Raw genomic sequence first — 56,515 nt, 5'->3', positions numbered from 1 at the left:
AGGCGCCGCATCATGGGGCAGCCCTCCGTTTCCCGGTGACAGCAGCTGAGAGAGGCCGACGAGTTCCAACCCCTTCCGCCGCAGCCCCGAGATCAGCCGGGGAAGGACCCGGGCGACGATGGCGGGGGCGTCGCGGCGTGAGCCGGGACCGGCGCAGTCGTGCAGCAGCAGCACGGTGCCCGGCTGGGCGTGGCGCATGGCATCCGCGTAGATCGACTGGGCCGTGGTCCTGCGGGACCACTCGGAGACGTAGAGCGACCAGACGACGGGGATGAGGTTGTGGCGCCGGGCGGCGATGCCCGTCCAGAGGTTGAAGATCCCCCAGGGCGGGCGGTAGTAGCGGGGCCGGTGCCCCAGGATCGAGGTGAGCACCTGTACCGTCGCCCCGACGTCCTGCAGCGTGGCCCTGAGCCCCAGCAGCGCCGGCATCTGGTGGCGGTAGCCGTGCACGCCCACCTCATGGCCTGCGGCGGCCACCTGCCGGACGATCTCCGGGTGCGCCTCCGCCTGGCTGCCCAGCATGAAGAAGGTGGCCGTCACCCCGTGGCGGTCCAGGATCTCCAGGATGCGCGGGGTCCAGACGGGGTCGGGCCCGTCGTCGAAGGTCAGGGCCACCTGCGGCAGGGCCGCCGGGGCCCCCTTCAGCGCGCGGGAGAAGCCCGTCCGCGCCAGCAGCGTGGGCAGGCCGACGTAGCCGAAGAGGGTCATGAGCAGGAGCGTCAGCGGATCGGGCACAGGTCTTCCCCCTTATCCGCGTCCGCCCTGTCCCGGGGGGCGACAGGAGCGGGGCCGGACGATGGCGAAAACGGTGTGCGAAGGGAGGGGTGGCGCATGCGTGGGGGTGCGCTTGGCTTTTTGATCACGCTGGGGCTCTGGGTTCTGCTGCTCCTGGCCTACATGGGCATCGAGGCGGTCCGGGGTCACGATCCGTTCGCCTGGTTCGCCTGGGTCCCGGGAGGGCGGTACGTCACCATCACGGTGGCGGTGGTCCTCGCGCTGGGCACGGGCATCGGCATCGCCTCCGACCGGCTTCGCTCGCGCACCGGGCGCTGAGCCGCCCCGGTGAAAGGAGGGGGGATGGCATGTCCCGTGTGATTCTGGTCTACAACGAGGCCGCTGCCAGTACCTATGCGGACCAGCTTGCCCGCTTACTACCTTCTTCGGCGGGCTACCGGATCTTTCCTTGCACGTCCCGGGAGGAGGCGGCCCGCGCCGTAGGCGAGGCCGAGATCATCTTCTGCTGGCGGTTCCCCACAGACCTCTTCCGGGAGGCCCGGCGGCTGCGCTGGGTGCAGGCGATGGGCGCGGGGGTGGAGGACCTGGTGATCGCCCCGCTGCCGGATACCGTGCTCGTCACCCGGGTGGTGGGGCTCTTCGGCGTTCCGATGAGCGAGTACGTGTTCGCCCACATGCTGGCCCACGCCCAGCGCCTGCAGCGGCAGTACGCCCAGCAGGCGGACCGGCTCTGGAAGCCGTTCATGGCCGGGCGGCTGGCCGGCGCACGGCTGGGCATCGCCGGGGTGGGCTCCATCGGCCTGGCCATGGCGGCCCGGGGGAAGGCATTCGGCATGGAGGTCTGGGGCCTGGCCCGCACCCCGGGGGACCGGCCCCACGTGGACCGGCTGTTCACGCCGGACCAGGTGCGCGCGTTCACGGCTGGCGTCGACTACCTGGTGAGCACCTTGCCCGACACGCCCGAGTGCCGCGGGCTCATCGACCCCGAGGCGATGAAGGAGGGGGCGGTGCTGATCAACGTGGGGCGCGGCGCGACGATCGACGAGGACGCCATCCTGCGGGCGGTGCGCAGCGGGCGCATCCACGCCGTCCTCGACGTCTTCAGGCAGGAGCCGCTGCCCCCGGACCACCCGTTCTGGACGGAGCCCAACATCACGGTGACGCCGCACCTGAGCGGCCTCACCCGCCCCGCGGAGGCGGTGGAGTACTTCGTCGCCAACCTCGGGCGGTTCGAGCGGGGCGAGCCCCTGGTTGGCGTGGTGGACCGCGACCGGGGCTACTAGCCACCTCAACAGTAAGAGGGCGACCGCACGTGCCGAGGTTCGGCACATGCGGTCGCCGTTTCTGTCTACCGGCTGTCGGCGTGGTCCGGTTCGCTGGTCTTCTCCCACACGGTGGGCTTCCCCGTGGAGGGGCATTCCCGGAACTCGTCGCCGACGTTGTAGGTCCACCGGGAGTTGTCCTCGCACTTGTAGGTGCCCGGATCCTCGACCTTCTGGCCTGTCCGGCCCCGGGGCGGCTGGCCCTGGCTCACGCAGATCACCTCCCGGAGGTAGTCTGCGCGAGATCGGTCTAGTCCGCGGCGACCTGCTCGGGCCGCGCGGCGGAGAGCTGGCGGGCGACCATGGCGGCCAGGTCGACCACCCGGCACGAGTAGCCCCACTCGTTGTCGTACCAGGCGACCACCTTGGCGACGTTGTCGGGGCCGACCATGGTCAGGGAGCCGTCCACGATGGCGGAGTGGTCATTGCCGACGAAGTCGACCGAGACCAGCTCCTCCTCGGTGTACGCCAGGATCCCCCGGAGCGGGCCCTCGGAGGCCTCCCGCAGCGCCTGGTTGATCTCCTCCCGCGCCGCCGGGCGGGCGAGGCGGGCGACCAGGTCGACGACCGAGACGTCCGGCGTGGGTACGCGCAGCGCAAAGCCGTTCAGGCGGCCCTTGAGCTCGGGCAGCACCTGCGCCACCGCGCGGGCCGCGCCGGTGGTGGTGGGGATGATCGAGGCGGTCGCCGACCGCGCCCGGCGCAGGTCGCGGTGCGGGTTATCCAGCATGTTCTGGTCGTTGGTGTAGGCGTGCACCGTGGTCATCAGCCCGCTCTCGATGCCGAAGGCCTCGTGCAGGACCTTGGCCACCGGGGCGAGGCAGTTGGTGGTACAGGAGGCCGCCGCGATCACGTGGTGGCGGTCGGTGCAGTAGGCGTCTGCGTTGACGCCCATCACGATGGTGACGTCTGGATCCTTGGTGGCCGTGGTGATGATGACCTTCCGGGCGCCGGCCTGCAGGTGCAGCGCGGCCCGTTCCCGCTCCTTGTACTTGCCCGTCGCCTCGATCACGATGTCGATGCCGAGCTCCTCCCAGGGGAGCAGGGCCGCATCCCGCTGGGCGACCAGCCTGATGGGGCGCCCGTCGACCAGGATCTCGCCGTCGCCCGCGGTTACCTGGGCGTCCAGCCGGCCGTGGACCGTGTCGTACTTCAGCAGGTGGGCCAGGGTACGGGCGTCATACGATGCGTTAATGGCTGCCACGTCGAGATCAGGGTGGGTTAGCAGCCTCCGGCAGACCATGCGGCCGATGCGCCCAAAGCCGTTGATCGCCACCTTGGCCTTCACGGCTTCCTCAGTCCTCCCGCCACGGGGCCTTGCCGCCCCGGTAGTCAATAAGTGCTACAGTCTCACCATAGCATGGGCCGTGAGATCGTGCTAATCGATCATGCCGATTCGTTACATTAAGCAATTCTATCTACTGACGGGCATTTTTCGGGGTCCGGCGACCCGGGACCGACCGCGTTGCAGCAGGATGCCTGCATTCTATTGCAGGCTAGTGCAATATCATGCAGATGCCGTAAAGCGGCGCCTCGTTCTTTCGTCCTACGGTATATGGCACGAAAGTTGCATAGAGAGTGTAGTACAAATGGCTCATATGTCCGGCGGCCGGGTGATGTCCGGGGAAGGGAGGCGGCACCAGCCATGTCTCATACCTACGATGTCGTGGTGCTCGGGGGCGGTACCGGCGGGTACGTCGCGGCGATCCGCGGGGCGCAGCTGGGCCTGAAGGTCGCCCTGGTGGAGCGCGACAAGGTGGGCGGCACCTGCCTGCACCGGGGGTGCATTCCCACCAAGGCCTACCTGAAGAGCGCGGAGATGCTGCACGCCGTGCGGCAGTCCGGGGAGTTCGGGATCACGGCCGAGGGCGTGGCCCTGAACTTCGACGGGGTGCGCGCGCGCAAGGAGAAGATCGTCAGCAACCTGCACAGGGGCGTACAGGGGCTGCTCAAGAAGAACGGCGTGACGGTGTTCCAGGGCACGGGAGCCCTGGTCCCGCCCTCGATCTTCTCGCCCAACGGCCTCGTGTCGGTGATGGTGGGCGACCAGCAGGAGCTCCTGGAATACGGCAAGGTCGTCATTGCCACCGGGTCGCGGCCCAAGACGATGGGAATCCCCGTCGACGGCGCCCACGTGATGACCTCCGACGAGGCCCTGGTCCGGCCGACCCTGCCCGAGTCGGTGATCATCATCGGCGCCGGCGTGATCGGCATGGAGTGGGCCAGCCTCTACCACGACTTCGGCGTGAAGGTGACGGTGCTGGAGTTCCTGGACCGCATCCTGCCCACCGAGGATGACGAGGTGGCCGCCGAGCTGCATAAGCTGATGGGCCGCCGCAAGGTCGAGATCGTCACGGGGGCGGCCGTGCTGCCCGAGTCGGTGCAGGTGCGGGACGGCCGGGTGACGCTGCAGGCCCGGGTCGGGGACGAGGTCCGGGAGTACGCGGCGGAGGCCCTGCTGATCGCCGTCGGGCGGGAGCCGGTGACCTCAGGGTTCGGGCTGGAGAACCGGGAGAAGGTTACGTACACGAAGGGCGGCTTCATCGAGGTGGACGGCTTCTGCCGCACCGGTGACCCGGCGCTCTACGCGATCGGCGACGTGGCCGGCGGGGGACTGGCCCACGTGGCCTCGCACCAGGGGATCATCGCCATGGAGCACATCGCCGGGCACTCGCCCGAGCCCTTCGACCCGCGCCGGGTGCCGCGCTGCGTCTACACCCGGCCTGAGGTGGCGGCCGTCGGCCTCACCGAGGCGCAGGCCCGGGAGGCGGGCTACGAGGTGCGGGTCGGCAAGTTCCCCTGGCGGGGCATCGGAAAGGCGCTGGTGGAGGGCTCGCTGGACGGCTTCGCCAAGGTCGTGGCCGACGCCCGGACAGGCGACGTCCTCGGGGTGCACCTGATCGGCCCCGACGCCACGAACCTGATCTCCGAGGCGGGGCTCGCCCTGGTGCTGAACGCCTCCGCCTGGGAGGTCGGCCAGGTGATCCACCCCCACCCGACGCTCTCCGAGATCTTCGGCGAGGCGGCGCTGGCGGTGGAGGGCAGAGCGATCCACATGTAGATGACCTTGACACGAAGGGGGAGGGGGAGAGCGATGATGGAGGCGACCACGGCCCGGCACGAGGCGCTGGGCCTGACGCGGGACCAGATGGTGGAGATGTACTACTACATGCTGCTGACCCGCCGGCTGGATGAGCGGCTCTGGCTCTTGCAGCGGGGGGGCAGAATCCCGTTCGTGATTTCGCCGCAGGGTCAGGAGGCGGCCCAGGTGGGGGCGGCCTTCGCCTTCCGCAAGCGGCAGGACTGGTTCGCACCGTACTACCGCGACCTGGGCATCAACCTGGTGGCGGGGGTCACGCCCCGGGAGGTGATGCTGAGCGCCTTCGCCCGGGGGGCCGACCCCGCGTCCGGCGGCAAGCAGATGCCCTCGCACTGGGGGCACCGGGCGCTCAACATCGTGTCCGGCTCGAGCCCTGTTACGACCCAGATGCTCCACGCGGTGGGCATCGCCCAGGCGGCCCGGATGCGCGGGGACGACGTGGTGGTCTACACCGCCTGCGGCGAGGGCTCGTCCAACCAGGGCGACTTCCACGAGGCGCTGAACTGGGCCGGGGTGCACAAGCTGCCCGTGATCTTCATGGTCCAGAACAACGAGTACGCCATCTCGGTGCCGCTCACCCGGCAGGTGGCCGGCGGCTCGGTGGCCGCCCGCGGCCAGGGCTACGGCATGCCGGGCATCGAGGTGGACGGCACCGACGTGCTGGCGGTCTACGAGGTGGTCAAGGCCGCGCACGAGCGGGCCCGCCGGGGGGAGGGGCCCACGCTCATCGAGGCCCGCTGCATCCGCATCACGTCCCACTCATCCGACGACGATCAGCGGCGCTACCGCGACCCCGAGGAGATCGCGGCCGTGCAGGCGCGCGACCCCATCGTGAAGGCGCGCCACTACCTGCGGGAGCACGGGCTGCTGGACGAGGCCGGCGAGCAGGAGCTGGAGCGCAGGGTGATGGCGGCGGTCGACGACGCCACCGACTGGGCCGAGGCGCAGCCGTACGCGGAGCCCGAAGAGGCCCTGCGCCACGTGTACAAGGAGGGGTGAGCCGATGGCGGTGATGAACCTGGTCGAGGCGGTGCGGGAGACGCTGCGGGCCGAGATGCGGCGCGACCCCGACGTGTGGATCGTCGGTGAGGACGTGGGCCGGAAGGGCGGTGTCTTCGGCGCCACCCTGGGGCTCTACGACGAGTTCGGCCCCGAGCGGGTGCAGGACTCGCCGCTCACCGAGTCCGCCATCGTGGGCGTGGGCATCGGCGCGGCGCTCTACGGCACCAAGCCGGTCTGCGAGATCCAGTTCGCGGACTTCATCTTCCCGGCGATGAACCAGATCGTCTCCGAGGCGGCGAAGATGCGCTACCGCTCCAACGGCGCCTGGTCGGTGCCGATGGTGATCCGGGCGCCCTTCGGCGGCGGCGTCCACGGCGGGCTCTACCACTCGCAGTCGGTGGAGCAGTACTTCACCAACACCGCGGGCCTGAAGGTCGTGGTGCCGTCCACCCCGTACGACGCCAAGGGCCTGCTGGCGGCGGCGATCCGCGACCCCGACCCGGTGCTCTTCTTCGAGCACAAGGGGCTCTACCGGGCCATCAAGGGCGAGGTGCCCGAGGAGGACTACGTGATCCCCATCGGCAAGGCCGACGTGAAGCGGGATGGGACCGACATCACGGTGATCACATACGGTAAGGTCGTCCACTTCTGCCTGGAAGCGGCGGAGCAGCTGGAGAAGGAGGGCTACTCGGCGCTGGTGCTCGACCTGCGCACGCTGCTGCCGCTGGACCGGGAGGCGATCGTGGCGGCCGCCCGCAAGACGGGCAAGGTGCTGATCGCCCACGAGGCCTCCAAGACCCACGGCGTGGGCGCCGAGGTGGCCGCGCTCATCGCCGAGGAGTGCCTGTTCGACCTGGACGCCCCGATCCAGCGGCTCTGCGGGCCCGACGTGCCCGCGATGCCGTATGCCGGGCCCATGGAGAAGTTCTACATGCTGTCGCCGGAGAAGTGCCTGGCCGCCATGCGGCAGCTGGCGCAGTTCTAGGGGGAGGGGGGAACGGCGTTGGAGATCAGGATGCCCCAGCTCGGCGAGTCGGTTACGGAAGGGACGATCAACCGGTGGCTCGTGGCCCCGGGGCACGAGGTGAAGAAGTACCAGCCCATCGCCGAGGTGATCACCGACAAGGTGAACGCCGAGATCCCGGCCCCCGCCGACGGCCGGATCCTGACGCTGGACGTGCCCGAGGGGACCACAGTCCAGGTGGGCGTGCGCATCGCGACGATGCAGGCCGCGGGTGAGGAGCCTGTCGCGGTGGCTGCTGCGGCGTCCGCCGGTGCGGCGGCCTCCGGGGCCGGAGCTGCCGCAGGTGCCGCCGCGTCGGGGGCGCGTGCGGGCGTGGTGGGCGGCGCCCCGGCGGTTGCGACTGGTGGTCAGCCGGGCGGTGCCCCCGCAGGTGCGGCGCCCGCTGCCCGCGGCCGGTACAGCCCGGCGGTGATGCGGCTGGCCCAGGAGCACGGCATCGACCTGAGCCTGGTGAAGGGCACGGGCCTGGGCGGGCGCATCACCCGCAAGGACGTGGAGGCGTTCATCGCCGCCGGGGGCGCGGCTGCCGCGGCGCCGGCCGCACCCGCCGCCGCCCCGGTTCCTGCCCCTGCGCAGGCCTCCGGTACGGCCCCCGCCCCGGCTCAGCCCGGACCGGTCTCGACCGGCGCCCCGGTGCACGCCGGGCCGGTTGTGGCCGCATCTCCGGTGCAGGCGGGGCCCGGCGACCGGCGGATCCCCGTCGACCCGGTGCGCCGGCGCATCGCCGGCCGCATGGTCCAGTCGAAGCACGAGGCGCCGCATGCCTGGACGATGATGCAGGTGGACGTCACCAACCTGGTGCGGCTGCGGGAGCAGGTGGGGCCGCAGTTCAAGCGGGAGCAGGGGATCAGCCTCTCCTACGTGCCGTTCTTCATCAAGGCGGTCGTGGAGTCGCTCAAGGAGTACCCCATCCTCAACTCGCAGTGGGCCGGCGACGAGATCGTGATCAAGCAGGAGATCAACATCTCCATCGCCGTGGCCACCGAGGACGCGCTCGCGGTGCCGGTGATCAAGAACGCCGACCGGCTCTCCATCGCCGGCCTGAACCACGCCGTCGCCGACCTGGCGGCCAGGGCCCGGGCCGGGAAGCTGACGCTCGACGACGTGACCGGCGGCACGTTCACGGTGAACAACACCGGCGCCTTCGGCTCATTCATGTCGGCGCCGATCATCAACTACCCGCAGGCAGCGATCCTCTCCTTCGAGGCGATCACCAAGATTCCGGTGGTGCTGGAGAACGACGCCATCGCCATCCGGTCGATGATGAACATCTGCCTGTCGCTGGACCACCGCATCCTGGACGGCCTGGTCTGCGGCCGGTTCCTCCAGGCGGTGAAGCGGCGGCTGGAGTCTTACGGTCCCGGCACCATCAACCTGTACTAGCGCAAGCAGTGGACCCGGGCCGGTGCCCGGGTCCGTACGCACATGGTCACAGGTGCGCCCTTCGCGGCGTCAGCGGGCCGGACTGCGCATCGGGTGGTCAGCAGCGGCCCCGTACCGCTTTTCGCTTCCCCAGGTAGAGGAGGGGTAAAGATGCACGCGCTCGTCGTCGGTGGAACGGGCATGCTCCGGGAGGCCACTCTGGCGCTGGCCCGCTCGTTCACGACCGTAAGCGTAGTGGCCCGGAGCGCGGAGAGGCTGGCGGGAATCAACCCGCTGTCGGTGGACTATCGGGACTCGGCAGCGCTCGCGGCGGCCCTGAGGCGGGCGGTCGAGCAGCACGGGGCCATTCAGCTGGCTATCTGCTGGATTCACAGTACGGCCCCGGCGGCGCTGCCGACGGTGGCTGCGGAACTCGGCCGCAGCGGAGAACCCTGCAGGCTGTTCCATGTGCGGGGGAGCGCTGCAGCAGACCCCACCCGCCTGCCGCGGCCCGCCCTGGAGGAGATCCCGCCAAACGTGTCCTACCGGCAGGTGATCCTCGGCTTTCAGATCGAGGGGGACCGCTCCCGCTGGCTCACCCACGCAGAGATCAGCCAGGGCGTGCTCAAGGCGGTTCAGGAGGACGCCGAGTACCACGTGGTGGGCGTCGTGCGTCCCTGGGACCGGCGGCCGTGACATGCGGTGACCCAGTGGCGCAGTCGAAGTGGCGGCCGGTCACACCGTTACTGAGGGCGTGGACGTCACACAGAGACGACCACGCCCTCTGAGCTTACGAATACCTGATAGCACGAGGCGCAATGGCAGGCGTGTTCGGTAGGGGGGCGACAACGGAACTCGACTCTGTTCTGCGACCTACAGTGTCTCCCCACTTGCCTTCGCCCGTATCCGCGCCACGAAGTCCTCCACGGTGAGCGGCGGACGGGCGAGGCCCAGCTCCCGTCCCAGCACCGTGACCGGCGGCGGCTCCAGGCCGGCCTGCCGCAGCAGGTCGGGCCGGGCGAAGATCTCCTCAGCGGTGCCGTCGGCCAGCACCTGCCCGCCCTGGAAGACCAGGACCCGCTGGAAATAGCGGGCGACGAAGTCCATGTCGTGGGTGATGGTGATCACTGTGCGCCCCTGCTCCCGGAGCCACGTGACGATCTCACCGATCTGCCGCACGCCCGTGGCGTCCTGGGCGATGGTCGGCTCGTCGAGGATCACCACGGGCGTCTCCATCGCCAGCACGCTGGCGATGGTCACCAGCTTGCGCTCCGCCAGCCCCAGGTCGTACGGGTTGTGCCCCTCGACCCCGGTCAGCCCCACCCTGGCCAGGGCGGCCCCGGCCCGCCGGCGCGCCTCGTCCGGGCTGAGGCCCAGGTTGAGGGGGCCGAACATCACCTCGTCCAGCACCCGGCTCTTGAACAGCTGATCCGTGGGATTCTGGAAGACCAGCCCCACCTTGCGGGCCATGCCGGCCACGGTGGTGGAACTCGTGGTGACCCCGTCCACCCAGACCTCGCCCCGGGTCGGCCTGAGGAGACCGTTGAGCAGCCGGACGAACGTGGACTTGCCCGCGCCGTTCTGCCCGATGATGGCCACCGCCCCGGGCTCGAGCGCGAGCGTGATCCCCCGCAGCACCTCCACGCCCGGGGTGTAGTGGAAGTGCAGGTCCTTAACCCTGATCTCGGCCAAGCGCCGCACCCCCAATCCTGACGGCCGCCTCGACGGTGACCGGATAGCTGCCGTCCTGCTCCCGCCAGCCCAGTTCCCGGGCGGCCGCGGTGACGGCGGGGACCGCGACCCCGCGCGCCTCGAGGCCGTCCAGGCTGAAGACCTCGCCCGGCGGGCCCCAGGCCAGCACCTTTCCCCGGTCCAGCACCAGCACCTTGTCGGCCCGGGCGGCGATGCGGTCCACCTTGTGCTCGGCCATCACCACCGCCATGCCCCGCCGGCAGAGGTCGCCCACCGCGGCGAAGACCTCGCTGGTGCCCGCCGGGTCCAGCTGCGACGTGGGCTCGTCCAGGATCAGGACCTCCGGCTCCATCACCAGCACCGAGGCGATGGCCAGCCGCTGCATCTGCCCGCCGGAGAGGGCGAAGGGGCTGCGGTCGCGCAGCTCCCAGAGCCCGAGTAACCGCAGGGCCCACTCGATGCGCCGGATCATCTCCTCCCGGGGAACCCCGGCGCGCTCCAGGCCAAAGGCGACCTCCTCGTACACGCTGAACTTGGCGCCCGACATCTGGGTGAACGGGCTCTGGAAGACGAGCCCCGCCCTGCGGCTCACCTCGGCCACCGGCGCGGCGTGTACGTCCAGCCCCGCCACCTCGACCCGGCCGCCGATGGCGCCCTTGTAGAAGTGGGGCACCAGGCCCACCAGCGCCTGGCAGAGGGTGGACTTGCCCGCCTTGTTGGGGCCCACGATGCCCACGAACTCGCCGGGCTCCACCGTGAAGCTGATGCCGTCCAGGGCCAGCTCCGTCTGCCGGGGATAGCGGTAGCGCAGGTTCTCCACCCGGATCACGCTCATGACAGCACCACCCGCCCCGCGATGCCGAGCAGGAGCACGGCCAGGGCGGCGATCCGCACCGGCCAGGCGTAGCCCGGGATCGACTCTTCGTTCAGGAACGTGGGCCTCCGGTTGGAGGCGAAGCCCCGCACCTCCAGCGCCAGGGCGCGCTCCTCGGTGGCGATGAGGGAGGAGGTGACCAGCGGGCCCATGAGGGGGATGAAGGCGCGCAGGCGGACCCAGAGGCTCCCCTCGGTCTCCATGCCCCGGGAGCGCTGGGCGTCGGTAATCCGGTTAGAGGCCTCCACCATGGTGGGGATGATCTGCAGCACCGCGATGATCACGTAGCCGAACCGGGCGGGCAGCCCCCGGCGCATCAGGGACTCCACCAGGTCGGAGGGCCGGGTCGTCAGGATGAGGATGAGGCTGGAGGCGAGGATGTTGTAGAGCCGCAGGGTGAGCCGGAGGCCCAGGAGCAGGCCCTCCCGGTAGAAGGTGAGCGGGCCCAGGGCCAGCGCCGGGGTCTCGTTGCCGGCGTAGACCAGCCCCTGGACGACGAAGAAGGTGACGGCGATCAGGGCTACCCCCGCGAAGACGGCGGCCGTACGGCGCAGCACGCCGGCCGTCGCCAGCAGGGCGAGCGAGGCCGCAAGCAGGAGCGCCGGGGCCAGGTGGCCGGGCAGCAGGAAGGTGCAGGCCAGGCCGACGACGGTGATGAGCATCTTGGAGACCGGGTCCAGCCGGTGCACCCACGAATCGCCGGGTACGTAGAGGGTGAACTGCAATGCGGTCACCTGCCTGTCACTCAGGCGCCGGGGCTGCCAGAGAGACAGCCCCGGCGCCGTTCTGCGATGCGAAAGCCGGTCCGGTCTATGGCCGCTACAGCTTCTCCACCTGGTCCTGGCCGGCGAAGAGGCCGGTGAGGCGCTGCGGCAGCGCCTTGAAGATCAGGAAGGAGACGATGACCGTAGCCACCTTGTCCAGGAGGTCGACGACCAGCTCGTCGATGAAGGAGGCGATCCAGACCGGCGTCCCCTGATCGCGCAGGATCGTGTAGAGGGCGTCACCCCAGACGTTGCTGGTGGTGCCCTCCCAGAGGATGACGTTGATCGGGGTGGAGACCACCGCAGCGGCCAGGGCCACGATCAGGCCGAGCAGGACGGCCCGGCCGAAGTCGCGGATCCAGCCGGTCATGGCCAGGTAGCCGACCACAAGGCCGATGACGATGGAGGTGATCAGGTACCAGAATGAGACCGGGTCGGCCGTGATGCCGAAGATGATGTTGTTCACGGCTCCGGAGATGGCGCCGATCCATGGCCCGGCCAGCATGCCGGCGAGGACCGTGCCGATGGAGTCGAGCCACAGGGGGAGCTTCAGCGCAGCGGCGAAGAGCTTGCCGACGTAGTTGATGCCCACGGCAACCGGAATCAGCACCAGGGAGAGGGTCGTGAACCGGAACGCCCATACGTTCTTCTGCTGTGCAGCCATGCGAGCACCTCCTAGCAAGTTTCCTCCGCCCACAGGGCATGGAGCGCGTGCAGTGCAACCCTGATCTCGGCAGTTTCGCCTCGCCGTGCCGCCTCCTTTCCCGCCACCAGGTCGTTGATCCCCGCCTCGAGCCCGCCGTCTGCGGGCACCACCACGTTGAGCACGCTCCCGGCCCTGGCGCCGCGCAGGCGGGCTACGGTGAGGAGCGTGGCGGTCTCCATGTCGGACCCGAGGACGCCCTTCCCCGCCCAGAAGCGGGTCAGCTCGTCCTCCCGGTCGGTGTAGAAGCTGTCGTGGCTGCGCACGATGCCGGCGTGGGCGGTTGCGCCCAGCCCCTTCGCCGCCTGCAGGAGCGCGGTGAGCACCGCAGGGTCGCTGACCGCCGGGTAGGCGGCGGGGACGTACATGGCGCTGGCCCCCTCCTCCCGCACGGCCCCCACGGCGACCAGCAGGTCGCCCACCCGGATGTGGGGCTGCAGGGCGCCGGCGCTGCCGATGCGCACCAGGACCCGCGCCCCCGTGCGGATCAGCTCCTCCACGGCGATGGCGGCGGAGGGGCCGCCGATGCCGGTGGAGGTGGCAGTGACGGGCATGCCCTGATAGGTACCGGTGATGGTACGGTACTCCCGGTTGCAGGCGACGGGTTCCCAACGGTCCAGTTGGGCGGCGATCGCGTCGATCCGCCCCGGGTCGCCGGGCAGCAGGACGTAGGGTGCAATATCGCCTGTGCGGCACTGGATGTGCGGCTGGCGCTCCTCCACGGCGATTCCCCCTGACGCGGCAGTTTGGCACTCACATGACAATTTTACCACAGTCTACAACTGGGGTACCATGATTTCCCGTGCCCGAGGAGGGGGCCACGTTGCGCGGCAGGGAAAAAGCGGGTAGACTTTGGTCTAATGAGGTGAGACCATGGCAGAGTTCAGGATCGACCCCGACCTGGAGCTTCCGATCCTGCCCAGCCGCGCCAGGCCGGACGTCAGCCGGAAGCCCGAGTGGCTGAAGATCAACCTGCACACCGACCCGGAGTTCGTCGAACTGAAGCGGCTGATGCGCGGGCGCGGGCTGCACACCGTCTGCGAGGAGGCCCGCTGCCCCAACATCTTCGAGTGCTGGAACCGGCGCACGGCGACGTTCATGATCCTGGGCGACGTCTGCACCCGCAACTGCGGCTTCTGCGCCGTCACCTCCGGCGCCCCGGCGGGGCTCGACCTGGATGAGCCCGAGCGGGTGGCCGACGCCTGCGTGCAGATGAACCTGCGCCACGTGGTCGTCACCTCGGTGGCGCGCGACGACCTGCCGGACGGCGGCGCCCGGATCTTCGCCGAGACCATCCGGGCCATCCGGCGCAAGAACCCCTCCACCGGCGTCGAGGTGCTGATCCCCGACTTCATGGGCAACTGGGACGCGCTGGCCGAGGTGATGGAGGCCGAGCCCGACGTTCTCAACCACAACATCGAGACCGTGCGGCGCCTCTCCGACCGGGTGCGGTCGCGGGCCAAGTACGACCGCTCGCTGGAGGTGCTCCGGCGGGCCAAGGAGATGAAGCCGCACATCAGCACCAAGTCCTCCATCATGGTGGGCCTGGGCGAGACCATGGCCGAGCTGTACGAGGCGATGGACGACCTGCGGGCGGTCGGGGTCGACATCGTCACCTTCGGCCAGTACCTGCGGCCGACATCCCGCCACCTGGCGGTGGCGAAGTTCTACACGCCGGCCGAGTTCGCCCACCTGCGGGAGGAGGCGCTCAGGAGGGGCTTCGCCCACTGCGAGTCGGGCCCCCTGGTGCGCTCCTCCTACCACGCGGACGAGCAGTCCGCACAGGCGGTGGCCCGCCGCACGGGCAAATGACAGGGAGCCGGCCCTCACCGCCGGGCCGGCTCCCTGCCCACCAAGAATGGGCGTAGCAGAGGCGCCAAATATGAGCTGCCTCTGCCTGCTATTCTGGCCGAAGGATGGACGACCTATTCACCGCCGCCCAGGGATTCCAGGGCGGCTTTCAACTCGATGAGAACCGGCGCGGCGGCCTCACGCGCCGCTCGCTCTTCCAGGGCCTGCCGTGCCGCAGGGGCCGCTTCCGGGACCAGCCGGGCGAGGCGGCCCAGCGCCCAGGCCGCGTGCGCCCGGATCACCTCGCTCTCGCTCCCCAGGGCCGCCACCAGCGCCGGCAGGGCCGCGGGGTCGCCGCTGTTGCCCAGGGCGATCACCGCGTTGCGCTGGATGGTCGTCTTGCCCCGCCAGCCGGCCGCCGTCGGCTCGAACAGGCGGCGGAACTCGCTGCCGGTCATCGCCATGATCTGCAGGAGGTCCGGCTGGCCCCCGCCCAGCTCAGCCGCCGGCGCGAACTCGGGGTGGGGGGAGGGGCGGGCCCGCCGGTTGTAGGGGCAGACGTCCTGGCAGTCGTCGCAGCCGAAGAGCCGGTTGCCCATCGCCTCGCGGTACTCCGGGGGGATGATCCCCTTCATCTGCGTGATGTAGGAGAGGCAGCGGTTGGCGTCCAGCCGCCACTCGGTGAGCGCCCCCGTCGGGCAGGCGTCGATGCAGAGGGTGCAGTCGCCGCAGGCCGGCGGTACCGGCTCGTCGGGCGGCAGCGGCAGCGTGGTCAGCAGTTCGCCCAGGAAGACCCAGGTGCCGTACTCCCGTGTGATCAGGTTGGTGTGCTTGCCGAACTTGCCGATGCCGGCCCGCTCGGCGACGGCCCGGTCCAGTGGCGGGCCGGTGTCCACGTAGGCCAGGTGCCGGTGGCCCGGCGCCCGCTCCTCCAGCCACCCCGCGAGACGGAGGATCCGCTCCTTCAGGATGTGGTGGTAGTCGCGCCCCCGGCAATAGCGGGAGAGCCAGCCCCTGAGCGCCGGGCCGCCGCCGGGCGGCGGCGGGGCGTCGGGGTGGTAGTAGGAGATGCCGCAGGCGACGATGGACCGGACCCCTGGCAGCCACTGCTCGGGGTAGACCCGTTCGGCGATCACCTGGTGCTCGTAGGGGTTGGGCCCGTGGCCCCGCTCCCTCCGCTCCTCCAGGAGCTGCTGCTCCCGCAGGAAGGGGTCGGCCGGGGCCACGCCCACCAGGTCGAGGCCGACCTGCGCGGCGTAGGCCTTCATCTCCTGCTTCAGGCGGTCCAGGTCCAGACGGATCCCCTCCTCTCCAGTGGGTTGCCGCAGCGGGGCGGAAATGGTATTTCAAAAGTTGCTCGCAACCGGACTGGCTGCCGCTGCACTGCGCACGGCCGGAGCGCTGGCCTGGCCGGTCCGGCGGCGGGCGGCGGCCGGAAAGGGCGCTTCTGGATCAGATGAACTTGACGACAGGGAGTGAAGTGCGATGGGCGTGCATCTGAAGGAGCGCCGTGTCGTGGCCCGGGTGATCGTGACCAACCGGGCTGGGGAGCTGCTGCTCTGCCACAGCCGGACCGGCAGGGCGTGGGTGCTTCCCGGGGGCACGCTGGAACCCGGCGAGGACCTGTACGCCGCCGCGGTCCGGGAGGCGCTGGAAGAGGCGGGCGTCGCGGTGAAGGTGGGCGCGCTCGCCTACGTGCAGGAGTTCCGGTCGGCCCGCCGCTCGGAGCACGTGGTCGAGGTGGTGTTCCGGGCCGAGGCCACCGTCGACCGCCCGGTCGACGGCGCGGCCGGAGAGGCGGTGGAGCCGCTGGGGCCGCACGGGCGGCCGTGGCAGGCGTGGCGCATCCGGGACGTGGACGGCCCGGTGCGGGTGTGCCGCTGGTTCTCCCGGGAAGAGGTGGCCGCCCTGCCCGATCCGGTCTACCCCGAGGAGCTCAGGGGGCCGCTGTGGGAAGGAGGCGGGGCCGTCCACCTGGGCGTGGTCGACCTGGAGTAACCTTACCGGCCGGCCCGGACTCCCGCCTCCGCCTGCAGCCGTGCGACGGTGGGCAGGTCGGCCGGCGCCCACGAAAGCCGGCCGAGGTCGGCCACGGGCAGCCAGCGCAGCTCGGCGTGCTCCCGGGGCGTGGGCTGGCCCCGGACGAGGCGGGCGCGGAAGGTGACGAGCCGGACGACCGCGTGGGGATACCGGTACGTCGTCTCGGCCACCCGCTCGCCCACCGCGATCTCGCAGCCCAGTTCCTCGCAAATCTCCCGGCGCAGCGACTCCGCAGGTTGCTCGCCGGGTTCAATCTTTCCGCCGGGGAACTCCCACAGCCCGCCCTGGGCCTTGTCCGACGCCCGGCGGGCGCAGAGCACCTCGCCGGCCTCGTTCTGGATTACGGCGCCGACCACGTCCACCTGCCGCATCCGCTGCCTCACCTGCCTGCTGGTTGCTGACCACGGGCCTCAGTCGTCGAGGAGGTCGAGGATGGCGAAGTCGAAGATCTCCTCGAGGAAGTGCTTCCGCTTCTTCTTCCGGCGATAGGAATCCTCGTCGTCGTACCGGTCGCCATACGCCGGCCGGGGGTGGTACCGGTACTCGTCCTCCCAGGCCTGGCCGGCGGCCAGCAACTTGTCCAACTCGCCGCCGTCCAGCCAGACGCCGTGGCACTCGGTGCACACGTCGAGGCGGACGCCGCGGCGCTCCACCTCCCGCATCGGAACATTACACAGCGGGCAGCGCATGGCACACCTCCTCGGTTCGAGTCACCCTTAGTTAGGACTCCGTGTATGCGAATATGGTTTTCAGTGGGTGAGGTCACGATATTGCTCGCCTGCCGCCGCCCCGGCGGCCGGGCGATTGCCCGGGTCCATCCCACCGAGGCAACCGGGCCCACCCCGGCCCCCCGTAGCAGGGTGCAGCCGGTCGAGTGCACTGTCGCACATGACAGGAGGCAAATGGAAGCAAAGGTGATTCGTAAACTTTCGGAGAAGGATTGACACCCTATTATGCATAACTCATACATATACGTCTTACATTGACCTACATGTACGTATTGCATTCACCGGGCTCGCAAAAGGGGAGGATGACCGTGCATCACCGCTGATGCGGGGCCCATCTATCCCTCCACACGGGGGTGTGCGATTTTGTACCGGGTCCCGACAACGGACATCCGTGCTGGCATGCGCCTAGGGAAAACCGTGTTCTCACCGAACGGCCAGGTGTTGCTGCAAGCGGGAACCGTTCTGCGCGAATCCTTTATCGGGCCCCTGCTCGGTTATGGGATTACCTCAGTATACATCGTCAATGAACTGGCGCCGGACGTCGAGCCGATGGACGTGGTCTCCGAGGAGACGCGCTACCAGCTCGAGGACGCCATGTCCCGGACGGTGGAGGACATCCGGGCCGCCATGAACGAGGCCACCCGGTCCGGCATGCGCCACTTCTCGCCTACCATCCGCGTCGAGGGACTGCGGCAGACCATCGACCAGATCATCACCGAGCTGCTCGCAAACCCGCGGGTGGCCGTCAACCTGCAGGACATACGGTCTGCAGACCAGTATACCCTGAGCCACTCCGTCAACGTCTGCATCCTCTCCACGCTCCTGGGGGCGGAGCTCGGCTATCCCCTCTCCGACCTGCGCACCCTCGCCCTGGGCACCCTGCTGCACGACATCGGCAAGATTGCCATCCCGCCGGAAATCCTCAACAAGCCCGGCCGCCTCACCCTTGAGGAGGCCGAGGCGATGAAGCAGCACACGATCCTGGGCTGGGAACTGCTCAAGAACCAGCCCGAGATCCCGCCGACCGCGGCGGTGGTGGCGCTGCAGCACCACGAGCGCTGGGCGGGCGGCGGCTATCCCCACGGCCTCTCGGGCAACCAGATCTACCGGTTCGCCCGGGTGTGCGCCATCTGCGACTGCTACGACGCCATGACGTCGGACCGCATCTACCGCAAGGGGTTGAGCCCCGCCATGGCGCTGGAATCGCTCTCAGGGCCCATGCACGGCTTCTTCGATCCTCAGATGCTCCTGGCTTTCCTCAACTGCATCGCCCCGTGGCCGGTGGGCTCGATGGTGGAGCTGACCGGCGGGCGGAAGGCCGTCGTCGTCGCGGCCGAGCGGGGCAGGGCCGACCGGCCCCGGGTACGGGTGCTGCTGGAGGCCGACGGGACACGTATCGCCACGCCGTATGAGATCGACCTCTTCCGCGAGCGGCACGTCGAGGTGGTCCGGGAGCTTCACGAGAGCGCAGAGCAGTACATGAGCGAACTGGCCGGGTAGATTCTGCTCCCGGGAGGCGATTGCTGTTGCCCAGAGTACGACGGGTTCCGCTCTCCGCCGTGCGGCCAGGCGACTGCCTGGCCAGGGACGTGCTGAGCGAGGACGGCAGGGTCCTCCTCTCCAGAGGCGTGCGGATCACCGACGCCTACCTTCGCCTTCTCCAGACGCACGGAGTCGACGCGGTCTACCTCCCTTCCGGCCCGGCTTCCGGGCGGTCGCATCCCGAGATCTCGCAGCGGGTGCGCACCGAGCTGACGGCCGAGCTGCGGAAGGTGACCGACTACATCCGGCACACCGTCCCGCAGGGCGCAACCGGTTTGCAGCTGCCCCGGCTGGAGCTGCAGGTGAAGGGGCTGCGGAACGCGGTGGTGCAGGCGGTGAACGAGGTCGCCGCCCACCCCGGCCTCGCCGTTCCGCTCGCGGAACTCCGCCAGGCCGATGAGTACACGTTGCAGCACTCCGTCGAGGTCTGCGTGCTCGCAACGATGCTGGGCAACGCGATGGGCCTGCGCGGGAACGAACTGGTCAACCTGGCCATGAGCTCGCTGCTGCACGACGTCGGCAAGGCGGGTATCCCGCTGGCGATCCTCAACAAGCCCGGGCAGCTGACCCCCGAGGAGACCGACGTGATGCACCGGCACACCACCCTCGGGTGGGTGATGCTGCGGAACCAGCCCGAGCTGCCCGAGGAGGCCGCCATCGTGGCGCTGCAGCACCACGAAAGGTGGACCGGCGGCGGATACCCGCTTGGGCTACAGGGCGGGCAGATCCACCTGTACGCCCGCATCTGCGCCGTGGTCGATGTGTACGACGCGCTCACCGCAGACCGGGTCTACCGCGACGGGATCGACCCGGGCGAAGCCCTGAACATGATGACGGGGCCGCTGCGGGACACGTTCGACCCCGAGGTCCTCGAGACGTTCATGCGCGCCATGGGCCGGGCGCTGGAGGGCGCCGAGATCGCCTAGCCGGGCCGGATCCGGTGCAGACAGAAGACGGTGGGCCGCCATCCTGAGGGATGGCGGCCCTGCTGCTCAGCAGGCAGTTGTCGAGCGCTCGGCGGGCGCCGTCGACCCCGTACAGTTCTCCCGGTTCGGGCAGTCTGCGCAGTTCTGCAGCGACGTACAGATGGCGCTCCAGGAGCGGCGGGCGAATATGATGGGCAACTGCCGGGCCTTGGCCTGCTCCTTCACCCAGCGGGCCAGATTGTGGTTCACGTAATCGATGAGGACGATCACGAGCTCCGTGCCGGCCGGAATCTCGACCCGGCGCTCCGTGCGCCCGGTGACGTGCTTCACGTCAGTGAAGCCGATGTTGCGCAGATTCTGGCCAATCGAGCCCAGATGGTCGCCGCCGATGACGAGTACCACGGCCGACACCTCCTTATCGTTGAGACGTTTGCATATTGGATCCAGGTGCGGCCCAGGGTTGTGTCTGCTCCGCAGGCTGGTGTAAGATAGGATGGTCATGGGTCTTGGTCACTGCGTGTGCACGCGCGGCCGGGGGGCGCCTGCGCCCCTCCCGACGGTGCGGGACCTGTGGGGAAAGGGGGAGTTCCGGTGGACGTTTGGTCGATCTTGGAGCATGGAGGCGGCAAGACGCTTGCCATTAGCCGTGAGGATGTGGTGAGCAAGCTGGAGGCCCTGGTGGAGAGCCGGGGGTCCTGGTATATCGAGCGGCTCCAGGTCAGCGATTCCGACGGAAACCGTTACACACCCGAGGTGGGCGAGAACGGAAGTGTGGAGCTGGTCCTGCGCTCGGGTCCCTCCCGCCGCCGGCGGTAAGGGCCTCAAATAGGAGGGGGCTGTCTCAGGTCATCCGCGATGACCGGGAGACAGCCCCCTTTTTTTGCGCTTCTGGCACCGGCCGGCGGCACCTCTCAGCCCTTCCTGCGGGTTGCCAGCCGGTAGAGGAGGAAGGCGGCCACGGCCAGCAGCGCCGCTGCGATGACCGCGTCCTGGTAGATGGACACCCACCGGGAGACGGTCGGCCAGGCAGCGCCCAGCGCCGCTCCGACGCCCACCAGGAGGAGGTTCCAGATCGCCGAGCCGATCGCCGTGTAGAGGATGAACACGCCGAGGTTCATGCGCACGAGGCCCGCGGGGATGGAGATCAGGCTGCGCATCACGGGCACCATGCGGCAGAAGAACACCGTCCAGGTGCCGTAGCGCTCAAACCAGTCCTCGGTGCGCTGCACGTCCTGCTCGCTGATGGTCAGCCACCGGCCGAAGCGGCGCACGATCCAGTAAATGCGCTCCCGGCCGAACCAGAGGCCGACGCCGTAGAGGGCGATGGCCCCGAGCACCGAGCCGAGGGTGGCGGCGATCAGGACGCCGAACAGCGTCAGGCTGCCCTGCGTCGTCATGAAGCCGGCGAAGGGCAGCACGATCTCCGACGGGATAGGGGGAAACAGGTTCTCGATCAGGATGATCAGCACGATACCCGGATAGCCGAAGGTCTCCATGATCCCGGTGGTCCAGTGCATGAGCAACCCCTGACTGTTCGAGCCGATTTCCCCCTGATTCTACGGGCTCGCCGCCGCCCAAGTCAACCGTTTACCGCCCGGCCTAGGGCTCCACCAGCCCCTGCCGGATGGCGTAGCGCACCAGCTCGGTGCGGTCGTGGATCCCCAGCTTGTCGAGCATGTTGGACCGGTGCGTCTGCACGGTCTTCTCGCTGATGAACAGCCTGCGGGCGATCTCGGCGTTGGTGAGCCCCTCGGCCACCAGGATGAGGATCTCCCGCTCGCGCGGGGTCAGCGGGCAGGGTTCGGCGGACTGGCCCGCGGCGGGAACGGGCCGCGAGACGTAGCCGGAGACCACGGCGCGGGTCACGGCGGGGTCGAGTACCGCCTGTCCCTCCATCACGGCGCGGATGGCCCCGACCAGGTCGGCGGCAGCCGACCGCTTTACGATATACGCATCGGCCCCGGCCCGGAAGAACTCCAGCACGAACGGCTCCTCCTCGTGCATGGTCAGGCCGATGACGCGCGTCTCCGGAACCGCCTGCTTGATCAGCCGGGTCGCCTCGATGCCGCTCATGTCGGGCAGGGAGATGTCCATGATCACCACGTCGGGCCGGAGCTGCTTGGTCAGCTCGACCACCTCGTCGCCGCGGCCGGCCTCGCCCACCAGTTCCAGGTCGGGCTCAGACTGCAGCACCATGCGTACGCCCTGACGCACCATCATGTGGTCGTCGCAGATCAGCACCCGTATCGCCACTCTGCATCGCTCCTTCCACGGGCAGCTCTGCGTACACCCGGGTCCCGGTCTGGGGACCCGATTCGATCCTCAGCTCGCCGCCGGCCAGCGTCACCCGCTCGCGGATGCCCGCCAGGCCGACGCCTTCCCCCCGCCGGAGCGGGTCGAACCCCATGCCGTCGTCGGTCACCTCCACCGTGAGCCAGCCGCCCTTCTGCCGGAGGCGGATGCTGACGTTGCGGGCCCCGGCGTGCTTCACCGTGTTGGTGCAGGCCTCCTGGATCAGCCGGAAGACGGTGATCTCGATGTGATCGGGCAGCCGGCCGTTCAGGCCGTCGATCTCGATGCCGATCTTCAGCCCTGCGTGCTCGTAGCGCCGCACGAGCCAGCGGATCGCGGCCTCCAGGCCGAGGTCGTCCAGCGCCGTGGGCCGCATCTCGTGGATCACCCGGCGAACCTCGGCCAGGCTGGCCTCGGCCATTTCCTTGACGTTGCTCAGCCGCTTGCGCAGCGCCTCCGCGTCCATCGGGTGGCGCGCCAGGAAGTCGAGGGTGACCACCAGGGCGGTGAGCGCCTGCCCGGTCTCGTCATGCAGCTCGCGGGCGATGCGCCGCCGCTCGTCCTCCTGCGCGGTGATGAGCCTCGCCAGCAGGCGGCTGCGCATCCGCTCCTTCTCCGCCAGCTGGTCGTACAGCCGCGCCCGGTCGATGGCGAGGCCGATCTGCTCGCCCAGGGCGGTGAGGAGCTCCCGGTCGGCGGCGCTCAGGTAGCGGGAGGGGTGGACCATCAGCACCATGATGCCGGCCACCCGGCCGTCCTGGCCCAGCGGGATCGTGATGTGCCGGCCGCTGGGGTGGCCCACCTCGGCGGTGGCCCGCACGCAGGCCAGGTCCCGCACCTGGGTCACCAGCGCCGAGCCGCTCAGGTGACGCAGGCAGAGGCAGCGGTCGATGGGGAAGTGCTGGGCGTGCACGCCGACCCGCGCCCACTCAGGGAAGCCGTAGGCCGCCCCGATGGTCCACTCGCCCTCGGCGCCGCCCCGCCCCTCGGTGCGGAGCAGGATCCAGCCCTCCTTGACCTTCAGCGTCTCGGCCACCAGCCGGAGCGACTCGTCGAGGGCCTCCTGCAGGTTGAGCGGGCGGTTGAGCCGTTCCAGGGTGCGCGAGAAGAGGCGGACGGCGCGCTCGTGCTCCCACGACTGCCACGTGACGGCGGCGGAGAAGAACAGGGAGAAGAGCGCCTGGCCGGCGACGTCCGGGGCGAGGGCCCGGCCGGGCCAGGCGGTGCCCAGCGCCCGCAGCGCGCCGAAGCAGAAGCCCGTGAACAGCAGCCACTGGGACAGGCTGCGGCGGTCCTCGGCCTGGGCGGGGAAGGCGAGCCACGCCGCGCCGCCCAGCGCGATGGCCACCACGCCCGCTGCGGTGACGCCGACCGGGTCGCCCGCGGCGACGCCGAGCACGAAGGCGGCGCCCAGGAGCAGGATGCCGCCGAGCACCAGCGGTCGCATGGCGGCGGGGCTCTGCCCGGACCGCTCCACCTGCCCGCCCAGGAAGCCCAGCGCCGCGGCCGCCAGGGCGATGTCCCGCAGCAGCGAGGCGCCCTGCACGCCGACCTCGGTCAGGAACATGCCCAGGACGTGCAGGGTCAGGACGAGCCAGCCCACGCCCCAGGTGAGCAGCGAGCGCTCCCGGGTCTGGTAGTACCGCCAGAGCAGCGCCCAGCTGACCGCCAGGTGGAAGCCGACGCCGATCGCAATCAGGGGCAGCACCAGCGCTTCCACAACAGGCACAAGCCTCACCCCTGGTATCGGACTTTTCTTTAGCATTGTAGTTGATTGGATGAAAAGGGAGGGAGGCACCAAAGTACTATCCCGTGCCGGGCAGGTGCTCCAGTGGGCGCCCTCGGGCGCGCCTCCGGGAGGCGCGCGCTGCGCCCGGTGGTCGGGTTCGCGGCGCGCGGGGGCTGTTTCGGATGGGCAGTAGACATTTGTAGGGTCAACACTCTACTAGTTTATCCTAAAATGCGCCTCTTCGGCTCTTGAACAGCCAAGCCCAGGGCTGATTAAATAGGGATGAACGATAACGATTCTCACTACCGAAGGATGTGGCACGCATGACGCTCGACCAGACCAGGCCAGGCCAGGTATTCGTCATCCGCACGATCGATGACCCCCAAGCCCGACTGGCGGCCATCCGGTTCGGCATCGCCGAGGGGGCGCGCGCCGCCTGCCAGACCGTGCTGCCCGGGGGCCCCGTCGTGGTGCGCAAGGGCAAGCAGGAGATGGCCCTGGGGCGGAACCTGGCGCACCGCATCACAGTCGAGCTGGTGGAGGGATAGCAGATGACCCAGCCGCACTGCCACGGCTCCTCCGCCACGGCTGCGATCCCCACCCAGGCGAAGCGGGTGGTGCTGGTCGGCAACCCCAACGTGGGGAAGTCCGCGGTCTTTCACGGCCTGACGGGCGTCTACGTGGAGGTCTCAAACTACCCCGGAACCACTGTCGACATCGCATCCGGACGGATGGGCGATGTCGGCATTTTCGACACCCCCGGCGTCTATGGCGTCTCCGCCTTCAACGAGGAGGAGCGGGTAGCCCGGGACATGATCCTGCAGGCTGATGCGATTATCAACGTGGTGGACGCGGCGCACCTGGACCGGGACCTGTTCCTGACGCTGCAGATCATCGACATGGGCTTCCCCGTGGTCGTCGCCTTGAACCTGATGGACGAGGCCAGGGCCAACGGCATGGAGATCGACGTGACCCGCCTCTCGGCCGAACTGGGGGTCGAGGTCATCCCCACCGTCGCCGTCCGCGGCGAGGGGATCGCCGAGCTCAAGGCCGCCGTCGCCCGGGTTCGGCGGGGCATTCCGACCCCCGAGGTGGCGGAGCGGATGCCCGGGGACCTGCCGCCCGCCGATGCCGTGATGTGGCTGGAGGACGACCCGGCGATCTGTGAGCGGCTGGGGCGGCCGGGGCCCGGGCTGCGGGAGGAGATGTACCGGGCCCGGCGCAGGCGGGCCGACGAGATCGCCGAGCGCGTGGTCCGGGAGACCAGCTCGGGAGCCAGCCTCTCCACCCGCCTCGGCCGCCTCACGCTCCACCCGCTGGGGGGCCTCCTGGTGCTCGCCGGCTTCCTGTACCTGATGTACCAGGTGCTCGGCGTCTGGGTGGCCCAGGACGTGGTCGGCATCACCGAAGAGGTCTGGATGGGCGAGTACTACGTGCCCTGGATCACCGCACTGGTCGGACGCTTCGTGCAGCCGGAGTCGTTCCTCGGCGAGATCCTGATCGGGGAGTTCGGCCTGCTGACCATGACGGTCTCCTACCTGCTGGGCCTGCTCCTGCCGCTGGTGCTGGGCTTCTACCTGTTCCTCTCCGTCGCGGAGGATTCGGGCTACCTGCCCCGGATCGCCGTGCTGGTCGACCGGCTGATGACGAAGGTCGGCCTGAACGGGCGGGCGATCATCCCGACCATCCTCGGCTTCGGCTGCGTGACCATGGCCACCGTCACCACCCGGCTGATGGGGACGCAGCGCGAGCGGACGATCGCCACCTTCCTGCTCTCCCTGGCGATCCCCTGCTCTGCGCAGCTGGCCGTGATCACCGTGATGCTCGCCCCGCTGGGGCCGGTCTACATCGCCACCTTCATCGTGCTGCTCCTGCTGGTCTACGGCGTGACCGGAATGCTGCTCAACCGGGTGCTGCCCGGCAGCTCGTCCGACCTGCTCATCGACCTGCCGCCGCTCCGGCTGCCGCGCATCAAGAACGTGCTGCAGAAGACCTACCTGAAGACGAAGGGCTTCATCTCCGAGGCCTGGATGTTCTTCGCGGGCGGCGCCCTCCTGATCTCGATCCTCCAGCAGACCGGCGCGCTGGCGGCCATGGAGGGCTTCCTGGCGCCGATCACCGAGGGGTGGCTCGGCCTGCCCCGGGCCGCCGCACAGGCGTTCATCATGGGCTTCGTGCGCCGGGACTTCGGCGCCGCCGGTCTCTACGACATGGCGCTGACCCCGCACCAGACGATGGTCGCCGTCGTGACCATCACGCTCTTCACCCCGTGCATCGCCTCGATCTTGATCATGTTCAAGGAGCGGGGCCGGCGGCAGGGCGCCGCGATGTGGCTGGGCGACGTGGCGCTGGCGATACTGCTGGGCGGCATCTTCCACCGGGTCCTCATCTGGTAGCGGAGGGAGGCCTGACCCATGGCCGGCGCATGCGATCCGAACGGACTCTGCCCCCGGTGCGGGTACCAGAACGGCCCCGGCGCCTCCCGCTGCCTGCGCTGCCGCGCGGCGCTGGCGGTGCCGAAAGGCTGCTCCGGCGAGTGCACCCGGTGCCTGATCAGCTCGCTGGCGGGTCAGGCCGCCATTGGAAGGCGTTCGCCCGAACGGAAGTCGCCCGTGGAACGTCAATAGTGTAAGCGACTCGCACGGGGAGGCGTTCGGCATGGAGACACTGCAGGTCCTCGTCCTGCTCCAACTGGCAGCGGTGCTCTACCTGATCTACCGCGTGCACCGCCTGGAGCAGTCCCTGGGCGGGCGCGCCCGGGGCTCCCGCAGGAGCGACCCGGGGAGCGGCTCCGGCAAGGTGGTGCCGCTGCTGAAGGACAACATCCCGCCCGGGCCGTTCCGTCCTGACTGAGCCGAGCCGGCCAGCCGAACGGCTGGCCGGTTTAAATTGTGCGTCGCATCGCGGGCGGTGTGAAGGAATAGGGCGGGGCGAACGAGAAACATCTATGAGCCGCGTTGCGCGTCGGGTTTGCCCCAGGGGGGTGGCAGCGTGACTCGAACACAACCGAACGAGCGGGAGGAGATGACCGGTCTGCGGTCGGGCGGGCGGGTCCTTTTTTCCGTTCTCGCGGTGGTGACCGTGGAGGTGCTCTTCCTGTCGGGTCTGCTGCTCTACCGCCACCAGCCGTGGAGCGCCGCCTGGTGGGCGTGCATGATCGGTTCCCTGACGGGCTTTGCCGCCGTGTTCGACACGGTCTGGCGCCCGGAGGGGCCGACGGCGCCCTGGGCCGTGGTTCTGCTGAGCGTCCCGGCCGTGATGCTCTACTGGGCTGATCCGGGGGCCCCGGCGGGTCCGGCGCTGATGGTGCTGCTCTCCGCGGTGATCGCCGGCTACTGTCGCAAGAAGTACCTGTGGACGCACGTCTCGATCCTGCTCGTCGGCGTCGCGGGTGCGCACATCGGCGGCGCCCGCCCGCTGTTCCAGCTGATGCTGGTCGCCGTGCTGGCCGGCGTGATCGCGGTCGTGCGGTGGCTTTATCTCCGCCACCGGGAGCAGCTCGTCCAGAACGACCACCTGCGCCGCCTGATGGAGCTGCTTCCCGTGCTCAAGGCCCGCGGGGTCCAGGACGTGGTGCAGGCGGCGGTCCGGCACATCGTGCGGGCCACCGGCAGCCGCACCGGCATCGTCCTGCTGCTGGACGAGCAGGCGCAGGTGCTGCGGCCCCACTACCTGCACAGCGAGGCCCCGCTCTCCCCTGAGGAGCGGGAGGCCATCATGACCACTACGATCCGGGTCGGCGTGGGCCTGTCCGGCTGGGTGGCCAAGCACGGCCAGTCGATCTTCACCAACGACGCGGTGGACGATCCCCGCTCGGTCCAGGTGCCCGGCACGCCGCGGGAGGACGAGTCGATCCTCGTCGTGCCGCTCATGACCAACGGCCGGCTCTACGGCGTGCTGCGGGTGGACCGGCAGGGGAAGAACCAGTACCAGCTGAGCGACCTGCACCTGCTGGAGCTGATGGCGGCCCACGTCTCCGACGCCATCTCCCGGGCGGAACTGGAGGAGCGGCTGGCCAGGCGGGACGCGCTGACGGGCGTCTACAACCGGCACTACCTCAACGAGTGGTCGCAGCGCGTGAAGAGCGAGTCGCGCGAGGTGTCGGTGCTGCTGATCGACTGCCGGAAGTTCAAGCAGATCAACGACCGCTGGGGCCACCTCACCGGCGACTGGGTCCTGCAGCAGTGCGCGCAGATCATCTCCAACAGCGTCCGGTCGCGCGACCTGGTCGTGCGGTACGGCGGCGACGAGTTCCTGGTGGTGCTGGCCGACACCGGCCGGCAGGAGGCCCAGGCCATCGCCGAGCGCGTGCTGCAGCGGGTGGAGGAGTGGAACCGGGAGCGGTCCGAGGACGAGCCGAGGCTCTACCTGGACATCGGCGTCGAGACGGCCCAGCAGTCCGAGTGGCAGAAGCTGCTGGACCGGGCCGACGAGCGCATGTACGCCTGCAAACACGCCTGAGCCGTGACCGCCCCCGCGGTCACGGCTCCTGCGCGCCGATCTCCAGCGCCGCGCGCACCTGCTCCCGGTGCTCGGGGCGCAGTCCTTCCGCCACGATCTGCCCGATGGCCTCCGCCAGCGGCGCCACGGCCTCCGCGTCGCCCTCGTTCACCGCCCGGGCGATCGCCAGGTGGGCGAGCGCCAGGATGTACCCGGACTCGGCGTCGAACGCCGGGTTCACCGCTACGCCCGTCGGGACCATCTCCCCGTCGGGGTCCCGCTCGAACCGGGGCCACAGCAGCCCCTCGGCGTCCAGCGCCGCCAGCTCCACCAGGAAGCGCTCGAACCAGTCGCCCTCGACGCCTGTGCGGCCCAGCCGGTCCATCAGCTGCTGGATGCGCCGCAGGGCGTATTCCTTCTCCTGCAGGTCGGCCAGTGTGCTGGCGGCGAGGCCGACGCCGAGCCACCAGTAGTCCTCGGGCCCCAGTGTACGCGCGTATGCGGCCGCCGCCTGCCTGAGCAGGTCGCCGCCGGCCAGCAGGTCCCCCCGATCCGATGCTGCGTCCACGTGCCATCCCTCCAGCTTGTCGGGCCCTGTCTTTTTAGTCTGAGGCAGGGGACCGACGGGCACTCCTAGAATTGCATGGGGCGTACCTGTCTTGCAAGGGGTGAAGTGGTGGCGTACCGAACCGTAGCCGGCCGCGCTCAGGCCGAGATCGTCATTCGCAAGTCGCGCTTCATCGCCAACGTGGCCCCGGTCACCTCCGAGGAGGCGGCGTGGGCCTTCATCAACGAGATCCGCGGCGCGCACCCGGAGGCGACGCACAACTGCTTCGCCTTCACCGCCGGCGGGATCCAGCGGATGTCGGACGACGGCGAGCCCAGCGGCACGGCCGGCCGTCCGATCTTCGACGTGCTGGAGAAGCAAGGGCTCTCCGACACGGCCATCGTGGTCACCCGCTACTTCGGCGGCATCCTCCTGGGCGCGGGCGGGCTCGTGCGGGCGTACAGCCAGGCCGCCGTGGCCGGCGTGGAGGCCGCGGGCGTGGCGGAGGCCATCGCGGCCTGCGACCTGCGGATCCGGGTCGACTACGGCCTGCTGGGCAAGGTGCAGCACCTCCTGCAGCAGCGCGGCGCGCTGACGTTGGACAGCCAGTTCGCCGAGGAGGTCGTGCTGGCGTTTCGCGTGCGCGCCGCCGACCGGGCTGTGGTGGCCGCCGAACTGGCCGAGGCGTCTGCGGGCCGCATCGCCGTGGAAGAGATTGGCGAAGTGCTCGTGGGTCCTGATCTGCGGCCCATCCACGGATGAGTAGCCGAGATCGGTTCAAAAGCCCATACCGCGTCGCCCGATGGACAGGTATAATGTAACACGTGTTTCGCGTGAAATGGCCTGAAGGAGGTCTTCGTAGTTGAACCTCCCCAGCTCAGTCGTGTTACGCCGCCGGGTCTTCGGCGTGGCCCTCGCGGCCGTGGTCGCGAGCGGTGTCGGCGCGGCGGTCCGACCGCCCGCAGTTCCGACGACCGCACCCGCATCCACTGCGGCCGACGACCAGTCCGAACCCGGTACCGGCGCAACCGACACCGTTCGGCGTGAGGAACTGCCGACCGTGGGCGCCGAGGCCGCGCTGGCCGCGGTGACCGCCCCGGCTCCCGCCCTGGCGGCCGAGGCCCCGCCGGAGCCTCAGGAGGAGGCCCCGAAGCCGAAGGTCACCACATACACCGTGGTCGAAGGGGACACCATCGAGGCCATCGCCCAGCGCTACGGCCTGTCGGTGGAGACCCTGCTGTACGTGAACGACATGTATGCCGACGACATCCTGCAGATCGGGCAGGAGCTGCTCATCCCGTCCATGGACGCGCTGGTCTACACCGTCGTCCAGGGCGACACGATGTGGGGCGTGGCCGACGCCTTCAACGCCGACTTCGACGAGATCGTCGCGGCCAACCCCGACGTGGACGCGGACGCGCTGCAGCCTGGCCAGGTCCTCTTCGTGCCGGGCGGCACGCCGCCCTCGCGGCGGACGATGGTCGCGAGCCGCGGCGGCTCGCGCACGTCCTATTCTGCGGGCCGCTTCGCCCTCTGGCCGGCGTACGGCAACACCACCGACGAGTTTGGCTGGCGGGTGCATCCGGTCACCGGCGTCTGGCACCTGCACGACGGCCTGGACATCGACGTGGCCTACGGCACGCCGGTGGCCGCCGTGGAGGCCGGCACGGTCACGACGGCCGGCTGGCTGGGCGGCTACGGGATCGCGGTGAAGATCGACCACGGGGGCGGCATCACGACGATGTACGCTCACCTGGACAGCGTGGCGGTGAGCCCGGGCGACTGGGTGGAGGCGGGTGAGCTCATCGGCTATTCCGGGAACACGGGGAATTCCACAGGGCCGCACCTCCACTTTACGGTTCTCGTCTGGGGAGAGCCGGTGGATCCGTGGGGTTGGCTGCCCTGACCATAACGGGGGGCGGTGAAGGTGCGCAGCGAGCAGAAGCGGGTGCTCGTGCTGCTGGGCGCGATCGTCCTGGCTGTTGGCATCGTCGGCTCGCGTCTCTACCGCCTGACCGTGGTGGAATCGGCGGCGTGGATGAGCCGGGCGGTCAACCAGAGCCAGATGGAGCTGCCCAGCCACGGGCCCCGGGGTGCAATCTATGATCGCAACGGCCGGCCGCTGGCAACCAGCGAGCCGGTCTATGCTGCCATGCTCTATGACCAGGATCCCGAGCACGTGGCGAAGATCCTGCCCGAACTGAGCCTTCTCCTGGCCGGGGGCGACGCCGCGAAGGCCGAGGAGATCAGCCGGTACGTGCTGGAACAGGTGCGGATCCACGAGCGCCAGGGCCGGCAGTTCGAGGATCTGCTCATCAAGACGGGCCTGTCGCAGGAGATCGTCGCCACGTTCATCGAGCGGCAGGCCGAGTTCCCGGGGGTGGCGATCGTCACCCAGTCTGCCCGCAAGTACCCCGGCGGCAAGCTGGCCAGCAACGTCGTGGGGTACGTGCAGCCGATCTCGCAGGAGCAGCTGGAAAGCCCGGAGTTCGAGGGCTACCACCCGGACGCGGTGGTGGGCAAGGACGGCATCGAGCTCTACTACGAGCGGCTGCTGCAGGGCGAGCCGGGCCGGCGGGTCAAGCTGGTCGACCCGGCCGGGCGGCCGGTGGGCACCGTGGAGGAGACGGACCCGAAACCAGGGTATGACCTGACCCTCACCCTTGACCTCGACCTGCAGCAGAAGGCAGAGGAGGCGCTCGCCTCCACCATCGCCTGGATCAAGGCCCAGAACGACCCCGAGGCGCAGCCGATCCGGGGGGCGCTGGTCGCCATCGACGTGAAGACCGGCGCCGTGCTGGCCATGGCGCAGGTGCCCACCTACGACCCGAACCTGTTCATCAAGGCGATGACCGTCGGCCTCACCGAAGAGGAGTACAACGAGAACATCAACGTCCCCGGGGCGCCGCTGATCAACTGGTCGCTCCAGGGCTTCGCCCCGGGCTCCACCTACAAGATGGGCGTCGGCCTGGCGGGCGTCAGCAGCGGCGTGATCGGTCCCTTCGAGACCGTCCACTGCAACGTGGTCTACGACCGCGACCCGACCCGCGGCAACTGGTACCCGGTGGACCAGGGCTACCTGGCCCTCGACATGGCCCTCGCCCAGTCCTGCAACCCGTACTTCTATGAGACCGGCTACCGGCTGGGCATCGACCAGCTGGCGGAGTACCTCACGCAGTTCGGCTTCGGCCGGCCCACCGGCATCGACCTGCCCTACGAGGATCCGGGCGTGCTGCCGACGATGGCCTCCTACGGCGACCGTTGGCAGCCGGGCCACGTTTTCTCCGTGGCCATCGGCCAGGGCGACGTGCAGGTGTCGCCGCTGCAGCTCGCGGTCTACACCGCCACCATCGCCAACCGGGGCGTGCGCTACCAGCCCTACCTGGTGCAGGAGGTGCGCAGCGCCACCGGCGAGGTGGTCCAGCGGCGGGAGCCCGTGGTCGCCGGCTACGTGGAGGCCACCGACGAGGCCTGGCGGCAGACCTTCGAGGGGATGCGCAAGGGTGCGACCCACGCCCTGGGCACCGCCTCCTGGGTGTTCAGCGACTTCCCGATTCCGGTGGCGGCCAAGACCGGCTCGGCCGAGACCGGTAAGGCCTATTCGGATGCCATCACGGTGGCGTTCGCTCCCTATGACGATCCCCAGATCGCCGTGGCCGTGTTCGTGGAAGGCGGTGCCCACGGCTCGTGGGTGGCGCCCGCGGCCCGGGCGGTGTTCGCCCAGTACTTCGGCATCGAGGACAAGGGCCCCGCCCGCATCAACAAGGCGGACTGACCTTCGGATCCCGGCGCCCCCCGCCTTTCCGGCGGGGGGCGCCGGCGCGGCATCGGGCGCGCACCCTAGCCCCGATACCTGCAGCATCCGTTTGACACTGCCCGAAAGTCAAGATAACATCGAAACCGTCACGGCAAGGGAATCGGATACTTCCGGGAGAGGTGAGTAGGACAGATGGCAACCGTCGCCAACGCCGTCCTGGTTCTGCTGTCCCTGCTGCTGGGCGGCCGGCTCATCTACCGCTACGTCAACCGGCCCCGGCCCCACTCGCTCTGGTACGGAGTCGGCCTGATCCTCATCGCCTGCGCGGCCCTGCCCGAGCTCTGGTTCGAGCTGACCGGGCAGATTCCCACCGCGCTCTGGTGGCTCTACTGGTCCACCGCCAGCGGCTGCGTCGCCTACCTTTCCGTGGGCAGCGCCTACCTGATGAACGCCCGGCTCGGCCAGGTGACCCTCGCCGTCGCCGCGGCGCTCACCGTCTGGGTCGTGGCGGCGACGCTGCTCACCGGCGGAACCGGCCCGGCCGTTGTGGCCACCGAGGCGTTCCGCTCGGCGCCGACTGCGGCGATCAAGCTGCCGTTCCTGCTGCAGAACATCGGCGGGTCGCTGGTCATCCTCGTGGGCGCCATCATCTCGTTCGTGCGCACGCGGGCCGCCTTTGCGCTGCTGATCGCCCTGGGCACCTTCGTCTTCGCGAGCGGCGGCGCGGCCTCGGGCCTGATGAAGGTCTCGCAGATCTTCGCCTTCACGCAGACGGCCGGCATCCTGCTGCTCTACGCCGGCGTATCGCTCTCCCTGCAGCCGCGCAAGGCGCCCGCCGGGCCGCCGGCGGAGGCTGCCCGCTGAGCGCTTCCGTGCTATACTGCGGGGAGGAAAGGGTGAGCGCACGTTGGCTTTCAGTATCCTGCCCCGCGACGAGCAGTACTTCGTGCTGTTCCAGGATGCGGCGCAGAACATGACGGAGAGCGCGCGGGCCCTCGAGGACCTGGTCCGGAACTTCACGGACGTGGAGGAGAAGGCGGACCGGATCCGGGCCCTGGAGGCACGCGGCGACGAGATCACGTTCCAGATCATCTCCCGGCTCCGGCGGGCGTTCGTCACGCCGTTCGAGCGGGAGGACATCATCGCCATCGGGCGGGCCATGGATGACGTGGTGGACATGATCGAGGCCTCGGCGGCACGCCTGGCCAGCTACGCCGTGGAGCGGCCCACGGAGGGCGCCTGCGCCTTCGCGGGCATGATCGTCTCCGCCTCGCTGGAGATCGAGAAGATCATGGCCCAGCTCCACCGCCGGAAGGTCGACGAGATCCGCCTGCCCAAGATGGCGGTGAACCGGGTCGAGGCCGAGGCGGACGGGCTGCTCAGGCGCCTCGTCGCTGGGCTGTTCACCGGCGGTGCGGACCCGCTGACGGTGATCAAGTGGAAAGAGATCTACGAGACGCTGGAGACGGTGACCGACGCCCAGGAGCGGCTCGCCAACCTGGTGGAGGGCATCATCCTGAAAAACGCCTGAGCCTGATGCCTTTACATTTCGACCATTGGCTCTTACGTCTGGCTCAATTTCTCGGGTTGCATAACATCCCGGGATGATGTACGATAAGTACCTGCGGGCGGCGAGCCGATGGCGGACGCGAGGGTAGCTCAGTAGGCCAGAGCACTCGGCTGATAACCGAGAGGTCCCGGGTTCGAATCCCGGCTCTCGCACCACCCGGTGGGTTGGCGAAGTGGTAACGCGGCGGTCTGCAAAACCGTTATCCGTGGGTTCAAATCCCACACCCACCTCCAAGCGAAGAAGTGAGGCGCGATGTCCGGTGCCGCGGTCCGCGGCGTCGGGCATCGTGCCTTTGTGTGTGAGGAGGAGACTCCCGTGAACGCGATCCTGCAGTCCCTCCGCGACCGCAAGTCCGTGCGCGCCTACGATGCGCGGCCCGTCGAGCCGGAGGTGAAGCGGGCGATCCTGGAGGCGGCGCTCCAGGCCCCCACGGCCGGCAACATGACGCTCTACACGATCATCGACGTGACGGACCAGAGGCTGAAGGAGACGCTGGCGGTCACCTGCGACGACCAGCCCTTCATCGCCCGGGCGCCGCTGGTGCTGGTCTTCTGCGCGGACTACAGCCGCTGGTTCGCGGCGTTTGCGGCGGACTGCCCGGAGACGCGCCGGCCGTCTCACGGCGACTTCCTCCTGGCGTGCTGCGATGCGCTGATTGCCGCTCAGAACGCCGTGGTGGCCGCCGAGGCGCTGGGGCTGGGATCGGTCTACATCGGCGACATCATGGAGCGGTACGAGACGCATCGGGAGCTGCTGGGGCTGCCCAGGTACGTGGTGCCGGTTACGATGCTCTGCTTCGGGTACCCCACCGAGCAGCAGCGCCGGCGGCAGAAGCCGCCACGCTTCCGGGTGGAGGACATCGTCTGCGAGAACCGGTACCAGCCCCGGGACATCCGGCGGATGGTGGCGGCGCGGCAGGGCATCGAGGACGAGGAGGAACTCCGGCGGTGGTTCGACGTCTTCCGCCGGCGCAAGTGGGATTCCGACTTCAGCAGCGAGATGTCCCGCTCCGTGCGGGAGATGCTCGCGGACTGGACAGGCGAATAGTTGACACCGGGCCCGGACGATCCGTCCGGGCCCTTTCCCATGCCGGACGGGCGGGCGTTGCCCTGACGCCCGCCGGTCATTTGTACCAGCCACGCGGTCCCGCTGGGAGGGGGGAGTGGTCGTTTCGGTGCACCGAACGTTTAGCACCTTCGCCTCATTTAGGGCGCATGGCGTAGCGACAAGAGTGGGGGATTACGACTGCTGGATGTTGCTGGACGTGGAGTTGGGGCTCTATACCCCGCCAGGGTATCACCGGTGGAACGGGTTGGGGAAGCGTTTGGTTACATCCGGGCGAGAGATTTGAAGCTAGATAACAAAAACCTGACGAGAATGGCTGTGATGGTCGTTCCTGGATCATTCAACTGGCTGGAGATTAGAATAACCTAAGAAAAGGGTAAGAGATTATTAAGGTTTGGGTTAGGATGCGGTTAGAATCTCGGTCTCGACCCGCCGCGGGAAGCCGGGACCGGAGGATGTTGGGGGAGATGTGCCATGCTCAGACACCTGGCCTCCCTGGCTCTGGCCTCGGCGCTGGTGCTGTTCGCAGCCGGAACTGCCAGCGCGTCCGGCCTTCTGCTGGACCCCTCTGAGCCGGAGGGGAACGCCGCCTGCCTGGAGTGCCACAGCCAGCCGCAGACGATGGTTCGCGACGGGAAGACGATCTCGGTGCACGTGGATCCGGAGGCGTACAACAACTCCGTTCACGGGATCATCTCCTGCTCCCGGTGCCACGCCGAGGCGGGCCCGGAGCACGCCGCTGATCCCACCAAGCCCCTGGGACTCCCCACGGGCCGTGCCCTCCGGGTGCTGAAATCGGAAGGCTGTGTGAAATGCCATGCAGGACTCTATCCGGCTTCTTACAACGAGAGTTTCCATGGCATCGCCGTGAAGAACGGCGACGAGCGGGCGGCCACGTGCGTCGACTGCCACGGCGTCCACGACATCCAGCCCTCCCGGGTGGAGACCTCGTCGGTCGCACCGGCCAACCTGCCGAACACCTGCGGCACGGCCGAGTGCCACCCCGGCGCCCCGGAGAACTTCGCCAAGGGCAAGGAGCACTTCGTGGTGGCCGAGCGGGAGAGCGGCGGGCTCCACATCGTCTACAAGTTCTTCATGGGGCTGATCCTGTTCGACACGATGAAGGACGGGCCGATCGTGATGTTCGAGCTGCTGCGGCGGCTCACCCACAAGTAGTCGGAGGTGGTACACATGGCTGAGGCACGTGCCGTGATCCCGCCGGAGCAGGAGGCGCCGGCCAACCAGACCGCCCCGACCACCTACCAGCGCTGGAACGTGCAGCACCGGCTGCAGCACGGGCTGCTGGCCCTGTCGACCATGGGCCTCATCTTCACCGGTCTGGCGATCAAGTTCCACTACACCGGTTGGGCGCAGCTGACCTTCAAGCTGTTCGGCGGCTTCCACCACAACCTCATCGTCCACAAGGTCTGCGCCACCGGCCTCGCCACCTCGGCGGTGTGGCACGTGATCTACCTGCTTGTCGGCTGGCGCAAGATGGGCCTCTCGCTGGAGATCGTGCCGACCTTGAAGGACGTGCGCGACGCGTACCACCACGCCCTGTACCTGCTGAACCTGAGGTCGTCTCCGCCCCAGTACGGGCGCTACACCTACCTCGAGAAGTTCGAGTACCTGGCCATCGTGTGGGGACTGTTCGTGATGGGCGGCACCGGGGTGGCCCTCTGGTTCCCGGCGCTTGCCGCCCAGTACGTGCCCAGGGCGTTCCTCGACGCCTTCCGCATCATCCACGGCAACGAAGCCCTGGTTGCGGCGATCGCCCTGCTGTACGGCCACTTCTTCAGCGTCCACTTCCACCCGGCGGTCTTCCCGTCCAGCCCCGTCTGGTACAGCGGCAAGATCTCGCTGGCCCACATGATGGAGGAGCACCCCCTGGAGTACCAGCGGCTCGTGGAGCGTGGGGTGCTGCCTGCGGTGCCCGAGGACGGACACAGCCACGGCCTGAGCGGCTGGCGCCGGGCGCTGGCGGGATTCGAACTCGTGGTCTACTCGGCCCTGTTCTACTACCTGCTGATCACGTTCATCCCGAAGTTGCTCGCATAAGGTGGGAGGTTCGATGAAGCGCAGATTCAACTGGGCGATTCCGGGCCTCCTGGCCATGCTGGCGATCATCGCCGCGATCGCCCTCGCTCAGAGCCTGTCCGCAGTCTCGCCCGACCCTGCCAAACTCGCAAACCAGTGTTCCTCCTGCCACGCCATGGAGGACCACGTGACCACCTGGCAGGCGTCGACCCACCGGCAGGTGGCCTGCACGGACTGCCATGCGGATCCGGGCGTCTGGGGCTGGATGGAGGTCCAGCTGGGCCGGGTGCGGATGATGATGGCCGAGGCCCGCGATCCGCACGCCGGATTGGGCGAGGTGGCCACAGAGGTCACCAACGAGCGCTGCCTGAACTGCCACGCGACGGAGATGCCGTGGGTGATGCAGGACCTGAAGCCGCCCGAGTTTGACGAGGAAGGCAAACCGATCCGGGTGGCCAGGGAGGAGCTGGAGTTCCTCGGGGCGCTGGCCGGCCACGACCTGCACCTCACCCTGGCGCAGCCACTGGCCTGTACCGACTGCCACGACGGCGTCGCGCACGGGCCGACCGAGCAGGTGGACCGGGCTGCCGCCTGGCATAACACCTGCCTCGAGTGCCACGCCGAGGAGAACGTGGCGATGGCGGTGCGGAACACCATCTCCTGCTCCGCCTGCCACGTGGACATGCCCAGCGTGGCGCCCGATTCCCACAAGGATCCCGGCTTCCGGGTGGCCCACGGCAAGCAGGCGGTGCAGGAGCCCCAGTCCTGCCAGGCCTGCCACCTGAACCCGGGCATCATGACCGTCGAGTCCGGCCAGAGCGTCCACGCCCAGCAGATGGTGCTGGCCGCCGCGGAGACGCTGGAGCCCTGGATCCCGCTGATGGGGCCCGGCTCACTGCGTGTTCCCGCGGGAATGCAGGACGACTGCGCCTCGTGCCACGGCATCACGATGCCGCACCCGGATGACTGGCTCAGCGACCACACCAGGGGCTACGCGGAGAACCCCGCCCTCTGCGCCACCTGCCACGGCGTGCAGGGCGACGGTTTCACCAACACCGTCCTGGGCGACCCGCGGGCCCTGCCCACCGAGGATCCGCTCTGCGTCACCTGCCACGCCCAGCCCATGCCGCACCCCGCAGACTGGCTCACCGGCGGGCACCAGGCCGCAGCGAAGGCGCAGCCGCTGACCTGCGAGCAGTGTCACTCGCCCGCCAACCCGGCCAACGGGGACGCGCCGCACGCCTCGCCGCTCTACTGCGCCGAGTGCCACCTGAACACCTTCGTCCATCCTGAGGGGTTCTTCGCCAGGCACGGCAAGGCCGCCCTCGCAGGCGACACGGTGGGCGAGAACTGCTTCACCTGCCACATCGTGGACGGGATCAAGAACGGGCTGGCCGCCCTCACCGGCCGCTCGGCGACGGCCTGCTCGGCCTGCCACACCGACGGGTTCGGGTCCGGAGTCAAGCAGCAGTGGCACCCGGCAGACTGGATCGCCAGGCACGGGTCCGTGGCGCTGGGTCCCACCGGCGCCATCGCCGAGAACTGCGCCAGCTGCCACAAGCCCGAGTTCAACTCCTGCGCCGAGTGCCATACCGACGGTGTCGGCCGGGGGATCGAGCAGCAGTGGCATCCCGACGCCTGGGTCCGCGACCACAAGAACTTCGCCCTGGACGGCAGCGGCGCGGTGGCGCAGAACTGCACCACCTGCCATACGCCAACCTTCAATACGTGCGCCGAGTGCCATACGGACGGCTTCGGCCAGGGCATCAAGCAGCAGTGGCATCCCGAGTTCTTCTGGGTGACCCACGCCCGGACGACGAGGCCTGAGGACGTGGCGAGCTGCCAGAGCTGCCACGCCTACGTGGAGCCCTCCTGCGCCCAGTGCCACCGGGGCTTCTAGCCCCCCTGACCGGCCCAATCCTGCCGATGCCGGCGGCAGTTGGGGAAATACAAGCGAGTGGAAAGGAGGTGCCATGGAGATGCGAATGTGGAAGATGATTCCTGCAGCGCTGATCGTGGGGCTGGGGTGTCTGCTTGCGCTGGGAATCGGCGCAAACGCCACGGGGGCGACGGCCAACGACCAGATTCCCGAGTACGTCGGTTCCCAGGCCTGTCTGGGCTGTCACACCGATCACTTTACGCACTGGTCTGAGACCGGCCACGCCAACGACCTCGTGCAGTTGATCCGTGCGAAGGACTTCCCCGGGGACATCAGCAGCGCGCCGCCCGAACTGCAGGCCGAGCTGCAGAAGGCGCAGTGGCTCGCATTCGGAGAGCGTTTCCTGGCACGGTCACCGGAGACGGGGCAGTTGATGTACCTGAACGTGCAGTGGGATGCGGCAGCGGGTCAGTACGTGGCCTACAACGGCGGCTCTGACTTCGATGCCCGGTGCGCCAGCTGCCACAGCACCGCCTGGGATGCGTCCCAGTCCGCCTGGTCCGAGCCGGGCGTGGGCTGTGAGGCCTGTCACGGCCCCGGTCGTGAGCACATCCTGGGCAAGGGCGACCTGTCGAAGATCCGTTCGGACTTCAACAGCAACACCTGCCTGCAGTGCCACACCGGCGCCCGCCACGGGACCAACTGGGAGGTTTCGGCTCACGCCCGCTCGACCGCCCCGGTTATCCGGAACGAGAACCACGAGCCGGATCCCAACGGCGTGCCGTACCGGGATTCGTGCTTCGAGTGCCACTCGTCCGATGGCTTCGTGGCCAAGCTCCGCGGTGAGGAGTTCAGCGCCACCGCGAACCATCCGAACAACCAGCCGGTTGGCTGCGCCGCCTGCCACGATCCGCACGGCAACGGCAATCCCGATCAGCTGCGGCAGTCGGCCGAGCAGCTCTGCCTGACCTGCCACTCCGCGGGCATCCCGGAGGGCGGCAGCATCCCGGTCACCGGCCGTGTTGGCCACCACCTGCAGGCTGAGTTCCTGTGGGGCCGCGGCGCCGCCGGCGGCATCAAGCCGACCGAGGGCCCGCACTCGCAGGTCGCCTGTATCGAGTGCCATATGGTCGGCGGCGACCACAGCACGAAGATCGCCGTTCCCACCCAGGTCGCGGCGGGTGCGCAGGACAGCTGCACCAAGTGCCATACCGACTCCACGCCTGAGTCGCGCAAGGCTTACCTGGATACCTGGCAGCGGACCACCGGCACGATGATCGATGCGGCCAAGAAGGACATCGCGGTCATCGAGCAGGCTGTCGCCGCCAACCCGAACCTGCTGGACGAGGCGCAGGCGCTGGTCTTCAACACGGCGAAGGCCAACCTGACCTTCATCGAAGAGGATCGCTCGATGGGTGCCCACAACTTCGAGTACGCCATGAAGATCCTCAACAGCGTCAGCAGCCAGCTGAAGCAGGTCCGCGAGGCCATCGGCCGGTAGCGGAACTCGCAGCGAAGAACCCCGGATTCCTCCGGGGTTCTTGCGCGTCTCATGGCAGGCCTTCGTCCCAGTCCCCCGCGTCGCGACCGTCCTCACCGGGGCCGTCCGCACCATGTCCGCTCTGGTCCGGGTCCCGGTCCCGGTCGTCCGGTGCCCCTTCCCCGGGGTCCCCCCCGACGGGGCTGCCGTCGTCGGGGCCCTCGTCATCCGTGTCCCCGTCGCCCGGCTCCCCGGCGCCGGTTTCGCCATCGCCGGGCTCCTCCGGGCCCCCGTCGCCGGGTTCCGGCGGCTCCTGTCCGGGCTCGGGCTCGTCCATCCGGACCTCGACCCGGAGGGGGGCGGACGGCTCGCCCGTCGTGCCGGTCGCGGGGTCCACGGCTACAACCTGGTAGTCGTAGGTGCCGGGCTGCGACAGCACGTCCAGGAACGGAGGGGCGTCGACGGTGGCCACGACCTCGGCCTCCGCTCCATCCGCACCGGCGCTGCGGAGGACCCGGAACCGCACCTGTCCGCCGGCCGGTTCGCCGCCCTCGGTCCTCCAGGTCAGGTTCACGGAGCCCGGCTGCGGCCCGGGCGACGCCGCCAGGTCGACGATCGCGGGCAGGACCGGCCTCGCCGGCTCCTCCGCCGGCGGCGGCTCCGCCGGCTCCTCCGCGGGCGGCGCAGGCGTCTCCACGACCCGGGGTGGTCCGCCCTCCGGCCCTGGGAAGGCCAGCGCCGGTCGGCCCGCCAGGGCGGCGCCCACCACCTGCCGCCAGATCCAGGTGGGATAGGTGGAGCCGTTCACCTCGGGCGGCAGGTAGTGCTCCGCATCCACCTGGTCGTAGCCCACCCAGACGCTGGCCGCCACGTCCGGCGTGTAGCCGACGAACCAGGCGGCGGCGTTCCCCGAGAGGCCCTGGAACGCCTCGCCCGGCGGCAGCTCGACGGTGCCGGTCTTGCCCGCCATCGGACGGTCCAGCAGGGCGCCGGTGCCCGTGCCCTGCCGGACGACCGTCTGCAGCATGTCGGTCACCGCGTGGGCCGTCTGCGGCCGCATCGCCTGCCGCACCGCGACCGGCCGGCCCCGCAGGAGCCGGCCGTCCGCCGTCTCCACCCGCGTGATCAGGTGCGGCGTGCGGTAGACCCCGCCGTTGGCGAAGGGCTGGTAGGCGCCGGCCAGCTCCAGCGGGCTCGCACCTTCGGCCATGGATCCCAGGGCCAGGGTCAGGTCCCGGTCCTCGGCCGTGACGGGGATGCCCAGGCCCTGGGCGAATGCCCTGGCCCGTTCCAGGCCCACCTGTTCCAGCAGCCTGACGGCCGGGATGTTCAGGGAGAGGCGCGCGGCCTCCCGGAGCGTCACCTCGCCGCGGAACTGGTGGTCCCAGTTCTGCGGCTCCCAGCCACCCACGTTGAGGGGCTCGTCCAGCACGATGCTGTCAGGCGTCAGTCCGGCGTACTCGACGGCGGGCGCGTAGACCACCACCGGCTTCAGCACTGACCCGGGCGACACCCGGCCGCGGCTGGCCCGGTTCAGGCCGCCGCCGGGCGGATAGTTTCGGCCGCCCACCAGGGCGCGCACCTCGCCGGTGCGCGGGTCGACCGCGGCGAAGGCCGCCTCCACGCCGTCGGGGGTGTGGGCGGGGAAGATGCGGGCGGCCAGCACGCCCTCGGCGGCCTCCTGCATCGCCGGATCCAGGCCGGTGTGGATCGCCAGGCCCATCAGGGCGACCTGCTCCGCGTCCAGGCGATACCGGCTGCGCAGTTCGGCCCGCACCTCCTCGAGGTACCAGGGGTGCGGGCGCACCGCGTCCAGCTCGCCCTGCGCCACGTGAAGCGGCTGCGCCTTCTCGGCTTCCGCCTGCTCCGGCGCCAGGTAGCCGGCGGCCACCATGCGGTCGAGCACCGCGTCGCGCCGCAGCCGGGCGGCCTCCGGGTCCCGCAGCGGGCTGAAGAGCTCGGGCGCCGGTGCGATGCCGGCCAGGGCGGCCGCCTCGCCAGGGGTCAGGTCAGCCGCACGCTTGTTGAAGTAGAGGCGGCTTGCGGTGCCCACGCCGTAGGTGCCGTGGCCCATGTACAACTGGTTCAGGTAGAGGGCGAGGATCTCGTCCTTCTCGAAGCGCACCTCCAGCAGCAGGGCCAGCACGGCCTCGCGGACCTTGCGGGTCAGCGTCTGGTGCTGCGAGAGAAAGGTGTTCCGGGCTACCTGCTGCGTGATGGTGCTGCCGCCCTCGGCGACGGTGCCCTCCCGCAGGTCGGTGACCAGCGCCCGGGCGATGCCGCGCAGGTCGACGCCGCGGTGCTGGTAGAAGCGGATGTCCTCCGAGGCCACGAAGGCCTGGGCTACGTAGGGCGGAAGGTCGGCCAGGGCGACCGGCTCCTGGTAGGGGCCGGTGAGCGGTCCGACCGCGCTGCCGTCGGCCGCGTAGACGATCGACGGCCGGCCCGGCGCCAGCTCCCCCATCGGCAGCGATGCGAATGCCAGGAGGGCCGAACCGGTGCAGAAAAGGAGCCAGGCGGCAGCGGCTGCGCAGGCGGCCTGGACGCCCCTGCGCAGCCACCGCCGCCGGCTGGCCCGTCCGGAGGGGCGGTCGGTCTGTCGCCGGTCGGTTCCATCAGTGGGGTGCGACACAGGCTCCACCTCCCGTTATACTCTGACCGGTGGAGGCGGGCAGCCGGTCGCGCACCGGGGGCTGCCTTTTTCAGGCTCCGGTGGCCTCCTGCGCCCCGCGGCTCCCGAACCGGACCGCGGGGAACCGTTCGGCCAGCCGGCGGCGGAGCTCGCGGCCCACCCGCTGGTACCCGGGAGCGGTGTACAGGAGGTCGATGTAGCCGTAGCGCACCCGGTCGGTGAACGCCCGGGCGTAGCCCACCAGGCGGTCCTCCACCCAGGCGGACTCCACCGCGGAGGAGTGCAGGAGCAGGTCGCGGGCCTGTTCCGGATCCATCTCGAGCCCGGGGAGGCCGCGCTCGCGCGCGTACCCGGCGAGCCGCAGCTTCTCGCCGCTGTACTCCACGCCGTCCACCAGGAGGTGGCGATAGTCGTGCTCGCCCGCCAGCGCAAACGAGCGGCCGTCGTAGACCACGGGGGTGATGCCGGTGTTGCGGGAGATGGCGTGGGGCGCGCCGACCGCCCTCTGCAGGAAATAGGAGATGAGGCCGCCGTGAGCCACCACGAGCACCCGCCGGCCCGGGTGGCGCCGGGCGATCTCGGTGATCACCGCCTCGCCGCGCACGGCCAGCTGGTCGTTGGACTCCACCCCGGGGATCTCGCCCAGGGAGAGGCCAGGCCAGATGGCGTTCCGCTCGATGGGGGTCAGGCCCTCCGCCGGGCCGATCTGCCGCTCCCGCAGCCGCAGGTCGGTGATCAGCTCGTGGCCGGTCCGGCGGCAGACGGCCAGCGCGGTGGCCCGGGCGCGGGCGAGGTCGCTGCTGTAGATCACATCCCAGTGTTCCCCGGCGAGGCGGGCTGCAGCCGCCTCGGCCTGCCACTCGCCCTCGCGGTTCAAGGGGATGTCGGTATGGCCCTGGGCGCGGCCGTCGTAGTTCCAGTCGGTCACGCCGTGGCGCATCAGCGCGATGTAGGTGTTCACGGGCAACTCCTTCCCATACTTCATATGGTTTAAGTATAGATTGAGCCGCCGGAGCGGTCAAAGTCAGCGGAGCGCCCACGAATTTCCGCTCTTTCCAGGACATATCCGTGTACCGGGCGTGTCCACAGCACGCCGAGCGACGGAGGGAGAGAGGAGTGGGGATTGATGCCGCTGGACAGAGAGGTTGAGGCGTTCCTGAAGCAGTTGGCCGAGGCTGGTGGCCCCGCGCTCAACGAGATGGCGCCGGCAGAGGCCAGGCGGATGGCCGAGCAGCTGGCATCGCTCGGGGGCGAGGCGGAACCGGTGGCGAGCTTGGTGGACCGGACGATTCCGGGCCCGGCAGGTGCGATTCCCGTCCGCATCTATACGCCGGCGGGCGAGGGGCCTCTCCCCGTACTCCTCTACTTCCACGGCGGCGGCTGGGTGATCGGCAGCCCGGACACGGTCCACTCGACCTGCTCCCTGCTGGCGAACCGCGCCGGGGCGGTGGTGGTCTCGGTGGACTACCGGATGGCCCCGGAGCACAAGTTCCCGGCGGCGGCCGAGGACTGCTACGCCGCGACCGCCTGGGTGGCCGAGAACGCCCGCAGCTTCGGCGGCGACCCGCAGCGCATCGCCGTCTCCGGCGACAGCGCCGGCGGCAACCTGGCCGCGGTGGTCGCCCTCATGGCCCGGGAGAAGGGCTATCCGCAACTGGCATACCAGGTGCTGATCTACCCGGTGACCGACCACAGCTTCGACACCCCGTCGTACCGGGAGAACGGGACCGACTATTTCCTGACCACGGCCATGATGGAGTGGTTCTGGAACCACTACATCAACGGCGACGAAGACGACCGCGACTGGCGCGCCTCGCCGCTGCAGGTGGCGGACGCGTCCAACCTGCCGCCGGCGTTCGTCATCACCGCCGAGTTCGACCCGCTGCGCGACGAGGGCGAGGCCTACGCCCGGAAGCTGGCAGAGGCCGGCAACACCGTGACGCTGAAGCGGTACCTGGGCCAGATCCACGGCTTCTGCACCCTGCTCGGCGCCATGCCGGCCGGCAGGCGCTGGAGGAGGCGGCCGCCCACCTGCGCCTGGCCTTTGCCTCCCGCTAGGCTGCTAGATCTGCGACGAGGTGGCGGCGAAGGGATACGCGGGGTTCGCAACAGAGGCAGCAGGCTGATGATGCGAGGACCCGGGGCCGCAGGGCCCCGGGTCCTCGCATCATGCCTGCGCCTCGCACGGCACGCCCGGTGGGGGCGCAGGCGTATCCACCTACTCGCCCAGCGCCGCCCGCAGGCGGCCCGCCAGGCCCTTCTCCAGTTCGACCTTGACGTACGTGCCGTCCTCCCTGTGCTCCTCGGCGAGGACGCGCCCGCGCTCGTGCGCCCAGGACAGCCACGCGGACTTGGCGTAGGGGATCACGGCTTCCAGGACCTCCCGCCGCGCCTGCAGCGCGCGCTGGATCGCCGCCTGCAGGCCGTCGAGGTTCCGCCCCAGGGCGGCGGCGACGGCCACGGCGCCCGGGGTCTGGGTCAGCAGGTGCTCCAGTTCGGCCGGCTCCACCAGGTCTGCCTTGTTGTAGACCACCAGCGCAGGCTTCTCGCCCGCGCCCAGCTCGGCCAGCACCTGGTTCACCGTCTGCATCTGCTCGGCCCGCTTGGGGTGCGCGGCGTCCACCACGTGCAGGAGGAGGTCGGCCTGGGTCACCTCCTCCAGCGTGGAGCGGAACGCCGCCACCAGGCCGTGGGGCAGGTTGTGGATGAAGCCGACGGTGTCCACCAGCAGGTAGGGTTCGCCCTCCGCCGGCTCGACCCGGCGGGTGGTGGCGTCCAGCGTGGCGAAAAGCCGGTCCTCCGCGAGGACGTCCGAGCCGGCCAGCGCGCGGTGCAGGGTGGACTTGCCGGCGTTGGTGTAACCGGTGAGCGCCACCACCGGGATGGCCGAGGCCGCCCGTTCCGCCCGCAGCCGGGACCGGTGCGCCTGGATGTCGGCCAGTTCCCGCCTGAGGGCCGCCATCCGGTCCCGGATGCGCCGCCGGTCCACCTCAAGTTTGGTCTCGCCGGGGCCCCGGTTGAAGACGGTGCCCGCGGAGCCCGCCTGGCGGGAGAGCTCGATTCCCTTGCCGGTGAGGCGGGGCAGCCGGTAGCCCAGCTGCGCCAGCTCCACCTGCAGCTTGGCCTCGCGGGTGCGGGCCCGCAGCGCGAAGATGTCCAGGATCACCGCCGTGCGGTCCAGCACCTGGCAGTCGATGATCCGCTCGAGGTTCCGCTGCTGCACGGGGGTCAACTCGTCGTCGAAGATGACGAAGTCGAACTCCAGGTGGCGGCGCAGCAACTCGATCTCCTCGGCCTTGCCCTTGCCGATGTACGTGGCGACGTCCGGCGCAGGCCGCGTCTGCACCTGCCGGCCTACCACGGCGGCGCCGGCGGTGTCCACCAGCCGTTCCAGCTCGTCCAGCGACTCGGCCGCGCTCCAGCCGCCCCGCTGGCGGGCGGGCAGCTCCAGGCCCACCAGGAAGGCGGTGGCGGCTCGGTCTCGCAGCAGTTCTTGCGTCATTCGTGCCACTCCCTGTCGTGTTCTCGGTTCTGCTCTCCGGGGCCGTCGGGTGGTCGGCCGGCGGGGCTGCGGCGCGGGGAGTCAGCACACAAAAAGGCCGCAGCCCCACCAGGGCCGCGGCCGCACTGCCATAGCTTCAGGATGGCACATGCTACCGAGGGCGCGCCGGAGAGGGCGTATGAACGGGCACCAGGCTGCGCAGCCGCCCGGCGATCCAGATCATGACGAACCCCTCCTTTGCAAAGTCTGGATCTATTCTAGCGCCCGCTGCTTGGGAAGTCAACCGCGGGCCGGCGCCCGAACCTTTTTCTGCCCGGGGCGACTCTACAGAGGGCGCAGGTGCACATTCTGCCCGCAGCGAATGGTTACACCCGAGGGAGGCGATCCCATGCCGAAGCGCGCTACCCATCCCGCCCCGGTTGCCGTCATCCTGTCCCTGCTCGCCGCGCTGCTGCTGACCGCGCTGCCCGCCCTGGGCGCCACCAGCCCCGGCGGCGTGGTGGACGACCGCTCGGGCACGCTGTCCGCGTCCGAGCTGGCGCAGGTGGAGGAGGCCCTAACGGGTCGCCGGTTCGCCTACCGGGTGGTCATCCTGGACGCGGCCTTTCCCGGCGGGGAGCCGCCGGATGCCGAGTTCCAGTTTCAGACGATAGCCGACAAGCTGCTGGCCGACGTCCCCCGTGAGGCGGTGCTGATCACCATCGCCATGCAGGAGGGGCTGGTGGACTTCCGGGTCTGGCAGGACGGTCCCGTGCAGGCGGCCTTCCGTGAGGCCACGGGACGAGCCTTCGCCGACTACACAGCGCGGGTGTTCGACGCCTTTGCTGCGAAGGCGGTGGATGACGACATCGCCGGGGCCATCATCGCCGCGGCCGATCGCATCGAGGAGTTGGCCACTGCGAGACCATCCGCCCCGGCCCGGCCCTCGCCCGGCGGCACCGGGTCGGTGCCCTCACCGGGCACCAGGCCCGTGCCGAGCCAGTCCGGCAGCAGCGGGTCTGGCCCGACCCCGTCGGTTCCGTCCGGCGCTGGGCGCGGGGTGAGCCCGTCCCTGCTGGCCCTGATCCTCGGCGGGCTTGCCGCACTGGTGGCCGCGCTGGTGGAGCTGGCCCTCTTCCTGCGCTACCGCCGGCTGCGCGGCGAGTGCCTTGCGCTGCGGGACGGCTTCGTCTCCACCCTGGTGAAGATGCACGAGCAGGACCTGCCCCTGGCCCGCAACTACGACGGCGAGGAGACCCGGAGCCACGTGGCGGCGGCGGGGGAGGCCTCTGACCGGGCCTTCGACGCTTACCGCGCCGGCGGGGAGAAGATGGCCGAGGCGGAGGGGCTGGCCCGCCGCTGGCGCTTCGGCGCCGCGGCGAAGGCGCTGAAGGCGGCGCGGGCGGCCTACGAGCAGGCCGCGGCGGCCGACCGCCAGGCGCAGCAGGCCTTCGCACCGGTGGCCGAGGCGATCCACGGCTGGGAGGCGGCTGCGTCCGGGGCGGCTGCGAACCGGCAGGCCGCCGGGGACGGCATCGCGGAGCTGCGCTCCCGCACCGGGTGGGCGCTGGTCCGGCTGGACGAGCGGGTGGCCGGGGCCGCCCGGATCCAGGCGGAGGCGGAGGAGGCCCGCACCGAGGATCCCGTGCGGGCCCTGCGGCTGGTGCGCGAGGCCGACAGGCTGTTCCAGGAGATCCGCGCCGACGTGCAGCGGATCGCGGAGCAGCAGCAGACCCACGAGGCCCAGCGGCAGGACGCCGAGAAGGCCCGGGGCGAGATCGAGGAGACCCGGGTGAGCCTGGGCCTCAGGTTCGTGGAGGAGGACCCGTCCGCGGCGCTGGCGCGGGCCGTGCGCCATCAGGCGCAGGCGGCGGACCGGATGCCGGTGGGCGACGTGGAGGGGGCCCGGGAGGCCCTGGAGAGCGGGCAGGCCGCGCTGGACGAGGTGCGGGCCATCCTCGCCCGCTACCGGGAGGCGGTGACCCAGTACCCGGCCCGCCGGCAGGCGCTGGTGGAGGGTACCGGATGGCTGGCCGCCGAACAGGGGACGGCCCGGTCCGTGGTGGAGCAGCTGGCGGGCCGGTACGCGCCCGAGGACTGGGCGGACGTCCGCGACGTCCCCCTGGCGATGGCCGACCTGGAGAAGCGCATCCGGGCGGGACTCGACGAGGCGGCGGGCCTCGTCCGGCCCGAGGAGCAGCGCTACCTGCAGGCCTTCCGCATCCTGAACGACAACCTGGGAGAACTGGCGGCCCTGAAGGAGCGCACGGCGCTGCTGGCGGCCCGGCCCGACCGCCTCGCCGAGGCCGAGCAGGCCGCCCGCGACCAGGTGGCCCGGGCGGACCGGGAGTGGGCCGAGGCCCAGCAGGTGGCCTCGCAGTACGGCCTGATCCTGCCGCGGGACCTCGCCGACCGCTGGCGGCGCGTCGACGATGCGCTGGGCGCCGTCCGCCGCCGGCTGGCCGACCGGCCGCTCGCCGTCGGGCGGGCCGGCCAGGAGGCCGCCGGGATCCTGGAGCTTGCCGCGGGCCTGCGCAGGGCGGTGGAGGAGCTGGCCCGGCAGGCTGAGGCCGCGCGGCGCCGGCTGCGGCAGGCGCAGGCGGAGGCGGCGGCGGCGCTCATCCACACCCGGTTCAACCCGGGGGCGGCCGCAGCGCTCCAGCGGGCGCTGAGCGCCGGCGAGCAGGCGCTGGCCGCCGGGCGGTACGAGCAGGCGCTGGCCGAGGCCGAGTCGGCCCTGCGCAGCGCCCGCCTGCTGGTGGCCGCCTACCAGGCGCACCTGGCCGCCGAGCGGCGCCGCCGGGAGATGGCACAGGCGGCGCACCGGCACGGCGGAGGCGGAGGCGGTGGCTTCGGCGGCGGCGGCTTCCGTGGATCGGGCGGAGGCGGCAGCTTCGGCGGCGGCTTCAGGGGCTCCGGCGGGGGCGGCCGCTTCGGCGGCGGCAGCCGCGGCTCCGGCGGCGGCGGAAGGTGGAAGTAGCGATCGCGCATCCTACGGGGGAAGCCAACATGGCTTCCCCTTCCGCTCTGTTAATGGTAAGGTAATGACGGTAGTTGGTTAGACCGTCCACGTAAGGAGGATTTCGTCGCCGTGCGTGTTGCCAATCTGACCCCGGAGCTGCGCCAGGCCGCCGTCAACACCATCAAGATGCTGGCGGTGGACGCCATCGAGAAGGCCAAGTCGGGCCACCCCGGAGCGCCCATGGGCTGCGCCGACATGGCCTTCGTGCTGTGGAGCCAGTTCCTGCGCTTCGACCCCGAGAATCCTGACTGGCCCAATCGCGACCGCTTCATCCTCTCCAACGGACATGGCTCCATGCTGCTGTACGCCCTGCTCCACCTGGCCGGCTACGACCTGGACATGGAGCAGCTCAAGTCCTTCCGGCAGTGGGGCAGCCGGACCCCGGGACACCCCGAGTACGGCCATACCCCCGGCGTCGAGGTGACCACCGGCCCGCTGGGCGCCGGCATCGCCCACGCGGTGGGCATGGCGGCGGCTGCGGAGATGCTCGCCGCCCGGGTGAACACGCCGGACTTCCAGCCCGTCGACCACTACATCTACGGCATCTGCGGCGACGGCGACCTGCAGGAGGGCGTCGCGGCCGAGGCGGCCTCGCTGGCCGGCACCTGGAAGCTGGGCCGGCTGATCTTCCTCTACGACGACAACGACATCTCCATCGAGGGCAACACCGACATCGCCTTCACCGAGGACGTGGCCCGGCGCTTCGAGGCGTACGGCTGGCACGTCCAGAAGGTGGACGGTCACGACCAGCTGGCGATTGCCGAGGCCATCGAGAAGGCCCGGGCCGTCCTCGACCAGCCCTCGCTGATCATCTGCAGGACGGTCATCGGCCACGGTGCGCCCAACAAGGGCGGCAAGGAGGCGGCGCACGGCGCCCCGCTGGGGCCCGACGAGACCCGGCTGACCAAGGAGGCCCTGGGCTGGCCGCAGGAGCCGGCGTTCTACGTGCCGGAAGAGGTGCGCGCCTTCTTCGCCGAGCTGAAGGCGGAGAAGCAGGCCGAGGCCCGCCGCTGGCGGGAGGGGTTCGAGGCCTGGCGGCAGGCCAACCCGGAGAAGGCCCGGGTCTGGGACGCCCACAAGAACCTGCTCGTGCCGGCCGACCTGGACGCCCAGCTGGTGGAGGCGGCCCGGAGCGACAAGCCCCTGGCCACCCGCAAGCTCTCCGAGATGGTGATCCAGCGGGCGGCGGCGCTGGTGCCCAGCCTGGTGGGCGGTTCGGCCGACCTGGCGGAGTCCAACCTGACCAGCATCAAGGGCGGCGGCGACGTGGGCCCCTGCGCCAAGATCGGCCACTACGACTGCTCCTGGGCGGGCCGCACGATCCACTTCGGCGTGCGGGAGCACGCCATGGGCGCCATCGTCAACGGCATGGTGCTCTACGGCGGCTTCCGGGCCTACGGGGCGACCTTCCTGGTCTTCTCCGACTACATGCGGCCGCCGATCCGGCTGGCTGCGCTCATGCAGGTGCCCTCGATCTTCGTCTTCACCCACGACTCGTTCTTCGTGGGCGAGGACGGCCCGACGCACCAGCCCATCGAGCACCTCTGGTCGCTGCGGATGATCCCGCACGTGACGCTCTTCCGCCCGGCCGACGGGCTGGAGACTGCCATGGCCTGGGCCTACGCCCTCATGGAGGCCAAGGAGCCGACGATCTTCGCCCTCACCCGGCAGAACGTGCCGCTTCTCACCCGGCCTGAGGGCTTCCAGATCCGCGACGTGTGGAAGGGCGGCTACGTGCTCTCCGATGCCGCGAACCCCGTGGCGACGCTGATCGCCACCGGCTCCGAGGTGGGGCTGGCGCTGGAGGCGCAGAAGCTCCTGGCGGAGCAGGGGATCGCCGTCCGGGTGGTCTCGATGCCCTCCGTCGAGCTGTTCCTCCGGCAGCCGCGGGAGTACCAGGAGCAGGTCCTCGTTGGCCGGCTGGCCGCCATCGAGGCGGGCCGGACCGACGGCTGGTACCGGCTGATCGGCCGGGACGGCCTGGCCATCGGCCACGAAGACTTCGGCGCCTCCGCCCCCGGCGGCGTGCTGGCGGAGAAGTTCGGCTTCACCCCGGCGCAGGTGGCGGCGAAGGTCGCCGCGTGGCTCGCCGAGTAGCGCGGGATTGCGAAGGCCCCGGTCGCGTCGTCGGCCGGGGCCTGCTGGTCAACTGGCAGTCGGATATCTCGCACTTGACGGGACCGAGAGAACTCGGGTGCAGCAGTGGTGGTTGGCTGCGCGCAGACGGCCTGACTGAGGGCCGGGTTCGGTCGATGGGCGTCAGCGTACAGGCTCATACGGAGGGCAAGGCATGCGCAGAAACGTGATACCCGGCCTGAGAAAAGTGGACTGGTCTGATCCGCAGCGGCAGAACGAGTTCGTGAACAGCGTGGTCTCCGCGCTGAACGCCCTGGGAGAGAGTCTGACGTACGACACCGTGTGCGCCCTGTCGGGCAGCGCGTTCCGAACGTCGTTCTCCATGCCCTCTGTGCAACTGTGGAATCACGGCAACTACCACGTGGTACACACCCCGATCCTCATCGAGCATACGTTCCGGATGCTCGGGTTCGAGGTGGCCCACCACGTGCGCGGCGACTACGCGCACGACAGGCGGCTGGTCACCGAGAGCATCGACCGGGGCGTGCCCGTGATCACCCTGGAGGGGGTCATCAACGGCGCGGACGCCTGCGTGATCGCCGGCTACGATCAGGGCGGCGACGTCCTGCTGGGGTGGAGCCCCTTCATGGACGTGCCCGAGGACCACCAGGAGGCGCACGACGAGACCGGGTACTTCCGCAAGTCCCGCTGGCATGACGGTCCGTTCGCCGGCGGGAGCACCGGGCGCATCCTGATCATCACCGGACGATGCGAGAAGCCGTCTCCGGAGATCGCTTTCCAGGAGACCCTGTGCGTGATCCGGCGACTGATCGCGGCGGAGTCCCTCGCACCGGGGCAGTACAACGGGCTGGCGGCGCACCGGGCCTTTGCGCGGGCGCTTCAGACGTACGAGTGGGATGATCCCTTCGAGCCCTACCTCAACGTGATGTGCAACGAGAAGCAGTACCTTGACCGGCAGTACGCCGTACCCTTCTTTCGATCGCACGGCCGGGAAGACCTCGCGCGCCAGTACGCGCGGATCGCGGACGAGGCCCGGCGGCTGGTCGAGTTCATCCCGCAGGACTTCTCGGCCGGCCACCTCTTCGCGGACCGGGCGAAGCTGCAGCCCTTCTGCGACACGCTGCTGCGCATCTGCGACCTGGAGGAAGAGGCGCTCACCATGATCGACTGACCGGAGGCCGGCCCTGTGCGACACCTGGTCGGCGTCGGCCGGCGCTCCGGTCCGAAAGGCAAACCCCCGCCTGCGGCGGGGGTTCCGGTTTCTCGCTAGCCTGCCAGGTAGATCAGGCGCAGGCCGATCAGGTAGGCGCCGCCGATGGCCACCATCTCCCAGGGGAAGCGGCGGCCCTCGCGCCGGGGCATGGTCAGCGCCACGATGACGATACCCGAGAGGATCAGGCCCACCAGGGCCGACACGATCTGGCCGGTCGTGCCTCCCGAGAGCAGGGGTACGCTGCCGGGCTGGGCCAGGTCACTGACCAGAAGGATCAGCATGTTGAAGATGTTGCTGCCGAGCACGTTGCCCACCGTGAGGTCATATGCGCCCATGCGCACCGTGAAGATCGACACCGTCAGCTCCGGGAGCGAGGTTGCGCCGGCGAGCAGGGTCCCGCCGATGAACGTCTGCCCGAGCCCCGTGATGACCGCGATCTGGTCGGCGGCACTGCTCATGTACCACCCCGCCGCGATGATCGCGCCCGCAGAGACCGCAAACTTCAACCAGGCGCCTGCCGCAGAGGAGGAGGACTCCCGGTCCGTGGGCGGTGTCTCCGCCGTTGCAGCCACTTCCAGCTGTTGCTCCGGCTCATTCCCCGGGAGAACGCGCATGATGATGATATAGGTAGCGGCAATGATCCAGGTGTCCAGGCCCGCGCCGAGGAAGGCATAGGGCTGGCGTACCACCATCGACAGCGCGGCGATGCCGCTCAGCAGCATGCCGGCGGCTGCGGTGGTGACGTGGGTCGGGGAGACGTTGGTCAGTATGGGCCGTGCCGCGAAGCACTGGGCGATAACCAGCAGCAACATATTGAAGATATTGCTGCCAAACACGTTGCCCATGGCGAGGTTTCCTGCGCCCTGAAAGGCAGCGGTTCCCGAGGCGGCTACCTCGGGCAGCGAGGTCGCGCCGGCCAGCAGGAGCGAGCCGATGAAGGCGCGTCCGAGCCCGGTGCGCTCGGCCAGTTCGTCGGATGCGTTGGAGAGGGCACGTCCGGCGAAGATGATGACGCCCGCACTGACGACAAACACGACCCATGGGTTCATCGTGACGCACATCCATTCTGTGGTGGTCTGGGGGAGACGCAGGTGCGCAGCGACCTGTGCGGGAGATCACATGATCACTGGCAACAATTCTAATATAAACGGTATGCGCCTTTCGTGCTAGGTCTGCCCGGGCAGTATTCTCCCCCTGGTTTACAGAATGGCGGCGACCATTGTATGCCAACTCTACCCCGCCTCGCGCCGCTGTTCGGCCTGGGCCGGCCGCAGGGCCACCGGGCGCACGATGCCGCCCAGCGGGCCGAGGCGGGCCAGGAGTCCGGCGAGGTAAAATCCCAGCTGCACCGCCGGGCCCACGCCCAGGACCACCGCCACGGTCCCCGCGCCCAGCGGGCCGCCGAGACGCCAGCCGACAAGGGAGACCGTGAGGTCGAGTCCGTTCTTCACGATGGCCACCGGTAGGCCCAGCTTGCGCGTGAGGCCGATCATCAGCGAGTCCCGGGGTCCGGCGCCCAGGTCGGCGCTGGCGTAGAACGCCGTGCCGACGCCGGAGACCAGGATGCCTGCGGCCAGCATCAACCAGAGGCCGGCGGTGGTCTGCGGAGCCGGCAGGCGCGCCAGGAGGAACTGGAGGATGGGGCCGAAGGTGAGCATGTTGAGCACCATCCCCAGGTTGGGCCGCATTCCCAGCGCCCAGTCCAGCGCGATGATCACCGCGCCCAGCGACTGGATGACCAGCCCCAGCGGCAGCCCGGTGCGGCCGCTGAGCCCGAGATGGAGGATGTCCCAGGGTCCTGCGCCGAGCCCGGGGCGTATCACCAGGGCGTAGCCGAGGCAGGTGATCACCAGCCCGACGTAGTACCAGAGCAGCCGCAGGGCGAAGCGAAACCGCATGTGCTCACACCTCGTGGCGTCCATGATGAAGAAGACCCCGGACCACACGCTGGCCGGGGTCTTTTTCTATAATAACGATTCATTCCAGTAAAGTAAATCACGCTTCGCGTTCGGTCCAGGCGAGGCGGCGGGGATCCAGCGCGGCCGGCCACAGGCGCAACCGGGCCAAGAGCCGCTGCCGCGCCCGGGACGCGGGCCACTCGTGGCGGAACCAGAGCAGGATCAGGCCGGCGGCGGTCACCGCGGACCAGATCATCCCGGCGAGCCCGGCGTAGGGCAGCAGGGCGAGCGGCCCCACCTGGTGCAGCAGGGGGGTGGCCCAGACCGCCAGTACGGTGGCTCCGATGTAGGCGCAGTCGGTGCAGATGCGCAGCCAGCGCCGGTAACTCTTGGACATGCGATCGCCTCCCCCACAGGGCTCTCACATCCTATGACGAAGACGGCGCCTTCCAGGTTTCAGGAAGTCGTTGGAAATCATGCGAGGAGGGCCAAAGTTCTGACGAGAGCTGCAGGAAGGCTTCCGCCGAGCGGGGGAGCGGGCGGTCGCGCCGCCACACCAGGGCGAGGGTGCGGGTGAGCGGCAGACCGGCCAGCGGCACGAAGGCCGGCGATGGGTTGAGGCTGCGGTCGGTCGCCATCTGCGGCACGAGGGTGACCCCGAGCCCCGCGGCGACCATCGCCTGCAGCGTCTCGATCTGGGCGGACTCGAAGGCGATGCGCGGCGCGAATCCGGCGGCATGGCAGGCGGCGAGGACCAGGTCCCGGAAGCCGTACCCGGGCTTCATGACGAGGAAGGGCTCGTCCGCCACCGCCGACAGGGGAACGCCGGGTTGCCCTGCAGGCGGATGCGGGCTCGCACCGCCTTCTGCGCCGGCCTGGCACGGCGGCGGAGAGCCGCCCGGGAGGTCGGCCGGCAACTGCGCGGCCCAGTCGGCCGGGTTGCTCGTTGGCCCCTGCGCGGGGACCGTCTGCTGACGGTCACCTTCCTGCTGCCGCCACGCGGCCGCAAGGGGATGGTCCGGCGGCAGCGCCAGCAGGATCGGCTCGGTGAGCAGCGGCTGCCAGTCCAGGTCGGGGCTGCCCGGAGGGAGCGTGGTCAGGGTGAGGTCGGTCTCGCCCGACAGGGCCAGTTCCGTCAGCCGCAGGGTCGACTCCTCCCGCAGGATCACCTGGATCCCCGGGTAGCGCCTCCGGTAGGCGGTGATCGCACGCGGCAGCAGGCGGGATCCCGTCATGGGCAGGCTGCCCAGCACCAGGCGTCCGCTGCGCAGGCCCAGCCGCTCCTCCACCGCGGCCCGGGCGGCCTCCACCTGCCGGAGGATCGCCTCGGCGTGGGGCAGCAGCGCCTCGCCGGCATCGGTGAGCCGCACCGGCGTCTGGCTCCGGTCGAAGAGCGGGGCCCCAAGTTCTTCCTCGAGCCGGCGGATCTGCTGGCTCAGCGAGGGCTGCGCCACCATGTTTTCCGCCGCGGCCCGGGTGAAGCTGCGGTGCCGGGCCACAGAGACGAAGTAGCGGATGTGGTGCAGGTTCACGCGATCACCCCATAGCGTATAGCTATCGGTACTATAGTTATCATATGTTGGAGTTCTAGATCAACCCCAGGTATATATGTTGCAAAGGGGTGATCGGCATGAGCGGACGGACCTTGTTCGACAAGATCTGGGAACGGCACGTGGTGCGCCAGGAGCCCGGCAAGCCGGCGCTTCTGTACATCGACCTGCACCTGGTGCACGAGGTGACCTCGCCCCAGGCATTTGAGGGGCTGCGCCTC

At 69.8% G+C, this 56,515-nt stretch carries 54 protein-coding genes, 2 tRNA genes and 1 pseudogene (3 of these 57 cut by a window edge); 33 read left to right on the top strand and 24 right to left on the bottom strand.

Going from position 1 to position 56,515, the window contains the following annotated elements; translation table 11 throughout:
* Positions 1–14: the 5' end (the start) of a YkoP family protein gene (locus J2Z79_RS07930; RefSeq protein WP_209466332.1), read on the bottom strand. 544 nt of this gene lie to the left of the window's left edge; the window shows 14 of its 558 coding nt (coding positions 1–14); its start codon is at positions 12–14; the stop codon falls past the left edge of the window.
* Positions 1–735: the 5' portion of a polysaccharide deacetylase family protein gene (locus J2Z79_RS07925; RefSeq protein WP_209466331.1), read on the bottom strand. It extends 30 nt beyond the left edge of the window; 735 of the gene's 765 nt are visible here — the first part of the coding sequence; it begins with the start codon at positions 733–735; the stop codon falls past the left edge of the window. The genes J2Z79_RS07930 and J2Z79_RS07925 overlap by 44 nt, the downstream gene beginning before the upstream one ends.
* 96 nt (positions 736–831) lie before the next feature.
* On the opposite strand from J2Z79_RS07925, the gene J2Z79_RS07920 reads away from it, so the two are divergent.
* Together J2Z79_RS07920 and J2Z79_RS07915 are read left to right on the top strand one after the other, a co-directional pair.
* Positions 832–1,053, top strand: coding sequence for a hypothetical protein (locus J2Z79_RS07920; RefSeq protein WP_209466330.1), 222 nt, complete (start codon positions 832–834; stop codon positions 1,051–1,053).
* Positions 1,054–1,082: 29 nt separating this feature from the next.
* Positions 1,083–2,018, top strand: a complete 936-nt coding sequence (locus J2Z79_RS07915) for a D-2-hydroxyacid dehydrogenase (RefSeq protein ID WP_209466329.1) — start codon at positions 1,083–1,085, stop codon at positions 2,016–2,018.
* A gap of 65 nt (positions 2,019–2,083) precedes the next feature.
* Here J2Z79_RS07915 and J2Z79_RS07910 read toward each other — a convergent pair whose 3' ends face one another.
* Both J2Z79_RS07910 and gap read right to left on the bottom strand, forming a co-directional pair.
* Positions 2,084–2,269 carry a hypothetical protein gene (locus tag J2Z79_RS07910; RefSeq protein WP_209466328.1) on the bottom strand — a complete coding sequence of 62 codons (186 nt, stop codon included), beginning with the start codon at positions 2,267–2,269 and terminating at the stop codon, positions 2,084–2,086.
* A 38-nt stretch (positions 2,270–2,307) separates the two neighbouring features.
* Positions 2,308–3,345 carry a type I glyceraldehyde-3-phosphate dehydrogenase gene (gap, locus tag J2Z79_RS07905; protein WP_209466327.1) on the bottom strand — a complete coding sequence of 346 codons (1,038 nt, stop codon included), beginning with the start codon at positions 3,343–3,345 and terminating at the stop codon, positions 2,308–2,310.
* 357 nt (positions 3,346–3,702) lie between these two features.
* Here gap and lpdA point away from each other — a divergent pair, with 357 nt between their 5' ends.
* The 5 genes from lpdA (at position 3,703) to J2Z79_RS07880 (ending at position 9,241) form a co-directional block, all read left to right on the top strand.
* Positions 3,703–5,118, top strand: coding sequence for a dihydrolipoyl dehydrogenase (gene lpdA / locus J2Z79_RS07900; RefSeq protein ID WP_209466326.1), 1,416 nt, complete (start codon positions 3,703–3,705; stop codon positions 5,116–5,118).
* Positions 5,119–5,151: 33 nt separating this feature from the next.
* The gene (locus J2Z79_RS07895; RefSeq protein WP_209466325.1) at positions 5,152–6,156 is read left to right on the top strand and encodes a thiamine pyrophosphate-dependent dehydrogenase E1 component subunit alpha; all 1,005 of its coding nucleotides are present in this window, start codon (positions 5,152–5,154) and stop codon (positions 6,154–6,156) included.
* A 4-nt stretch (positions 6,157–6,160) separates the two neighbouring features.
* Positions 6,161–7,144, top strand: a complete 984-nt coding sequence (locus J2Z79_RS07890) for an alpha-ketoacid dehydrogenase subunit beta (protein WP_209466324.1) — start codon at positions 6,161–6,163, stop codon at positions 7,142–7,144.
* 18 nt (positions 7,145–7,162) lie between these two features.
* Positions 7,163–8,566: a dihydrolipoamide acetyltransferase family protein gene (locus J2Z79_RS07885; RefSeq protein WP_245302422.1), complete on the top strand. Its 1,404-nt coding sequence runs from the start codon at positions 7,163–7,165 to the stop codon at positions 8,564–8,566.
* A 150-nt stretch (positions 8,567–8,716) separates the two neighbouring features.
* Positions 8,717–9,241 carry a short-chain dehydrogenase gene (locus tag J2Z79_RS07880; protein ID WP_209466323.1) on the top strand — a complete coding sequence of 175 codons (525 nt, stop codon included), beginning with the start codon at positions 8,717–8,719 and terminating at the stop codon, positions 9,239–9,241.
* 177 nt (positions 9,242–9,418) lie between these two features.
* Here J2Z79_RS07880 and J2Z79_RS07875 read toward each other — a convergent pair whose 3' ends face one another.
* From J2Z79_RS07875 to J2Z79_RS07855, 5 genes are all read right to left on the bottom strand, one after another.
* Positions 9,419–10,237, bottom strand: coding sequence for an energy-coupling factor ABC transporter ATP-binding protein (locus J2Z79_RS07875; protein ID WP_209466322.1), 819 nt, complete (start codon positions 10,235–10,237; stop codon positions 9,419–9,421).
* The gene (locus J2Z79_RS07870) at positions 10,218–11,072 is read right to left on the bottom strand and encodes an energy-coupling factor ABC transporter ATP-binding protein (RefSeq protein ID WP_209466321.1); all 855 of its coding nucleotides are present in this window, start codon (positions 11,070–11,072) and stop codon (positions 10,218–10,220) included. The genes J2Z79_RS07875 and J2Z79_RS07870 overlap by 20 nt, the downstream gene beginning before the upstream one ends.
* A complete protein-coding gene (locus J2Z79_RS07865) occupies positions 11,069–11,845 on the bottom strand; it encodes an energy-coupling factor transporter transmembrane component T family protein (protein ID WP_342589443.1) in 777 nt (258 codons plus the stop codon). The genes J2Z79_RS07870 and J2Z79_RS07865 overlap by 4 nt, the downstream gene beginning before the upstream one ends.
* Positions 11,846–11,930: 85 nt before the next feature.
* The gene (locus J2Z79_RS07860; protein WP_209466320.1) at positions 11,931–12,539 is read right to left on the bottom strand and encodes an ECF transporter S component; all 609 of its coding nucleotides are present in this window, start codon (positions 12,537–12,539) and stop codon (positions 11,931–11,933) included.
* An 11-nt stretch (positions 12,540–12,550) separates the two neighbouring features.
* Positions 12,551–13,300, bottom strand: a complete 750-nt coding sequence (locus J2Z79_RS07855) for a nucleoside phosphorylase (protein WP_209466319.1) — start codon at positions 13,298–13,300, stop codon at positions 12,551–12,553.
* Between the two features lie 151 nt (positions 13,301–13,451).
* On the opposite strand from J2Z79_RS07855, the gene lipA reads away from it, so the two are divergent.
* Entirely contained in the window at positions 13,452–14,390 is a 939-nt protein-coding gene (gene lipA / locus J2Z79_RS07850) for a lipoyl synthase (RefSeq protein WP_209466318.1), read from the top strand.
* Between the two features lie 113 nt (positions 14,391–14,503).
* On the opposite strand, the gene queG is transcribed toward lipA, so the two are convergent.
* Positions 14,504–15,637 (bottom strand): tRNA epoxyqueuosine(34) reductase QueG, encoded by a 1,134-nt coding sequence (gene queG / locus J2Z79_RS07845; RefSeq protein WP_209466317.1) that lies wholly within the window; start codon positions 15,635–15,637, stop codon positions 14,504–14,506.
* 217 nt (positions 15,638–15,854) lie between these two features.
* Between queG and J2Z79_RS07840 the strand changes: the two genes are divergently transcribed.
* Positions 15,855–16,367 (top strand): NUDIX domain-containing protein, encoded by a 513-nt coding sequence (locus tag J2Z79_RS07840; protein ID WP_209466316.1) that lies wholly within the window; start codon positions 15,855–15,857, stop codon positions 16,365–16,367.
* 2 nt (positions 16,368–16,369) lie between these two features.
* On the opposite strand, the gene J2Z79_RS07835 is transcribed toward J2Z79_RS07840, so the two are convergent.
* Both J2Z79_RS07835 and J2Z79_RS07830 read right to left on the bottom strand, forming a co-directional pair.
* Entirely contained in the window at positions 16,370–16,780 is a 411-nt protein-coding gene (locus J2Z79_RS07835; protein WP_245302421.1) for a (deoxy)nucleoside triphosphate pyrophosphohydrolase, read from the bottom strand.
* A gap of 39 nt (positions 16,781–16,819) precedes the next feature.
* Positions 16,820–17,098, bottom strand: coding sequence for a TFIIB-type zinc ribbon-containing protein (locus J2Z79_RS07830; protein ID WP_209466314.1), 279 nt, complete (start codon positions 17,096–17,098; stop codon positions 16,820–16,822).
* A 588-nt stretch (positions 17,099–17,686) separates the two neighbouring features.
* Between J2Z79_RS07830 and J2Z79_RS07825 the strand changes: the two genes are divergently transcribed.
* Positions 17,687–18,637, top strand: coding sequence for an HD-GYP domain-containing protein (locus J2Z79_RS07825; protein ID WP_209466313.1), 951 nt, complete (start codon positions 17,687–17,689; stop codon positions 18,635–18,637).
* Between the two features lie 26 nt (positions 18,638–18,663).
* A complete protein-coding gene (locus J2Z79_RS07820; RefSeq protein ID WP_209466312.1) occupies positions 18,664–19,605 on the top strand; it encodes an HD-GYP domain-containing protein in 942 nt (313 codons plus the stop codon).
* Positions 19,606–19,671: 66 nt separating this feature from the next.
* On the opposite strand, the gene J2Z79_RS07815 is transcribed toward J2Z79_RS07820, so the two are convergent.
* A complete protein-coding gene (locus J2Z79_RS07815) occupies positions 19,672–20,007 on the bottom strand; it encodes a DUF2325 domain-containing protein (protein ID WP_209466311.1) in 336 nt (111 codons plus the stop codon).
* 255 nt (positions 20,008–20,262) lie between these two features.
* Between J2Z79_RS07815 and J2Z79_RS07810 the strand changes: the two genes are divergently transcribed.
* Entirely contained in the window at positions 20,263–20,421 is a 159-nt protein-coding gene (locus J2Z79_RS07810) for a hypothetical protein (protein WP_209466310.1), read from the top strand.
* A gap of 95 nt (positions 20,422–20,516) precedes the next feature.
* On the opposite strand, the gene J2Z79_RS07805 is transcribed toward J2Z79_RS07810, so the two are convergent.
* From J2Z79_RS07805 to J2Z79_RS07795, 3 genes are all read right to left on the bottom strand, one after another.
* Complete coding sequence (locus tag J2Z79_RS07805; protein WP_209466309.1) at positions 20,517–21,122, bottom strand: DedA family protein; 606 nt, start codon at positions 21,120–21,122, stop codon at positions 20,517–20,519.
* 82 nt (positions 21,123–21,204) lie between these two features.
* The gene (locus tag J2Z79_RS07800; RefSeq protein ID WP_342589442.1) at positions 21,205–21,858 is read right to left on the bottom strand and encodes a response regulator; all 654 of its coding nucleotides are present in this window, start codon (positions 21,856–21,858) and stop codon (positions 21,205–21,207) included.
* Positions 21,785–23,626, bottom strand: a complete 1,842-nt coding sequence (locus J2Z79_RS07795; protein ID WP_209466308.1) for a GAF domain-containing sensor histidine kinase — start codon at positions 23,624–23,626, stop codon at positions 21,785–21,787. Before J2Z79_RS07795 ends, J2Z79_RS07800 begins: the two co-directional genes overlap by 74 nt.
* A gap of 323 nt (positions 23,627–23,949) precedes the next feature.
* Here J2Z79_RS07795 and J2Z79_RS07790 point away from each other — a divergent pair, with 323 nt between their 5' ends.
* The 4 genes from J2Z79_RS07790 (at position 23,950) to J2Z79_RS19145 (ending at position 28,087) form a co-directional block, all read left to right on the top strand.
* Positions 23,950–24,174 (top strand): FeoA family protein, encoded by a 225-nt coding sequence (locus J2Z79_RS07790; protein WP_209466307.1) that lies wholly within the window; start codon positions 23,950–23,952, stop codon positions 24,172–24,174.
* A gap of 3 nt (positions 24,175–24,177) precedes the next feature.
* Entirely contained in the window at positions 24,178–26,022 is a 1,845-nt protein-coding gene (feoB, locus tag J2Z79_RS07785) for a ferrous iron transport protein B (RefSeq protein WP_209466306.1), read from the top strand.
* Between the two features lie 262 nt (positions 26,023–26,284).
* A complete protein-coding gene (locus J2Z79_RS07780; protein WP_209466305.1) occupies positions 26,285–26,479 on the top strand; it encodes a hypothetical protein in 195 nt (64 codons plus the stop codon).
* Positions 26,480–26,617: 138 nt separating this feature from the next.
* The gene (locus J2Z79_RS19145) at positions 26,618–28,087 is read left to right on the top strand and encodes a GGDEF domain-containing protein (protein WP_209466304.1); all 1,470 of its coding nucleotides are present in this window, start codon (positions 26,618–26,620) and stop codon (positions 28,085–28,087) included.
* A 19-nt stretch (positions 28,088–28,106) separates the two neighbouring features.
* Here J2Z79_RS19145 and J2Z79_RS07770 read toward each other — a convergent pair whose 3' ends face one another.
* Positions 28,107–28,634: a hypothetical protein gene (locus J2Z79_RS07770; RefSeq protein ID WP_209466303.1), complete on the bottom strand. Its 528-nt coding sequence runs from the start codon at positions 28,632–28,634 to the stop codon at positions 28,107–28,109.
* Between the two features lie 108 nt (positions 28,635–28,742).
* Here J2Z79_RS07770 and J2Z79_RS07765 point away from each other — a divergent pair, with 108 nt between their 5' ends.
* The 12 genes from J2Z79_RS07765 (at position 28,743) to J2Z79_RS07710 (ending at position 40,422) form a co-directional block, all read left to right on the top strand.
* On the top strand, positions 28,743–29,375 hold the full coding sequence (locus J2Z79_RS07765) for a YigZ family protein (protein ID WP_209466302.1): 633 nt from the start codon (positions 28,743–28,745) through the stop codon (positions 29,373–29,375).
* A gap of 100 nt (positions 29,376–29,475) precedes the next feature.
* Positions 29,476–30,519, top strand: coding sequence for a peptidoglycan DD-metalloendopeptidase family protein (locus J2Z79_RS07760; protein ID WP_209466301.1), 1,044 nt, complete (start codon positions 29,476–29,478; stop codon positions 30,517–30,519).
* 21 nt (positions 30,520–30,540) lie between these two features.
* On the top strand, positions 30,541–32,388 hold the full coding sequence (gene mrdA, locus J2Z79_RS07755) for a penicillin-binding protein 2 (protein WP_209466300.1): 1,848 nt from the start codon (positions 30,541–30,543) through the stop codon (positions 32,386–32,388).
* Positions 32,389–32,562: 174 nt separating this feature from the next.
* Positions 32,563–33,234, top strand: coding sequence for a hypothetical protein (locus J2Z79_RS07750; RefSeq protein ID WP_209466299.1), 672 nt, complete (start codon positions 32,563–32,565; stop codon positions 33,232–33,234).
* Between the two features lie 43 nt (positions 33,235–33,277).
* On the top strand, positions 33,278–33,901 hold the full coding sequence (locus J2Z79_RS07745; RefSeq protein ID WP_209466298.1) for a DUF47 domain-containing protein: 624 nt from the start codon (positions 33,278–33,280) through the stop codon (positions 33,899–33,901).
* 117 nt (positions 33,902–34,018) lie between these two features.
* Positions 34,019–34,095 (top strand) — tRNA-Ile (locus J2Z79_RS07740).
* Between the two features lie 3 nt (positions 34,096–34,098).
* Positions 34,099–34,173: transfer RNA gene (locus J2Z79_RS07735), tRNA-Cys, on the top strand.
* Between the two features lie 82 nt (positions 34,174–34,255).
* Positions 34,256–34,987, top strand: a complete 732-nt coding sequence (locus tag J2Z79_RS07730) for a nitroreductase family protein (RefSeq protein WP_209466297.1) — start codon at positions 34,256–34,258, stop codon at positions 34,985–34,987.
* Between the two features lie 492 nt (positions 34,988–35,479).
* Positions 35,480–36,181, top strand: a complete 702-nt coding sequence (locus J2Z79_RS07725) for a hypothetical protein (protein ID WP_209466296.1) — start codon at positions 35,480–35,482, stop codon at positions 36,179–36,181.
* A 15-nt stretch (positions 36,182–36,196) separates the two neighbouring features.
* Positions 36,197–37,063 carry a formate dehydrogenase subunit gamma gene (locus J2Z79_RS07720; protein ID WP_209466295.1) on the top strand — a complete coding sequence of 289 codons (867 nt, stop codon included), beginning with the start codon at positions 36,197–36,199 and terminating at the stop codon, positions 37,061–37,063.
* A 13-nt stretch (positions 37,064–37,076) separates the two neighbouring features.
* Positions 37,077–38,942, top strand: coding sequence for a cytochrome c3 family protein (locus J2Z79_RS07715; protein WP_209466294.1), 1,866 nt, complete (start codon positions 37,077–37,079; stop codon positions 38,940–38,942).
* 79 nt (positions 38,943–39,021) lie between these two features.
* Positions 39,022–40,422, top strand: coding sequence for an ammonia-forming cytochrome c nitrite reductase subunit c552 (locus tag J2Z79_RS07710; protein ID WP_209466293.1), 1,401 nt, complete (start codon positions 39,022–39,024; stop codon positions 40,420–40,422).
* 49 nt (positions 40,423–40,471) lie between these two features.
* Here the strand turns inward: J2Z79_RS07710 and J2Z79_RS07705 are convergent, their stop codons facing one another.
* Both J2Z79_RS07705 and J2Z79_RS07700 read right to left on the bottom strand, forming a co-directional pair.
* A complete protein-coding gene (locus tag J2Z79_RS07705; RefSeq protein WP_209466292.1) occupies positions 40,472–43,033 on the bottom strand; it encodes a PBP1A family penicillin-binding protein in 2,562 nt (853 codons plus the stop codon).
* 70 nt (positions 43,034–43,103) lie between these two features.
* Entirely contained in the window at positions 43,104–43,994 is an 891-nt protein-coding gene (locus tag J2Z79_RS07700) for a histidine phosphatase family protein (protein WP_209466291.1), read from the bottom strand.
* Positions 43,995–44,159: 165 nt separating this feature from the next.
* Between J2Z79_RS07700 and J2Z79_RS19270 the strand changes: the two are divergent.
* Positions 44,160–44,951: pseudogene (locus tag J2Z79_RS19270) on the top strand (alpha/beta hydrolase); the annotation flags it as partial.
* A 300-nt stretch (positions 44,952–45,251) separates the two neighbouring features.
* Here the strand turns inward: J2Z79_RS19270 and hflX are convergent.
* Positions 45,252–46,535: a GTPase HflX gene (hflX, locus tag J2Z79_RS07690; protein ID WP_209466290.1), complete on the bottom strand. Its 1,284-nt coding sequence runs from the start codon at positions 46,533–46,535 to the stop codon at positions 45,252–45,254.
* A gap of 388 nt (positions 46,536–46,923) precedes the next feature.
* Here hflX and J2Z79_RS07685 point away from each other — a divergent pair, with 388 nt between their 5' ends.
* The 3 genes from J2Z79_RS07685 to J2Z79_RS07675 all read left to right on the top strand — a co-directional run bounded on the left by J2Z79_RS07685 (position 46,924) and on the right by J2Z79_RS07675 (position 52,804).
* Positions 46,924–49,494 (top strand): coiled-coil domain-containing protein, encoded by a 2,571-nt coding sequence (locus tag J2Z79_RS07685; RefSeq protein ID WP_209466289.1) that lies wholly within the window; start codon positions 46,924–46,926, stop codon positions 49,492–49,494.
* Positions 49,495–49,620: 126 nt separating this feature from the next.
* Positions 49,621–51,633: a transketolase gene (tkt, locus tag J2Z79_RS07680; RefSeq protein WP_209466339.1), complete on the top strand. Its 2,013-nt coding sequence runs from the start codon at positions 49,621–49,623 to the stop codon at positions 51,631–51,633.
* 193 nt (positions 51,634–51,826) lie between these two features.
* Positions 51,827–52,804 (top strand): hypothetical protein, encoded by a 978-nt coding sequence (locus J2Z79_RS07675; RefSeq protein ID WP_209466288.1) that lies wholly within the window; start codon positions 51,827–51,829, stop codon positions 52,802–52,804.
* Between the two features lie 95 nt (positions 52,805–52,899).
* On the opposite strand, the gene J2Z79_RS07670 is transcribed toward J2Z79_RS07675, so the two are convergent.
* From J2Z79_RS07670 to J2Z79_RS07655, 4 genes are all read right to left on the bottom strand, one after another.
* On the bottom strand, positions 52,900–53,895 hold the full coding sequence (locus J2Z79_RS07670) for a sodium:calcium antiporter (protein ID WP_209466287.1): 996 nt from the start codon (positions 53,893–53,895) through the stop codon (positions 52,900–52,902).
* Positions 53,896–54,078: 183 nt separating this feature from the next.
* Entirely contained in the window at positions 54,079–54,744 is a 666-nt protein-coding gene (locus J2Z79_RS07665) for a YczE/YyaS/YitT family protein (RefSeq protein ID WP_209466286.1), read from the bottom strand.
* Positions 54,745–54,841: 97 nt separating this feature from the next.
* Entirely contained in the window at positions 54,842–55,141 is a 300-nt protein-coding gene (locus tag J2Z79_RS07660; RefSeq protein WP_209466285.1) for a hypothetical protein, read from the bottom strand.
* Between the two features lie 31 nt (positions 55,142–55,172).
* Positions 55,173–56,276, bottom strand: a complete 1,104-nt coding sequence (locus J2Z79_RS07655) for a LysR family transcriptional regulator (protein ID WP_209466284.1) — start codon at positions 56,274–56,276, stop codon at positions 55,173–55,175.
* A gap of 98 nt (positions 56,277–56,374) precedes the next feature.
* On the opposite strand from J2Z79_RS07655, the gene leuC reads away from it, so the two are divergent.
* Positions 56,375–56,515 carry the start of a 3-isopropylmalate dehydratase large subunit gene (gene leuC, locus J2Z79_RS07650; protein WP_209466283.1) on the top strand. It continues 1,284 nt past the right edge of the window, so only the first 141 of its 1,425 coding nucleotides appear in the window; the start codon lies at positions 56,375–56,377; its stop codon lies beyond the right edge, outside the window.

This window comes from Symbiobacterium terraclitae (assembly GCF_017874315.1).
Classification (GTDB): Bacteria; Bacillota; Sulfobacillia; order Symbiobacteriales; family Symbiobacteriaceae; genus Symbiobacterium; species Symbiobacterium terraclitae.
This window is presented reverse-complemented; position numbering and strand designations above follow the sequence as displayed.

Bases quoted from the DNA above. Each gene is read 5' to 3' on its own strand.
- J2Z79_RS07920 (WP_209466330.1), top strand. From the start codon at position 832: ATGCGTGGGGGTGCGCTTGGCTTTTTGATCACGCTGGGGCTCTGGGTT.
- J2Z79_RS07915 (WP_209466329.1), top strand. From the start codon at position 1,083: ATGTCCCGTGTGATTCTGGTCTACAACGAGGCCGCTGCCAGTACCTAT.
- lpdA (WP_209466326.1), top strand. From the start codon at position 3,703: ATGTCTCATACCTACGATGTCGTGGTGCTCGGGGGCGGTACCGGCGGG.
- J2Z79_RS07895 (WP_209466325.1), top strand. From the start codon at position 5,152: ATGATGGAGGCGACCACGGCCCGGCACGAGGCGCTGGGCCTGACGCGG.
- J2Z79_RS07890 (WP_209466324.1), top strand. From the start codon at position 6,161: ATGGCGGTGATGAACCTGGTCGAGGCGGTGCGGGAGACGCTGCGGGCC.
- J2Z79_RS07880 (WP_209466323.1), top strand. From the start codon at position 8,717: ATGCACGCGCTCGTCGTCGGTGGAACGGGCATGCTCCGGGAGGCCACT.
- J2Z79_RS07870 (WP_209466321.1), bottom strand. From the start codon at position 11,072: ATGAGCGTGATCCGGGTGGAGAACCTGCGCTACCGCTATCCCCGGCAG.
- J2Z79_RS07860 (WP_209466320.1), bottom strand. From the start codon at position 12,539: ATGGCTGCACAGCAGAAGAACGTATGGGCGTTCCGGTTCACGACCCTC.
- lipA (WP_209466318.1), top strand. From the start codon at position 13,452: ATGGCAGAGTTCAGGATCGACCCCGACCTGGAGCTTCCGATCCTGCCC.
- queG (WP_209466317.1), bottom strand. From the start codon at position 15,637: ATGAAGGCCTACGCCGCGCAGGTCGGCCTCGACCTGGTGGGCGTGGCC.
- J2Z79_RS07840 (WP_209466316.1), top strand. From the start codon at position 15,855: ATGGGCGTGCATCTGAAGGAGCGCCGTGTCGTGGCCCGGGTGATCGTG.
- J2Z79_RS07835 (WP_245302421.1), bottom strand. From the start codon at position 16,780: ATGCGGCAGGTGGACGTGGTCGGCGCCGTAATCCAGAACGAGGCCGGC.
- J2Z79_RS07830 (WP_209466314.1), bottom strand. From the start codon at position 17,098: ATGCGCTGCCCGCTGTGTAATGTTCCGATGCGGGAGGTGGAGCGCCGC.
- J2Z79_RS07825 (WP_209466313.1), top strand. From the start codon at position 17,687: ATGGACGTGGTCTCCGAGGAGACGCGCTACCAGCTCGAGGACGCCATG.
- J2Z79_RS07805 (WP_209466309.1), bottom strand. From the start codon at position 21,122: ATGCACTGGACCACCGGGATCATGGAGACCTTCGGCTATCCGGGTATC.
- J2Z79_RS07790 (WP_209466307.1), top strand. From the start codon at position 23,950: ATGACGCTCGACCAGACCAGGCCAGGCCAGGTATTCGTCATCCGCACG.
- feoB (WP_209466306.1), top strand. From the start codon at position 24,178: ATGACCCAGCCGCACTGCCACGGCTCCTCCGCCACGGCTGCGATCCCC.
- J2Z79_RS07780 (WP_209466305.1), top strand. From the start codon at position 26,285: ATGGAGACACTGCAGGTCCTCGTCCTGCTCCAACTGGCAGCGGTGCTC.
- J2Z79_RS07750 (WP_209466299.1), top strand. From the start codon at position 32,563: ATGGCAACCGTCGCCAACGCCGTCCTGGTTCTGCTGTCCCTGCTGCTG.
- J2Z79_RS07725 (WP_209466296.1), top strand. From the start codon at position 35,480: ATGCTCAGACACCTGGCCTCCCTGGCTCTGGCCTCGGCGCTGGTGCTG.
- J2Z79_RS07720 (WP_209466295.1), top strand. From the start codon at position 36,197: ATGGCTGAGGCACGTGCCGTGATCCCGCCGGAGCAGGAGGCGCCGGCC.
- J2Z79_RS07715 (WP_209466294.1), top strand. From the start codon at position 37,077: ATGAAGCGCAGATTCAACTGGGCGATTCCGGGCCTCCTGGCCATGCTG.
- J2Z79_RS07710 (WP_209466293.1), top strand. From the start codon at position 39,022: ATGCGAATGTGGAAGATGATTCCTGCAGCGCTGATCGTGGGGCTGGGG.
- hflX (WP_209466290.1), bottom strand. From the start codon at position 46,535: ATGACGCAAGAACTGCTGCGAGACCGAGCCGCCACCGCCTTCCTGGTG.
- J2Z79_RS07685 (WP_209466289.1), top strand. From the start codon at position 46,924: ATGCCGAAGCGCGCTACCCATCCCGCCCCGGTTGCCGTCATCCTGTCC.
- J2Z79_RS07675 (WP_209466288.1), top strand. From the start codon at position 51,827: ATGCGCAGAAACGTGATACCCGGCCTGAGAAAAGTGGACTGGTCTGAT.
- J2Z79_RS07670 (WP_209466287.1), bottom strand. From the start codon at position 53,895: ATGAACCCATGGGTCGTGTTTGTCGTCAGTGCGGGCGTCATCATCTTC.
- J2Z79_RS07665 (WP_209466286.1), bottom strand. From the start codon at position 54,744: ATGCGGTTTCGCTTCGCCCTGCGGCTGCTCTGGTACTACGTCGGGCTG.
- J2Z79_RS07660 (WP_209466285.1), bottom strand. From the start codon at position 55,141: ATGTCCAAGAGTTACCGGCGCTGGCTGCGCATCTGCACCGACTGCGCC.